Annotated in this window: 57 protein-coding genes and 3 tRNA genes (1 of these 60 cut by a window edge); 35 read left to right on the top strand and 25 right to left on the bottom strand. The window is 69.9% G+C overall.

The features are described 5' to 3' along the window. From WC969_03420 to WC969_03335, 18 genes are all read right to left on the bottom strand, one after another. On the bottom strand, positions 1–156 hold the 5' end (the start) of the coding sequence (locus WC969_03420) for an ATP-binding protein (GenBank protein MFA6028885.1). It extends 3,321 nt beyond the left edge of the window; the window shows 156 of its 3,477 coding nt (coding positions 1–156); the start codon lies at positions 154–156; its stop codon lies beyond the left edge, outside the window. A 184-nt stretch (positions 157–340) separates the two neighbouring features. After that, a complete protein-coding gene (locus WC969_03415) occupies positions 341–1,666 on the bottom strand; it encodes an MFS transporter (protein MFA6028884.1) in 1,326 nt (441 codons plus the stop codon). Between the two features lie 9 nt (positions 1,667–1,675). Next, entirely contained in the window at positions 1,676–3,025 is a 1,350-nt protein-coding gene (locus tag WC969_03410; protein ID MFA6028883.1) for an acetyl-CoA hydrolase/transferase C-terminal domain-containing protein, read from the bottom strand. A 46-nt stretch (positions 3,026–3,071) separates the two neighbouring features. Further along, positions 3,072–4,052, bottom strand: coding sequence for a ketoacyl-ACP synthase III (locus WC969_03405; protein ID MFA6028882.1), 981 nt, complete (start codon positions 4,050–4,052; stop codon positions 3,072–3,074). A 60-nt stretch (positions 4,053–4,112) separates the two neighbouring features. Beyond that, a complete protein-coding gene (locus WC969_03400) occupies positions 4,113–4,751 on the bottom strand; it encodes a TetR/AcrR family transcriptional regulator (protein ID MFA6028881.1) in 639 nt (212 codons plus the stop codon). Between the two features lie 72 nt (positions 4,752–4,823). After that, positions 4,824–6,008 (bottom strand): alpha/beta hydrolase, encoded by a 1,185-nt coding sequence (locus WC969_03395; protein ID MFA6028880.1) that lies wholly within the window; start codon positions 6,006–6,008, stop codon positions 4,824–4,826. After that, positions 6,005–7,687: a hypothetical protein gene (locus WC969_03390; protein ID MFA6028879.1), complete on the bottom strand. Its 1,683-nt coding sequence runs from the start codon at positions 7,685–7,687 to the stop codon at positions 6,005–6,007. Before WC969_03390 ends, WC969_03395 begins: the two co-directional genes overlap by 4 nt. A gap of 184 nt (positions 7,688–7,871) precedes the next feature. After that, positions 7,872–8,609 (bottom strand): hypothetical protein, encoded by a 738-nt coding sequence (locus WC969_03385; protein ID MFA6028878.1) that lies wholly within the window; start codon positions 8,607–8,609, stop codon positions 7,872–7,874. Then, positions 8,609–9,358 (bottom strand): ABC transporter permease subunit, encoded by a 750-nt coding sequence (locus tag WC969_03380; protein ID MFA6028877.1) that lies wholly within the window; start codon positions 9,356–9,358, stop codon positions 8,609–8,611. Before WC969_03380 ends, WC969_03385 begins: the two co-directional genes overlap by 1 nt. Next, entirely contained in the window at positions 9,355–10,149 is a 795-nt protein-coding gene (locus WC969_03375) for an ABC transporter ATP-binding protein (protein ID MFA6028876.1), read from the bottom strand. The genes WC969_03380 and WC969_03375 overlap by 4 nt, the downstream gene beginning before the upstream one ends. Continuing rightward, on the bottom strand, positions 10,142–11,227 hold the full coding sequence (locus tag WC969_03370) for an alanine--glyoxylate aminotransferase family protein (protein MFA6028875.1): 1,086 nt from the start codon (positions 11,225–11,227) through the stop codon (positions 10,142–10,144). The genes WC969_03375 and WC969_03370 overlap by 8 nt, the downstream gene beginning before the upstream one ends. A 17-nt stretch (positions 11,228–11,244) precedes the next feature. Next, positions 11,245–13,659 (bottom strand): endopeptidase La, encoded by a 2,415-nt coding sequence (gene lon, locus WC969_03365; protein ID MFA6028874.1) that lies wholly within the window; start codon positions 13,657–13,659, stop codon positions 11,245–11,247. Continuing rightward, positions 13,656–14,255, bottom strand: coding sequence for an ATP-dependent Clp protease proteolytic subunit (locus tag WC969_03360; protein MFA6028873.1), 600 nt, complete (start codon positions 14,253–14,255; stop codon positions 13,656–13,658). The genes lon and WC969_03360 overlap by 4 nt, the downstream gene beginning before the upstream one ends. A gap of 168 nt (positions 14,256–14,423) precedes the next feature. Next, on the bottom strand, positions 14,424–14,969 hold the full coding sequence (locus tag WC969_03355) for a hypothetical protein (protein ID MFA6028872.1): 546 nt from the start codon (positions 14,967–14,969) through the stop codon (positions 14,424–14,426). 178 nt (positions 14,970–15,147) lie between these two features. Continuing rightward, a complete protein-coding gene (locus WC969_03350; protein MFA6028871.1) occupies positions 15,148–16,005 on the bottom strand; it encodes a transglutaminase family protein in 858 nt (285 codons plus the stop codon). Beyond that, positions 16,002–17,273 (bottom strand): trigger factor, encoded by a 1,272-nt coding sequence (tig, locus tag WC969_03345; GenBank protein MFA6028870.1) that lies wholly within the window; start codon positions 17,271–17,273, stop codon positions 16,002–16,004. Before tig ends, WC969_03350 begins: the two co-directional genes overlap by 4 nt. A 36-nt stretch (positions 17,274–17,309) precedes the next feature. Then, a tRNA-Leu gene (locus WC969_03340) sits at positions 17,310–17,390 on the bottom strand. Between the two features lie 345 nt (positions 17,391–17,735). Then, positions 17,736–17,807 (bottom strand) — tRNA-Lys (locus WC969_03335). 377 nt (positions 17,808–18,184) lie between these two features. Between WC969_03335 and WC969_03330 the strand changes: the two genes are divergently transcribed. The 35 genes from WC969_03330 (at position 18,185) to WC969_03160 (ending at position 48,885) form a co-directional block, all read left to right on the top strand. After that, entirely contained in the window at positions 18,185–20,104 is a 1,920-nt protein-coding gene (locus WC969_03330; protein ID MFA6028869.1) for a hypothetical protein, read from the top strand. 58 nt (positions 20,105–20,162) lie between these two features. After that, positions 20,163–20,633, top strand: coding sequence for a hypothetical protein (locus tag WC969_03325; protein ID MFA6028868.1), 471 nt, complete (start codon positions 20,163–20,165; stop codon positions 20,631–20,633). Continuing rightward, positions 20,630–22,819: a SpoIID/LytB domain-containing protein gene (locus WC969_03320; protein ID MFA6028867.1), complete on the top strand. Its 2,190-nt coding sequence runs from the start codon at positions 20,630–20,632 to the stop codon at positions 22,817–22,819. Before WC969_03325 ends, WC969_03320 begins: the two co-directional genes overlap by 4 nt. Further along, positions 22,816–23,988: a glycosyltransferase family 4 protein gene (locus WC969_03315; protein MFA6028866.1), complete on the top strand. Its 1,173-nt coding sequence runs from the start codon at positions 22,816–22,818 to the stop codon at positions 23,986–23,988. The genes WC969_03320 and WC969_03315 overlap by 4 nt, the downstream gene beginning before the upstream one ends. An 86-nt stretch (positions 23,989–24,074) precedes the next feature. After that, positions 24,075–25,016, top strand: a complete 942-nt coding sequence (locus tag WC969_03310) for a glycosyltransferase family 2 protein (protein ID MFA6028865.1) — start codon at positions 24,075–24,077, stop codon at positions 25,014–25,016. Next, positions 25,013–25,507: a DUF177 domain-containing protein gene (locus WC969_03305; protein ID MFA6028864.1), complete on the top strand. Its 495-nt coding sequence runs from the start codon at positions 25,013–25,015 to the stop codon at positions 25,505–25,507. Before WC969_03310 ends, WC969_03305 begins: the two co-directional genes overlap by 4 nt. Beyond that, positions 25,494–25,727, top strand: coding sequence for a 50S ribosomal protein L32 (gene rpmF / locus WC969_03300; GenBank protein MFA6028863.1), 234 nt, complete (start codon positions 25,494–25,496; stop codon positions 25,725–25,727). Before WC969_03305 ends, rpmF begins: the two co-directional genes overlap by 14 nt. 2 nt (positions 25,728–25,729) lie before the next feature. After that, positions 25,730–26,743, top strand: coding sequence for a phosphate--acyl-ACP acyltransferase (locus tag WC969_03295; GenBank protein ID MFA6028862.1), 1,014 nt, complete (start codon positions 25,730–25,732; stop codon positions 26,741–26,743). Then, positions 26,740–27,489, top strand: a complete 750-nt coding sequence (fabG, locus tag WC969_03290; protein MFA6028861.1) for a 3-oxoacyl-[acyl-carrier-protein] reductase — start codon at positions 26,740–26,742, stop codon at positions 27,487–27,489. Before WC969_03295 ends, fabG begins: the two co-directional genes overlap by 4 nt. Before the next feature lie 9 nt (positions 27,490–27,498). Further along, positions 27,499–27,744: an acyl carrier protein gene (gene acpP, locus WC969_03285; GenBank protein ID MFA6028860.1), complete on the top strand. Its 246-nt coding sequence runs from the start codon at positions 27,499–27,501 to the stop codon at positions 27,742–27,744. A gap of 21 nt (positions 27,745–27,765) precedes the next feature. Next, complete coding sequence (gene rnc, locus WC969_03280) at positions 27,766–28,431, top strand: ribonuclease III (GenBank protein MFA6028859.1); 666 nt, start codon at positions 27,766–27,768, stop codon at positions 28,429–28,431. Between the two features lie 7 nt (positions 28,432–28,438). Beyond that, the gene (locus WC969_03275; protein ID MFA6028858.1) at positions 28,439–29,683 is read left to right on the top strand and encodes an acyl-CoA dehydrogenase family protein; all 1,245 of its coding nucleotides are present in this window, start codon (positions 28,439–28,441) and stop codon (positions 29,681–29,683) included. Beyond that, complete coding sequence (locus WC969_03270; GenBank protein ID MFA6028857.1) at positions 29,680–30,474, top strand: electron transfer flavoprotein subunit beta/FixA family protein; 795 nt, start codon at positions 29,680–29,682, stop codon at positions 30,472–30,474. The genes WC969_03275 and WC969_03270 overlap by 4 nt, the downstream gene beginning before the upstream one ends. Then, the gene (locus WC969_03265) at positions 30,471–31,460 is read left to right on the top strand and encodes an electron transfer flavoprotein subunit alpha/FixB family protein (GenBank protein MFA6028856.1); all 990 of its coding nucleotides are present in this window, start codon (positions 30,471–30,473) and stop codon (positions 31,458–31,460) included. The genes WC969_03270 and WC969_03265 overlap by 4 nt, the downstream gene beginning before the upstream one ends. Before the next feature lie 374 nt (positions 31,461–31,834). Then, a tRNA-Met gene (locus tag WC969_03260) sits at positions 31,835–31,907 on the top strand. Between the two features lie 51 nt (positions 31,908–31,958). Beyond that, complete coding sequence (locus tag WC969_03255; protein ID MFA6028855.1) at positions 31,959–32,141, top strand: hypothetical protein; 183 nt, start codon at positions 31,959–31,961, stop codon at positions 32,139–32,141. Positions 32,142–32,176: 35 nt separating this feature from the next. Beyond that, positions 32,177–33,238: an SAM-dependent methyltransferase gene (locus tag WC969_03250; GenBank protein ID MFA6028854.1), complete on the top strand. Its 1,062-nt coding sequence runs from the start codon at positions 32,177–32,179 to the stop codon at positions 33,236–33,238. 222 nt (positions 33,239–33,460) lie between these two features. Further along, the gene (ndhC, locus tag WC969_03245) at positions 33,461–33,829 is read left to right on the top strand and encodes an NADH-quinone oxidoreductase subunit A (GenBank protein MFA6028853.1); all 369 of its coding nucleotides are present in this window, start codon (positions 33,461–33,463) and stop codon (positions 33,827–33,829) included. 7 nt (positions 33,830–33,836) lie between these two features. Beyond that, complete coding sequence (locus WC969_03240; GenBank protein MFA6028852.1) at positions 33,837–34,388, top strand: NADH-quinone oxidoreductase subunit B family protein; 552 nt, start codon at positions 33,837–33,839, stop codon at positions 34,386–34,388. Then, on the top strand, positions 34,385–34,954 hold the full coding sequence (locus WC969_03235) for an NADH-quinone oxidoreductase subunit C (GenBank protein MFA6028851.1): 570 nt from the start codon (positions 34,385–34,387) through the stop codon (positions 34,952–34,954). The genes WC969_03240 and WC969_03235 overlap by 4 nt, the downstream gene beginning before the upstream one ends. Further along, entirely contained in the window at positions 34,951–36,078 is a 1,128-nt protein-coding gene (locus WC969_03230; GenBank protein ID MFA6028850.1) for an NADH-quinone oxidoreductase subunit D, read from the top strand. The genes WC969_03235 and WC969_03230 overlap by 4 nt, the downstream gene beginning before the upstream one ends. Beyond that, positions 36,075–37,355 (top strand): NADH-quinone oxidoreductase subunit NuoH, encoded by a 1,281-nt coding sequence (gene nuoH / locus WC969_03225; GenBank protein MFA6028849.1) that lies wholly within the window; start codon positions 36,075–36,077, stop codon positions 37,353–37,355. The genes WC969_03230 and nuoH overlap by 4 nt, the downstream gene beginning before the upstream one ends. Before the next feature lies 1 nt (position 37,356). Next, on the top strand, positions 37,357–37,872 hold the full coding sequence (locus WC969_03220) for an NADH-quinone oxidoreductase subunit I (protein MFA6028848.1): 516 nt from the start codon (positions 37,357–37,359) through the stop codon (positions 37,870–37,872). Next, positions 37,869–38,366 (top strand): NADH-quinone oxidoreductase subunit J, encoded by a 498-nt coding sequence (locus WC969_03215; protein ID MFA6028847.1) that lies wholly within the window; start codon positions 37,869–37,871, stop codon positions 38,364–38,366. Before WC969_03220 ends, WC969_03215 begins: the two co-directional genes overlap by 4 nt. Continuing rightward, positions 38,363–38,668 (top strand): NADH-quinone oxidoreductase subunit NuoK, encoded by a 306-nt coding sequence (gene nuoK, locus WC969_03210; protein MFA6028846.1) that lies wholly within the window; start codon positions 38,363–38,365, stop codon positions 38,666–38,668. The genes WC969_03215 and nuoK overlap by 4 nt, the downstream gene beginning before the upstream one ends. Beyond that, on the top strand, positions 38,665–40,638 hold the full coding sequence (nuoL, locus tag WC969_03205; GenBank protein MFA6028845.1) for an NADH-quinone oxidoreductase subunit L: 1,974 nt from the start codon (positions 38,665–38,667) through the stop codon (positions 40,636–40,638). The genes nuoK and nuoL overlap by 4 nt, the downstream gene beginning before the upstream one ends. Positions 40,639–40,646: 8 nt before the next feature. After that, positions 40,647–42,140 (top strand): NADH-quinone oxidoreductase subunit M, encoded by a 1,494-nt coding sequence (locus WC969_03200; protein MFA6028844.1) that lies wholly within the window; start codon positions 40,647–40,649, stop codon positions 42,138–42,140. Continuing rightward, the gene (locus tag WC969_03195; GenBank protein ID MFA6028843.1) at positions 42,141–43,565 is read left to right on the top strand and encodes an NADH-quinone oxidoreductase subunit N; all 1,425 of its coding nucleotides are present in this window, start codon (positions 42,141–42,143) and stop codon (positions 43,563–43,565) included. 12 nt (positions 43,566–43,577) lie between these two features. Next, positions 43,578–44,966 (top strand): hypothetical protein, encoded by a 1,389-nt coding sequence (locus tag WC969_03190; protein ID MFA6028842.1) that lies wholly within the window; start codon positions 43,578–43,580, stop codon positions 44,964–44,966. A 141-nt stretch (positions 44,967–45,107) separates the two neighbouring features. Continuing rightward, a complete protein-coding gene (locus WC969_03185; protein MFA6028841.1) occupies positions 45,108–45,602 on the top strand; it encodes a hypothetical protein in 495 nt (164 codons plus the stop codon). Continuing rightward, a complete protein-coding gene (locus WC969_03180) occupies positions 45,599–46,180 on the top strand; it encodes a hypothetical protein (GenBank protein MFA6028840.1) in 582 nt (193 codons plus the stop codon). Before WC969_03185 ends, WC969_03180 begins: the two co-directional genes overlap by 4 nt. Continuing rightward, a complete protein-coding gene (locus WC969_03175; protein MFA6028839.1) occupies positions 46,177–46,911 on the top strand; it encodes a hypothetical protein in 735 nt (244 codons plus the stop codon). The genes WC969_03180 and WC969_03175 overlap by 4 nt, the downstream gene beginning before the upstream one ends. Further along, positions 46,886–47,611, top strand: coding sequence for a hypothetical protein (locus WC969_03170; GenBank protein ID MFA6028838.1), 726 nt, complete (start codon positions 46,886–46,888; stop codon positions 47,609–47,611). Before WC969_03175 ends, WC969_03170 begins: the two co-directional genes overlap by 26 nt. After that, positions 47,608–48,339: a hypothetical protein gene (locus WC969_03165; protein MFA6028837.1), complete on the top strand. Its 732-nt coding sequence runs from the start codon at positions 47,608–47,610 to the stop codon at positions 48,337–48,339. The genes WC969_03170 and WC969_03165 overlap by 4 nt, the downstream gene beginning before the upstream one ends. 99 nt (positions 48,340–48,438) lie before the next feature. Beyond that, positions 48,439–48,885, top strand: coding sequence for a 23S rRNA (pseudouridine(1915)-N(3))-methyltransferase RlmH (locus WC969_03160; GenBank protein ID MFA6028836.1), 447 nt, complete (start codon positions 48,439–48,441; stop codon positions 48,883–48,885). A gap of 431 nt (positions 48,886–49,316) precedes the next feature. Here the strand turns inward: WC969_03160 and WC969_03155 are convergent, their stop codons facing one another. From WC969_03155 to rimP, 7 genes are read right to left on the bottom strand one after another with little or no spacing between them, the layout of a single operon-like run. After that, positions 49,317–49,952, bottom strand: coding sequence for a hemolysin III family protein (locus WC969_03155; GenBank protein MFA6028835.1), 636 nt, complete (start codon positions 49,950–49,952; stop codon positions 49,317–49,319). Next, the gene (ribF, locus tag WC969_03150) at positions 49,949–50,845 is read right to left on the bottom strand and encodes a riboflavin biosynthesis protein RibF (protein MFA6028834.1); all 897 of its coding nucleotides are present in this window, start codon (positions 50,843–50,845) and stop codon (positions 49,949–49,951) included. Before ribF ends, WC969_03155 begins: the two co-directional genes overlap by 4 nt. Then, positions 50,842–51,576, bottom strand: coding sequence for a tRNA pseudouridine(55) synthase TruB (truB, locus tag WC969_03145; GenBank protein ID MFA6028833.1), 735 nt, complete (start codon positions 51,574–51,576; stop codon positions 50,842–50,844). The genes ribF and truB overlap by 4 nt, the downstream gene beginning before the upstream one ends. Positions 51,577–51,623: 47 nt before the next feature. Next, positions 51,624–52,058 (bottom strand): 30S ribosome-binding factor RbfA, encoded by a 435-nt coding sequence (gene rbfA / locus WC969_03140; GenBank protein ID MFA6028832.1) that lies wholly within the window; start codon positions 52,056–52,058, stop codon positions 51,624–51,626. A 4-nt stretch (positions 52,059–52,062) separates the two neighbouring features. Next, positions 52,063–54,669, bottom strand: coding sequence for a translation initiation factor IF-2 (gene infB, locus WC969_03135; GenBank protein ID MFA6028831.1), 2,607 nt, complete (start codon positions 54,667–54,669; stop codon positions 52,063–52,065). Positions 54,670–54,678: 9 nt separating this feature from the next. Beyond that, positions 54,679–56,067, bottom strand: coding sequence for a transcription termination factor NusA (gene nusA / locus WC969_03130; GenBank protein MFA6028830.1), 1,389 nt, complete (start codon positions 56,065–56,067; stop codon positions 54,679–54,681). A gap of 14 nt (positions 56,068–56,081) precedes the next feature. Further along, a complete protein-coding gene (rimP, locus tag WC969_03125) occupies positions 56,082–56,540 on the bottom strand; it encodes a ribosome maturation factor RimP (GenBank protein ID MFA6028829.1) in 459 nt (152 codons plus the stop codon). Positions 56,541–56,599 lie beyond the last annotated feature (59 nt).

Genomic DNA, 56,599 nt, shown 5'->3' with positions numbered 1-56,599 from the left:
CTTCACTACGCCGGAGACGCCGGAGACGCCCGGGACGGGAGCCTGGGAGACCTGGGCCTGAGTGACCTGCGCCCAGAGGGCCGGGGAAGGCGTCAGCAGGAACGCCGCCAACGCCACGGCCAGGATTTTCTTCGAGCAGCCGGAAATGTCGCTCATAGTCCTTCTCCTCACGACAGACTGAAAGGAATCTGCCTTCACAATGATAATGATAAGGGAGACTCTCCGCAATCGCATGGGCCGAAAAGGCATTTAAAGCAGGATTTGGGCCCAGACCCCGTATAGGACTCTCCTATAGGTCCATGCCTTGCCGAAAGACCCACGCCGCTGGATAGGCCCTTGGTCAGGCGGACTCAGGCGCAGAGGGCGTTCCCTCTCCCTCCCCGCCGGGAGAGGGGCTGGGGGTGAGGGGGGCCGCCGCGGCCACGGTCCCGCGGCGCCCCTCGCGGATGCCGAGCAGGACAAGGAGGGCCGCCAGGACCAGCGCCCCGAGCATCACGTCGAAGCCGGCGGCATAGTCGCCGCCGCGGAAAGCGATGGTGTAGCCGATGATCAGGTTCGTGAGGAAGCCCCCGATCTGCCCGCCGGTGTTGATGAAGCCGCTTCCCGCGCCCATCATCCGCGTCGGCAGGAGGATCATCGTGAACGCGCCGCAAGCCCCGCAGGCCATGAAGAGGAGGAGCCCTGCGACGCACTGCAGCGCCATGTAGGCCGTCGGGTCCGCGACCCGCGTGAAGCCCCAGAGGGATAGACCGCCCAGGACCATGCAGCCGAGCACGAGCCGCTTGCGCCGGCCCCGGAAGAAGCGGTCCGAGATCCAGCCCGCCGAGATGCAGCCGACCGTCCCGAACGCGAAGGGCAGCGAGGCCGCCCAGGCCGTGCCGCGCAGGTCGAGCCCCTTCACCTTCATCAGATAGGAGGGCAGCCAGGTCAGCCAGCCGTACATCGTCACGTTGAAGACGAGCGCGATGAAGAAGAGGACCCAGACCGCGGGCATGCGCAGGAGCTCCCCGAGCCCGGCGGGCTCCAGGGAGCCCTCGGCGTTCGCCTCCTCCGAGCGGATGTCGGACTCGTACTCCTCGATGTCCTTCCAAGTGGAGTGGGGGGACTCCCGGATGGCGTTGTAGACCGCGGCGCGGGCCACGAGCACGCAGACGACGCCCAGGAGGCCGAGCAGGTAGAAGCAGACGCGCCAGCCGTAGCGGGCGAGCACCGGGGCCAGGAGCAGCGGCGTCAGCGCCGGGCCGAGCGCGATCGACGAGATGACGACCGCGTTGGCCGTCGTGCGGTCCTTCTTCGTGTACCACTGCGCGAGGACCTTCCAGACCGAGGCCGGGAAGACGCCCTCGCCGACGCCGAAGAGGAAGCGCGTCGCGAGCATGGAGGGCAGCCCGCCCATGAGGCCCGTGAGGGCCGTGAAGACCGACCACCACGAGAGAGCGCCCAGGATGACCTTGCGCGGCCCGTGCCGGTCGGCGAGGATCCCGCCCGGGATCTGGAAGAGGGAGTAGCCCAGGAAGAAGGCGCTCAGGATCCAGCCGATGCGCTCGGGCCCGATCCCCAGGTCCTTCGCCATGAAGGGGATGGTCATGTTGATGGCCATCCGGTCCAGCCAGGCGACGAGGTAGCAGAGGATGAGGGCCAGCGCGACCCGGTGGCTCGCCTTCACGCGCATGGCCTAGAGGTAGCCCAGCTTGCGGGCCTGAGCGGTCAGCTCGGAACGGAAGTCCGGGTGCGCGACGGCGATGAGGTTCTGCGTGCGCTCGCGCACCGTGCGGCCGCGCATGTAGGCGATGCCGTGCTCGGTGACGATGTGGTCGCAGTTCGCGCGATGGAGGGAGACGGCCGTCCCCTCGGGCAGCGTCGGGACGATGGTGCTGACCTTGCCGCCCTTCGCCGTCGCGTAGCAGGCGATGACGGACTTCCCGAGGCCGTCGTAGGCCTCCTTCGCCCCGACCGCGGTGTCCGTCTGCCCGCCGGTGCCGGAGTACTGCCGCGTGCCGATGGACTCGCTGGCGACCTGCCCGGTGAAGTCCACCATGAGGCAGGTGTTGATGGAGACCATGCGCGAGTTCTGCCGCAGGACCGCCGGGTCGTTGACCCAGGCGCCGCGGCGGAACTCGACGGCCATGTTGTCGTCGAGCCAGTCGTAGAGCTTGCGCGAGCCCATGGCGAAGGTCGTGATGAACTTGTCCTTGGCCAGCGCCTTGCGCTTGTTCGTCACCACGCCCAGGTCGTAGAGCTCCATCATGGAGTCCACCAGCATCTCCGTGTGCACGCCCAGGTCCTTCTTGCCCTTGAGCGCGAGCGCGGCGGCGTTGGGGATGCCGCCGATGCCGAGCTGGAGGGTCGAGCCGTCCGACACGAGCTCCGCGATGTGCTGGCCGATGAGGAGGTCCGTCTCCGAGGGCTCGGGAGCGGGCAGCGTCGGGACCTCCTGGTGGTGCTCGACGAAGAGGTCCACGTCCTGGACGTGCACGTGGGTGTCGCCGAAAGTCCGCGGGAGGTTCTCGTTGACTTCGAGAACGACCGTGTCGGCCGCCTCCAGGATGTCCTTCTCGTAGGTGACGCCGAGCGAGAGGGAGACGAAGCCGTTGGCGTCCATCGGCGTGCAGGTGCCGAAGAAGATGTCCGGCTTGCGCGCCGAGAGCCGGTCGAGCGCCGCGCGATGCAGCATGTTGGGGACATAGGTGACGGTCCCGGTGCCCGCCGAGAGCGCGGCGCGCGAGCCCGGGGCGTGGAACCAGCTGCAGAGCTCGAAGTGCCCCTTCATCTCCGGCTTCATGTAGAAGTCGTAGGGCTTCAGCGTCAGGACCGAGAAGACCCGGACGTCGCGGACCTTGTCCTTGACCAGGTGGAACTTCGACATGCAGCCCTGCGGCTCCGAGGCGCACTGCGCGACGATGACGTCGTCGCCGGACTCGATCCTCGCGACCGCCTCCTCGACGGAGACGAGCTTGCTCTTGTAGATCTCACGCCACTTCCCGCCCTTGGCGCCCGCGTGTGCCTTCGTCGCCGTCGCGTCCATGTTCCCTCCGAAGCCCCCATCGGGAATCCCCGACGGGGAGTCCCGATCAGTAGGTCAGAGCGAGGGAGGCCATCGCGAAGCCGCCCCCCGAGGCGCAGAACACGACCTTCTGTCCCCGCTGGAGCTTCCCCTGGGCGATGGCGTCGTGGAGCACCATGGGGATGCAGGCCGAGCCGGTGTAGCCCCACTTCTCCATGACGGTGTGGGCCTTCTCCATCGGCAGCGCGTACTTCTTCATGATGTCTTCGATGGTCTGCCTGCGGATCTGGGTGAAGACGAAGAGGTCCACCTCCTCCATCTTCAGCTTCGCCTTGGCCAGCGTCTTCTCGATGAGCGGCGGCCAGAGGTCGAAGTTGAGCGTGGGGGGGAACTTCTTGAGCACGCGCACGTACTGCGTGCCCTGCGTCAGGACCTCCGGGCTCGCCGGCGCGGCCGAACCTCCGCCGTAGATGCCCATGTAGTCCCAATACTGCCCGTCGGCGCTCAAGGTCGAGCCGTGGAAGCGCGCGGCCGGGTCGCGGCGCAGGACCACGGCGCCCGCGCCGTCGCCGAAGAGCGTGTAGCAGCCGGGGTCCTTGGGGTCGAGGAACTTGGACATCGCGTAGGTCCCGATGACCAGCGCGGTCCGGTACTGCTCGTCGGCGCCCTCGAGGTACTTGCCCGCGACGTCCATGGCGGTCACGAAGCCCGCGCAGGCGCAGTTGACGTCGAAGGTCCCCGCGTTCTTCGCGCCCAGCTCATGCTGGACGAAGGAGGAGGTGCCCGGCGAGAGGAAGGCGGGGGTGTCGGTGGCCAGGACGATGAGGTCGATCTCCTCGGCCCTCGTCTTCGCGGCCGCCAGTGCCGCCCGCGCGGCTTTCAGGGCGTGGTGCCCGGAATGCTCGTCGGGAGCGGAATGGTAGCGGGCGCCGTGCCCGATGCGCTTGTAGACCTTCTCCCAGGGGTCGCGGCCGAAGCGCGCGAACATCTCCTCGTTGGTGACGAGCTTCTGCGGCAGGTGCATCCCGGTCCCGATGATCTTGGCCATGCGTTCAACCCTCTTGCCGCGGCGTGCCGCGGCGCATTGCGACCCCTCGGGGGGGTCCCGTCAGCGGCCTCGGCGCTCCTCCCGGGGGAGGATGCCGTTGCGGAAGAGCTCGGCGAACTGCCGGATCGCCTGCTTGTCGTCCATGCCGTAATGGCCCTTCACGTTGAAGAGCTTCTCCATGATGAAGAAATTCTGATACGAGAACGTCACGGTCATCATCGCCGCGACGGGGTCGACGCCTTCGGCGATGCGGGAGGAGAGCTTCTCTCCCCGGGTCTCGAGCAGCTTCGCGTAGCGTTCGCGCATCCCCATGAAGATCCGCGCGATGTGCTTGGCGTCGAACTCGATCATGTCCACGTAGATGAGGCGGAGGTAGTCGGCGAACTTCTCGACGGTCTGCCGGCTGGCTTCTCCGATCTCCGCGATGTCGTCGGGGAAGGTCGTCTTCGCGAGGGCCTTCATCATCGGCTGGGAGGGGGAGAAGTACTCCTTCTCGTATTCCTCGAGGAGGGTCGCGAAGAGGCGCTCCTTGGTGGGGAAGTGGTTGTAGATGTTCCCCAGGGAGACGCCGGCCTTCAGCGCGATCTGACGCGTCGACGTCCCGTGGTAGCCCTGGCGCCGGAAGAGCGTCGTCGCCGCGCGCAGGATCTTGCCGCGATGGATCGAATCCTTCAGGTTCCCGTTCTTCTTCTCTTCCATGGCCGCCCTCCTAATGAACGAACGCTCGTTCACATTGTACACGCTCCCCTCCCGTTTGTCAAGGGCCATCGGTCAGCTCCGGGAGGGGACGGCGGCTTCGGCGGCGGGAGGAACGACGCCTTCCTCGACCCAGCGGACCAGGCGGCGGAAGGCCTCGTGCGCGTGCGGCATGAGCGGCTCGGCGGCGGGGAAGGCCTCGCGGTCCTTGTCCACGTGGGTGGCGTCGGCGACGCGGTGGAGGCGATGGAGGGCCGCGCGGCCCCGGGCCTCGACGAGGGCGCGGTAGCCCTCCGCGTGGGGCCCGAAGGGGATGAGGAAGTCGCGCCCTCCGGAGAGCGAGAGGAGCGGCCGCTGGAGGTCCCCGGTGCACTCCACGGCGCGGATGCGCCCGCGCACCTCGGCGGGCCGTCGGGAAAGGTCGTACGCCTCGAGAGGGCCCTCATAGGAGGGATCGAGGTCGCCGAGAGCCAGCGTCAGCGACGCCTCCCAGTACATGAAGCGGTAGAACTGGAGCACGGCGTCCCATTCGACGTCCGCCGGATAGCCCAGGGCCCGGAGGGCCTCCCGCTTCGGCGGGCGCGCATCGAGCGCGCGCAGAGCCGCGGGGAGCTGCTCGAGGAGGTTCGACCCCTCGGCGCGCCAGAGCACGCCGGAGACGTCCACGGCCCCGTCGAAGAGGCCGGGGTCCCGCTCGACCGCGAGCCGCGCGAGGTAGCCGCCGTTCGAGACCCCCACCGCGTAAGTCTTCTCCGGCAGCTTCCCGTAGCGGGCCTTGCACTCCTCGAGCGCGAGCTCGGCGAGCGCCTTCAGACGCGGGTACCAGTGCGCGATCCCGTTCTCGGAGCCCAGGGGGACGAAGACCGTGTCGCCGTCCGGGACGGCCCGGATGCCTTTGTCCGTGCAGGCGAAGGCGTAGCCGGCGGAAAGGAGGAAGTCCGACCAGTAGAGGTCGTAGCCGCTCTCGCAGTTGAGGCCGGGCGCGCCGGAGACGACGAGCCGCCCGTTCCAGACTTTGGGCAGGCGCAGGAGGTAGCGCGCCACGGGGTCCTTGGGCAGCGTGCCCTTGATCAGATGTCCCGGAAGCGGCCCGGCGAGGGGCGTGTAATAGGAGATGGGCGGAGCGATGATGACCGCGTCGACGTGCAGGGAGCCCGTCAGCCGCTGGGTGAAGGTCGAAAGGTCGGTGACCTCCCGTTCGAAGCGCTCCGAGAGCGCCGAGAAGCCCAGGCGGACGCCGAACGCGCGGAACGGCTTCACGGATAGAGCTGCCGGTCCAGCTTCCCGGGCGAACGCAGCGGGTAGTAGTGGTCGCTGTCCACGACGCGCACCCGGAAGAGGCCGCTCTCGTCAACGAACTCCCGGCCGGCCTTGGGCGCCTTCTCAGGGACCTTGAAGCCGAAGAGCTCGAAGCAGAGCTTCGCGCTGATCCAGGGGATGAGCTGGTCGTCGGCGGAGTGGATGATCTCGACGCGGATGCCGTAGTCGCGGATGCGCTGGACGTCCTCCTTCGTGAAGTCGAGCAGGGAGGTGTCGTTTGCGCGGCGCAGGAACGCCTCCTGCCAGCCGGGCTTCGCGGAGTTCTCCTCCACGATCTGCCGGATGCGCTCGCGGACGTGGTCGATGTCCTTGTCCCAGGGATCGGCGAGGTGCTTGCGCAGTTCGTCGACGGCGCCCTTGGAGGCCAGCGCGAGGATCATGTTGCGCTGCATCTGGAGGGCGAAGATCTGCGGGAGCACGAAAGGCGCCGAGAACGGGTTCGCCTTGATCGCCGCGCTCAGCGCGCCGCCGTAGGAGTCCATGAGGTCGAGCTGCTGGACGATCATGCGGATGATCTTGGCCATCTGCGCGAACTGCTCGCCGGCGACGGTCTCGCTGTTCCCGTAGTGGGTGGTGGCGTTGAGCATCGTCACCTTCCCGCCCTTGAGCAGACGCAGGGCCTGCTGCACTTCGAGGTCGCGGTGGAGCTGGACCATCTTCTGGAAGACGAGGACGCCGTAAGAGTGGAGCGTGAGGTCCACCGCCTGAGTCCCCGAGCGCTCGGCGGCGAGGACGATCATGCGCGCCATGTCGCGCGCGTCCTGCTCGTAGACCTTGTCCGAGCGCGAGAACCCGGTGGGGGCATGCCCGCGCAGCCAGGCGAAGTACTGGTCCGACTTGGCCTTCTTCTGGGTCTCGAAGAGGGTGTCGTAGCTCTCGGCGAGAGCGAGGCCGCCGATGAAGACCATCGGGACGCGCTCGGAGCCCTCGGCCTTGCGGAACTTGTAGTGGATGTCCAGGTCGCCCGAAGCGCTCAGGAAGGTCGCGGACTCCCAGACGTCTTCCTGCGCGGCCCGTTCGCCGCGCCGCTCGAGGGTCACGCGCGGACGAGGGGCGGGGCCGTCGCTCTCGGCGGCGACCGGGAGGACGGCGTCCTGCGCGCGGAGGCCGTCGTACATGCGGGAAACGGATTGGTGGGCCTGCGCCGCGGAGGCCTTGGAGTCGGTCATCGAGCGCACGCTCGCTTCGACGCCTTCGGTGGCGGCGAAAGCGGGGGCATTCGACGGAACGGCGACTCCGTCGGCCGCGATCGCGGCCTTCGCGGAGGAGGGGAGGGCGGCGCGGGAGCCCGCCAGCGAGGCGGCACGCGGGGCGGGCATGTTCATGACCGCCGCAGGGATCACGGCGGGGAGCGCCGTCCCCTTGAGCGTGAGGGAAGGAAGGGGGGAGAGGGTCGGCAGGACGACGGCCTGGAGGTTCGTCGTGAAGCCGACGGTCCCCGGAGCGCCCCGCAGGCTCGCGGCGGCGACCGCGGCCGGCACGGCGATCGAACCGCTCACGACCGGCGCGGCCCCGGTCTTCACCTGGGCGGCGGCGGGAGTCGAAAAGCCCTGCGCGGCGGCGAGCAGGGCGGCGAAGGCGGCGGCGTTCATGGGACGAAGGCGGGGGTCGTAGTTCACGCTCGTGTTCTCCCTTGCGCTTGATGACGCTCAACGTCCGCGGTTGTCGAGCGTCAACATCTATAGGAGGAGTTTAACCCCGCCGCCGTCCGCGCGTATGGGCCGAGGGACCCCGGAGGCCGAGATTAATCGACCCATGCCGCGCTGGGCCGGGGGGCCCAGGTAGCTGAACGAGCGTTCGCTCTTAAAGGGCGCCGAGGCGGCGCAGGCCGCGCCGCGCGATCTCGTGGTAGTTCTCGTCGCGGGAGGCGAGGAGCTCCCGGTAGAGGGACGCCGCCTCGACGCGGTGACCGGCCTTCTCGTTGAGATAGGCGGCCATGTGCCGCACCATCGTCGGGCAGTCGGGCTCGGCGAGGGACTGCGCCAGAGCCTTCAGGACGCTCTCCGCGTCGCCCTTCTTATGGAAGCCGATCGCGGCGATGTAGGCGGCGTAGCGCCAGTTCTCCGGACGTCGCCCGCGCGCCTCCTCGAGGAGGACGAGGGCCTCGTCCGGCCGGTTCTGGTTGAACGCCAGCGCGCCGGCGACGTGGAACGCCGCGTACTCGAAGCGGGGGTCGAGCGCGAGCACGCGGCGCACGCGCGCCAGGAGCTCGGCGTACGCTCCCGCGGCGAAGTCCCGGTGCGCGTGCCCCGGGCGGCCGTGCTCCGCGGGATCCTCCTCCCCGCGGCTGTCGGGCGAGCCGTAGTAGAGGATGAGCTGCACGAAGGTGAGGTCCGCGGCGAGGCGGCGCATGCCCATGACGAGCATGCTCGCGTCGCGCACCAGGTCCTCGGGCGCGGAGCGCAGCTCCGCGACCGCCGGGAGCGCCGCCTCCGGGGAGACCCGTGAGACGCCGGCGTTGAGCGCGGCGATGAGCGCGAGCGCGGCGACGACGGAGAGCGCCGACGCGGCCGCCGAGCGCGCGAAGCCCCGCTCCTCCATCAGAACTCCCGGCGGCGGAAGAGGGCCGTCGTCAGTCCCAGGCAGACCGCGCTGTAGAGCGCCGCGTAGAGACAGGCCCAGAACAGGGGCTCGGGAGCGCCGCCGAGCCGGTCCCGGAAGTTCAGGCGCTCGAGGTCGGGGACGAGGTAGACGAGCGCTCCCATCGTCTTCGCCCGGAGGGCGTCGCGCGCGAGGAGCCCGCGCATCTCCGAGGTGAAGTGGCCGAGCGTCCACGCGACCGCGGTCATGAGCAGCCCCGAGACCGTCGAGGTCGAGACCAGGGACAGCAGGGAGGCCAGCGAGGCCGTCAGCGAGGTCTTCAGGAGGATGCCGAGCAGCGCGACCGCGTAGGCGTTCTCCCAGTGCCAGCCCTTGCTCGTCATGAGCGCGACGTGGAGGCCGCCCATGAGCAGGACGGCGCAGAACGCGGAGGCGACCAGGCCCGCCCAGCCTCCGGCGATGTAGGCGGTGCGCGGGACCGGGCGCGAGAGGATCAGATAGAGCGTCTTCGTCTCCATCTCCCGGAGCAGGGCGCTGGCCGCGGCGAAGGCGACGGCCGCGGTCGTGAGGAGCTCGATGGCGGCGAGTCCGAAGTCGAGGAGGACGCGCAGCTCCTGGTCGGCGGCGAGGACGCCGAGGAGGAGACTCATGTAGACGAGCAGCCCCCCGAAGATGAGGGTGACGAGGAAGAAGCGGCTGCGCAGCTGTTCGCGGAAGGAGTGTCGGGCCAGCAGGAGGAAGTCGTTCACGCGCGCCTCCCGGCGTCCTTCGGCAGGACCGTCTCGATGAAGAGCTTCTCGAGCCCCTCGTCGGCCCAGTCGGCCGCGCCGAGGATGCGCGCAAGGCGGCCCTCGACGAGGATGCCGACGCGGTGGCAGAGCTTCTCGACCTCCGAGATGCTGTGCGAGGAGAGAAGGATCGTCGCGCCCTGCCGGTTCAGCGAGGCGAGCAGCTCGCGGATGTCGTGCACCGCGAGAGGATCGAGGCCGCTGGCGGGCTCGTCGAGGACGTAGAGCTTCGGGCGGTGGAGCATCGCCTGGGCCAGACCGAGGCGCTGGAGCATGCCTTTCGAGAACTCGCGCGCCTTGCGGTCGGCGGCGGCGAGCAGCCCCACGTCGGCGAGCGCGTCCTTCACGCGCTGGCCGAGGCCCTTGGAGGGGACCCGGGAGAGTCGCGCGTAGAAGGTCAGCGCCTCGCGGGGGGAGAGATAAGGGTAGAAGTACGGGAGCTCGGGAAGATAGCCCATCTGCGCGAGGGCCTCGGGGTCCTCCGGGTCGCGGTCGTAGACCCGGACGCGGCCGACCGTCGGCCGCAGCAGGCCCAGCGCGAGCTTCATCGTGGTGGTCTTTCCCTGCCCGTTCAAGCCCAGGAGACCGAAGACCTCTCCTTCGACGAGCGAAAAGTGGAGCCCGCCCACGCCGCGGGAGTAGGTCCTGCGTCCGAGGTGGGAGCGCACGTACGTCTTGGTGACCGTCTCGAACGCGAGCGGCGAGATCGGCGGCGCGTCGGGGACGACGGGAGCGGGAGTTGCCTTAGGCATGGGCCTTCGCGAGCCTCCGGCGCAGGACGGCGAGACCCCGGTCGAGGTCGGCGCGGGTGATCGCGCCCATGTGGGCCACGCGGACGATCTTCCCGGCGAGCTTCTCCTGCCCGCCGCCGAAGCAGATCCGGTCCTCCGTGCGCATCGCGCGCAGGAGCGCGCGGCCGTCGGTGCCCTCGGGAAGCCAGGCGGCCGTGAGGATGTCCGATGCGTCGCGGGCGAAGAGGCGCAGGCCCATGCCGGAGAGCTCCTTGCGCGCGTACGCGGCGAGCTCCGCCGTCCGCTTCCAGACGTTCTCGAGGCCCTCCTCGCGGATGAGGCGCAGCGCCTCGACCTGCGCGACGATGACCGGCACGCAGGGGGTGTAGGGGGTCTCCGCCTTGTCGATCGACTTGAGCATCGTGCGCCAGTCGAAGTAGAAGCGCGGCAGCTTCGCGGCGGCGCAGGCCTTCAGCGCGCGCGGCGAGAGGGCGGCGTACGCGAGGCCGGGCGGGCACATGAGGCCCTTCTGCGAGGCGGAGAGCACGGCGTCGAGGCCCCAGGCGTCGGTCTCGAGCTCCTCGGCGGCGAGCCCGGAGACGGCGTCGACGACGACGAGGGCGTCGGAGCCCTCCCGCACCGCCGCGGAGAGGGCCTTGAGGTCGTTGACGATGCCCGTCGAGGTGTCCGTGTGCTGGAAGAAGCACGCCTTCAGGCCCTTCTCGGAGCGCAGGGCCTTGCGCAGGCGCTCGGGGTCGGCCGCATGACCCCACTCCTCGGAGAGGACGACCGGCTCGAGGCCGTGCGCGCGCAGGATCTCGGCGAAGCGGTCTCCGAAGGCGCCCGTCGAGTGCACGAGCGCCCGGTCGCCGGGGGAGAGGAGGTTGACGACCGAGGACTCCATGGCGCCCGTGCCCGAGCAGGTCATCACCAGGACCTTGTTCTTCGTCCGGTAGACGTCCTGGAGCCCCGCGAGCAGCTCGCGGAAGACGATGCCGAACTCGTCGGTGCGGTGGTGGAGGATGGGGCGCTCGAGGGCCGCGCGCACCGTGAGCGGCAGCGGCGTCGGGCCCGGCGTGAGCAGAAGGATGTCGTACATGGCTTTCTCCTGGGGGTTCATGCGGTGGCGGAGGGCCGCTCGTGCGGCGCGGCGGCGGGGAAGCCCGCGATCGGCGCGCGCAGGGGCTGGGGCCGCGCGGACGCGGGCTCGAGCGCGGCCTCGAGGACCTGCTCGATGCGGGAGACGGGGACCATCTCCAGCGCCTCGCGGACGTCCGCCGGGATCTCCTCGAGGTCCTTGCGGTTCTGGTCGGGATAGAGCACCGTGCGGATGCCGCAGCGGTGCGCGGCGAGGACCTTCTCCTTGAGGCCCCCGATGGGCAGCACGCGCCCGCGCAGCGTGAGCTCGCCGGTCATGGCGACGCCCGCTCGGACCGCGCGCCCGGTGAGGTGGCTGGCCAGCGCGGTCGCGATGGCGACGCCCGCGGAAGGGCCGTCCTTGGGGACGGCGCCTTCGGGGACGTGCACGTGGAAGCCGCTCGTCTTGAAGACCGCGGCCGGTACGCCGAGGCGGTCGGAGACGGAGCGGACCCAGGAGAGAGCCGCCTTCGCGGACTCCTGCATGACGACTCCGAGCTTCCCGGTCAGGACGATCTCGCCCTTGCCGGGATAGGAGAGCACCTCGATGGCGAGCAGGGTGCCTCCGACCTCCGTCCAGGCCAGGCCGGTGGAGACGCCCACGGCGTTGTGCGAGCCGTCCTCGGGGGGGAACCTGGGGACGCCGAGGAGCCCGGGGAGGTCCGCGGCGCGCACGACGACGGTCGAAGCGCCTTTCTCCACGACGCGGCGCGCGGACTTCCGGCAGAGCCCCGCGATCTCCCGCTCGAGGCTGCGCACGCCCGCCTCCCGGGTGTATTCCTGGATCATGCGCTCGAGCGCGCCGTCCTCGACCTTCAGCTGGCCGGGCTTGAGGCCGTGCGACTCCAGGGCCTTGGGCAGGAGGAAGCCCTTGGCGATGAGGATCTTCTCCTTCTGCGTATAGCCGGGGAAGCGGATGATCTCGAGGCGGTCCTGCAGCGCGGCCGGGATGCCGTCGAGGGTGTTCGCCGTGCAGATGAACATCGTGGCGGAGAGGTCGAACTCGAGGTCGAGGTAATGGTCGGTGAAGGTGGAGTTCTGGGCCGGGTCGAGGACCTCGAGCAGGGCGGCGGCGGGGTCTCCGCGCCAATCCATCCCCATCTTGTCGACCTCGTCGAGCAGGAAGACGGGGTTGCGGCTCTTGGCCTTGCGCATGGCCTGGATGATGCGTCCCGGCATGGAACCGATGTAGGTGCGTCGGTGCCCGCGGATCTCCGCCTCGTCGCGGACCCCGCCGAGCGCGAGCCGGGCGAAGCGGCGCCCGACCGCCCGCGCGATGGAGCGTCCGATGGAGGTCTTGCCCACGCCGGGCGGGCCGACGAAGCAGAGGATCGGACCCTGGAGCTTCTTGGTGAGGCGGCAGACCGCGAGGTACTCGAGGATGCGCTCTTTCGCCTTGTCGAGACCGTAGTGGTCCTCGTCGAGGATGCGGGCCGCGCGCTCGAGGTCGAGGCTGTCGCGCGTGCGCTTGGACCAGGGCAGGCCGGTCAGCCAGTCGAGATAGGTGCGGCAGACCGTGGACTCCGGGGAGAAGGGCGCCATCTTCTCGAGGCGCCCGAGCTCCTTGAGGGCCGCCTCGCAGGCGGCCGCCGGCATGCGCGCCTTCACGACGCGCTCGCGGAGGTCGTCGATCTCCTTCTGGAAGTCGTCCTTCTGGCGGAGCTCCTTCTGGATCGCCTTCATCTGCTCCGTCAGGTAGTACTCCTTCTGCGTCTTCTGGATCTGGGAGCGCACGCGGGTGTGGATGCGCTTCTCGATGCCGAGGATCTCGGCCTCCGCTTCGAGCAGCTCGACGAGCCGCTCGAGACGACGGCGGGGGTCGAGGAGCTCGAGGAGGGCTTGGCGCTCGGCGAGCTTCACGACCGCGTTCGCCGCGACCGTGTCGGCGAGGCGGGAGGGGTCGGCGATCGCGCGCAGCGCGGCCGCGGCCTCGGGGGCCGCCCGGCGCGTCTGTCGGGAGAGGGCCTCGTAGAGCCCGACGACCCGCCGCATGAGCGCCTCGACCTCGGGGTCCTTCGCGCAGGGCTTCTCCGGGTAGCGCAACGCGGTCTCCCAGTGGCCGCCGGAGCCGAGGACGGGGTCGACGAGCTCGGCGCGCCAGAGCCCCTGCAGGAAGACCTTCAGGGTGCCGTCGGGCATGCGCAGGAACTGAGAGACCTCGGCGACCGCCGCCGTCCCGTAGAGGTCGGCGACGCCGGGGTCCTCGGTGGAGGCCTGCCGCTGGGTGGCCACGGCCACGAGGCGGCCGGTCGCGGAGTTCGCCGCCTCGAGCGCGCGGATCGACTTCTCGCGGCCGACGGAGAGCGGCACGGACATGTGCGGGAAGACGACGACGTCGCGGACGACGAGGAGGGGGAGCCGCGCGGGGCGCTCGGGAAGGGCTTCGGCGCTCACTTGACGGCGCGGATGATCTCGTCGACGATGCCGTACTCCTTCGCCTCGGCCGCCGACAGGTAGTAGTTCCTCTCCATGTCCTCGCCCAGCTTCTGCTCGGTCTGTCCGGTGTGCTTGGCGAGGATCCTCGCGAGGCGGGCCTTGGTCTGCTCGAGCTCCTTGGCCTCGATGGTGATGTCCGTCGCCTGTCCGGAGATCCCGCCGTAGATGAGCGGCTGGTGGATCATGACGCGGGCGTAGGGGAGGATGAAGCGGCGGCCGGGCGTCCCGGCGGCGAGGAGGACCGCGCCGAAGGACATCGCCATGCCCACGCAGATGGTGGTCACCGGCGACTTGATGTACTGCATCGTATCGTAGACGGCGAGGCCGGCCGTGACCATGCCGCCGGGGGAGTTGATGTAGAGGTTGATGTCCTTCTCGCTGTCCTCGGCGTCGAGGTAGAGCATCTGCGCGATGAGGAGGTTGGCGGAATCGGTGGTGACGGCGCCCTCTTCCCCGCCGACGAAGATGATGCGGTCCTTCAGGAGCCGCGAGTAGATGTCGTAGCCGATGGCGGAACCCTGGTTCCAACGCTCGAGTATCGTGGGGATGATCATGGTAGCAGGAGTATATAAAAAGAGGGGGACGCCGTCAGGGGGGGAAAGCCCCCGTCTCTGCGCGTCCGCCTTACGGGAATGGAAGGGCCCCATCGAGGAACTCGATAGGGCCCTTCGCCCGTGAAGCGTCTGGTCCAGCCGGCCTTCAGCCGTTCGTCGCCGGCTATCTCAGTAGCACTTGTAATGCCTGACGCCGTCCGCATCGACGCTCGACAGCGCTTTCGTCTTGCCGTACTCGCAGTCCAGGCTATCGAAGTTCTCCTGACTCTTCTGCTGAGCAGCCTTAGACTTCTCCTCCTCCGACTGTTCCTGCTGCTTCTGCGCGTCGCTCTTCCCCTTCTTCTTCGACGCCGCCGGCGCCGGCGCGACAGGCTTCGGCGCTTTCTCAGGACAAAGGACCGGATCGAGAGCATCAACGGCACAACCGACCTTGTCCGCAAGAATGATCGCGCCTGCATCTTGGATCGCGACCGCTCCGGCATCCTCAAGAGCCTGCGCTGCGCGCTTCTCAGAGGAGGCTGCGGCAACCGTTCCGTTGCCTTCGGCCGAGCGGATGAGAGCGGAAAGGATCCCGCCGCCGTCCGTTTTGCCGGCCTTCGCCGTAGTGTCGAAGTACGACGCATCCGCATTGGCATGGGACTCGACGGCCCAGCCGACCGATACGACGCCGAGCGCGACGATGGTGCCGAACATCCTTCCGAAGGAACTCTTCATCTCTCTACCCCCGAGCGGACGCTTGAGCGCGCCACGCTGCTGTGGATAGTCTAGCGCGTCAGGCCGGCTCCGACATGATGAGAACGTCTCATGGGACCGGCGCTTTTGGGTCTATGCGAAGGGGTTCGCGTTCGAGCCCATGCTCGAACCGCGCCGTACGTTCCGCACGGCGGGGGACTCAGGAGGCGAGGAGGCGCTGGCAGGCGGAGAGGCGTTCGGCGCGCACGCGGTCGCCCGTGCGCGCATAGGCGTGGACGAGGGCCAGAGCCGCGCGGGAGAGCAGGGCGCGCGGAGAGGCGGGAAGGAGCTGCCAGGACTGAAGGCGCGGCCCGCCCCGCGCGGCCTCCTCCTCGCACTCGGCGGCGGTGAGGACGCGCCCGCCCCGGGAGGGGTCGATGAAGAAGCGCTGGCGCCCGGTCTCGAAGAGGGCGAGGGCGCGGCCCGGCAGCGTGACGGCGCTCACGGCGAGGCCGAGCCGCCGGGCGACGAGCGCGTAGAGCGCTACGAGCATCAGCGGCGAGCCGCGCCGGCGCTCGAGGGTCCGGTCGAGCCGCGCGTTGTCGGGATGATGAGGGTCGGCCGCGTCGGGCTGGAAGCCGCACTGCAGGAAGAGGAAGTCGTTGTAGCGGTGCAGCACGGAGAGCGGCTCCGCGCGCGGCGTGCGGGCCCACTTCATCTCCTCGGCGAGCGCGTCGAGCATGCTCCCGACCTTCCCCGGGGGGAGCCCCGGCTCCGCGTAGGCGCAGAGGAGTCCGAGGCCGGCCTCGAGGTCGAGCCCGGCCTCGGGGCTCGCGCAGAGAGCGCGCCAGCGCGCGTCGAGGCCCTCGAAGGCGCACTCGAGCTCGAGTTCGGCGAAGCGGACGCCGGCCTCGCCGGCGATCCCCGCGGCGCAGGCGCGCAGGCGCTCCGGCTCGTCGCGCAGGAGCTCGCGCAGGCGCGCGCAGACGAGCGCGCGGGACGCCTCGTCCTCGTCGTCGAGGAGAGAGACGAGCGCCCGCAGCGCCGCGTCGCCGAGGCCCGCGACGGCCGTCGTCACCCCGCGGCCTCCGTGATCTTCGCGCTTCCCCGCACGAACTCGAGGACCTTGCGGTCCTTCAGCGAGGAGAGGATCCCGTCCTTTCGCTGCGAGAAGAACTCCTGGACGTCCTTCTTCTGCTCCTCGCTCTCCGCCTGCGCCAGGTTCTTGTCGAGCTCCTTCTGGAAGTCCTCGTCGCCGACGGAGATCTTCTCCTGCCGCGCGACCGCCTCGAGCACGAAGGAGAGCCGCACCTCGTCCTCGGACTGGGAGCGGAGCTTCTCGCGGAGCTTGGCCGTCTCCGCCTCGGGGAGCCCGCGCATGCCCAGGCGCCGCAGGACGCGGTGCATCGTCTGCTCGAGCTGGTGCTCGGCGAGCGTGGGGGGGACGGGGAACTTGTTGGCGGCGAGCAGCGCCTGGTCGATCTGCTGCACGAGCTCGCGCTCCGTACGCTCCTCGTTCTCGGCGGCGGCCAGCTCGCGCAGCTTGGCCTTCAGCGCGTCGAGGGCGTCGAAGCCCATGTCCTTGGCGAACTCGTCGTCGAGGACGGGGAGCTTCTTCTCCTTGATCTCGGAGACGCTCACGCGGCCGACGGCCTCCTGCGTGGAGATCTTCACGGGGAACTCGCGGGACTCGCCGCGCTTCGCGCCGAGGAGCCCCTCGACGAGGCCCTCCACGCTCTGCTGCGCCGACATGTCCACGAGCTCCTGCTTGCCCTTCGCACCGGGCAGCGCCTTGCCGGCGCGCAGCATCTCGTAGTCGACGACGGCGTAGTGCGTCTTCTCGAGCGCCGCGGCGGGGCTCACCTCGAGCCGCGCGTTCCCTTCCTGCAGCTGCTGGAGGCGCTTGCCGACCTCCTCGTCGGTGACCGCGTACTTCTTGCGGGTGAGCGCGAGGCCCTTGTAGCCCTTGGCGTCGAACTTCGGGGCGACCTCGAGCTCGAGGGTGAAGACGAAGGGCTTGCCCTCCTCGGCGTGCACGTGGCCGATCGAAGGGGGCACGAGCGGCTGGGCGCCGGCGGAGCGCAGGGCCTCGGGCACCGCGAGCTGGATGAGCCCGTCGGCCGCGTCGGCCTTCGCCTGCGACGAGAACTGCCGGCGGACGACGTCCATGGGGGCCTTTCCGGGACGGAAGCCCGGGATGCGGGCACGGGCCTGTATGCGGACGAAGGCCTCCTGTACGGAGGCATCGAAGCGCTCGCGCGGCAGCGTCACTTCGTAGGAGAGCGCGCAGCCCTCCTCCTTGAGTTTCTTCACCGAGATCTTCAGGTCCGTCTTCTGTTCCGCCATCCTAGCCTCCTTCCGCTCCGTCTGTCCGTCGAATCTTGGGCGGGGGGGGACTTGAACCCCCATGCCTTTCGGCACACGGTCCTAAGCCGTGCGCGTCTGCCGTTCCGCCACCCGCCCGCTTGTCGGCCCCCGCCTTCCTGGCGGGGCGCTTTCGTCCCGGCCCCGTCGAGGCCGGGACATTGCGCCGGGCCGAGAGAGGAATAAAGCACTCGGCCCGGTCCTCCCCACAGGAGGGGGCTCTGCCCCCTCCTCTGGCGTGTCGGCACCCGTGCTTTTCTGGCGGTGCCGCACTGTAACCTCCCCCGGAGCGGTGCGGCGGCTCATGCCGCCGCCTTATATAAAGAAAGAGACGCTCGGGAGACGAGCGCCCCCTCCGTCTGTGGGTATTCTAGCTTTTTCGGGGTGGGGAAAAAACCGCGGCCGCCGCGAGGGTCGCGGCGGCCGGGGAGTCCTTCGAGAGTGTGGGCCATACAGGACTCGAACCTGTAACCTTGCGCTTAAGAGGCGCCTGCTCTACCATTGAGCTAATAGCCCGACCGCCGTTATTATAGCAAATGAGATTCCGTTCTTGAAAACACCCCGCGCTATCACACCCCTCTCCCGCCACACCGCTTCGGGGGTGGTGACAGCCATCCTGGGCCGCGCGAGCGGCCCGAGGCGCCAGAGGCGGGGGCAGAGCCCCCGCCATGGGGAGCGCCGAGCGCTTCGAAGGCGCTCGGGGCAATGTCCCGGCGCTGCGCCGGGACGAAACCTCCCGACCGGAGGGCGGGACGCGACAGAGGGTGGGGGGCGCGGGCGCATTCGAGCGCCCGCGCCCCTTCATCGTTTCTTCGAAATCGCGTAACAGCCTCGTCATTGAAAACCGCGGAGCCCATGTTATACTCGGTGAAGAGCCGAAAGGCCAAATCGCCATGAAATACTGGCTGTTCCAGAACAACCAAGTCGTCGGACCCCACGACCGCGAGGAGCTCGCCCAGCAGCCGGGCTTCTCGGCGGAATCGCTCGTCTGTCCCGAAGGCCGCAAGGGGACGCAGATGGGCGACTGGGCGCGAGCCGGCGTCGTGGCCGAACTCGCCGAGACGCTCCTGCGCGCCGCGAAGATCCCGGCGTCCGTGCTCAGCGGGGACAGCGGCGGCTTCCTCCCGCCCGAGCCCACGCTGCGCGATCTCGCCGTGCTCGGCTCGCTCCAGGAGAAAGTCAGCCTCCTCGAGAGCGTGCTCACCCAGCTTCAAGAAGACCTCCGCGCCCGCGACGCCGAGACCGCCGACCTCAAGGTCGGTCTCGAGCTCAAGGAGCAGGAGTCGGCCTCCCTCAAGGGGAAGCTCGAGCAGGTCGAAAGCCGCCTCGCCGCGGCCGAGGCGCTCAAGGACGAGCTCGCGCGCTCTCAGCAGAGCGAACGGGAGACGACCGACGAGCTCAAGAAGGAGATCTCCAAGACGCAGGAAGACGAGCGCGCCGTCGCCCAGGCGCAGTCCGCGCAGGCGCAGGCCCTCGAGGAGATCAAGCAGCGGCTGCAGACCGCTCAGGACGACATCAAGAAGCAGCTCGATGACGTCGACCGCCGCCAGAAGGAGGCGGTCCTCGCCGCGCAGGTCCCGGCGCCGGTCCCGGCGCCGCTGCCGCTCGGCATGCCGCCCCTTTCCAAGCTCCCGCCGCTCGAGAAGGTCTCCGCGCTCGACGCCGCCCCGAAGCTCGGGGAGGTTCCGCCGCTCGGCGCCGCGCCCGTCATGGAGCCGCCGCCCCTCTTCGGGGGCCCCGCCGCCGAGGCGCCCTCGCCGATGACCGCAGCCCCCGCGCCGACCCCCATCCCGACGCCCGCGCCTATTAAGGAGGCCGCCGAATCCGCGGAACAGGTCTCGGATCTCATCGCCGCTGCGCCCAAGAAGGCGTCGAAAGGGAAGCTCGTGGCCGTCGCCGTCCTCATCCTCGGAGCCCTCGCCGCCGGAGCGGCTTACAACCTCGGCTTGCTCGATCCCCTGCTCGGAGTGAAGAAGGCGCCCGCTCCCGAGGCCGTGCTGCCGACGGACGCGCCCCCGGCGGGAGAGCAGACCGCTCAGATGGGGCTCCCCGACCGCACGCAGGAGGCCGTCGAGCTCGTGAAGGCCGTGCACGCCCCCGGCTCCCCGCGCAGCCTCGCGGTCCGCCTCGAGGGACCGAACCCCGAGCCCGGGCTCTCTCCCTGGACCGTGGACCGGCTCGACGCCGGACGCCATCAGGTGAACTTCTACGACCGGCGCACCGACTCGAAGACCCCGCTCTACCGCTTCGTCGTCCTCATCGAGAGCAAAGAGGTCCGCGGATTGGACCCGGCCTCGCAGGCGCTCCTCGACGCGGACGTGCTGCCGCCCTCCGCGGCGCCCAAGCCGGCGAAGGCGAAGAAGGCCGCCGGGCCCGCCGCCAAGCCCGCGAAGGCGAAGAAGGCCGCGCCGAAGGACGAGCTCCTCCAGGACCCGCTCGGAGCGATGCTCATGGACTCCTCCCTCGAAGACTCCAAGCCCGCCCGGCCCGCCCGCAAGTCGGCGGCCCTGCCGGACAAGGAGGAGTTCGAGGAAACCCTCCTGCCTCCCGAGGACGCGCACTCCCCGGCTCCGCGCCGGAGCGCGCAGGCGAAGCCCGCGGCGAGGGACCCTCTCGAGGAAGCGCTCGGAGACGGCGCAGACGACTCCCTCCCGGGCGGCCTCAAGGGAGAGCCCGCCAAGTCCTCCCCGGCGCCGGAAGCCGCGAAGCCCGCCCCGAAGAAGGGCCGCAAAGCGGCCGCCCCGCAGAAGTCGAAGGAGGAGCTCACGCTCGACGAGCTGCTCCTCCCCGGCATCCCCAAGCAGCCGGAGTAGGGAGGGGACTCTCCCTTGCGGAGATTCCCTGGAAAATGTTTTTCTTCCAACCGCACGCATGAGAAAGGTCCTCACGCTGGGCTCGACGGTCCTGGCCCTCGCGGGCCTGCTCTGGATTCTGAGCTTTTTCAGCTGGGACATCCGCACCGCGATCGACCGCCGCCTCTACCCCGCGCCTCCCGCCGCTCCCTCTCCCCTGAGTTCCGCCGTCGAAGCGGACATGCTCCGCGTCCGCCGCGCGGAGTTCGAGTCGGTCTTCCGCCGCGTCACCGGGCTCCTCGAAGCCGCGGAGGGTCAAGGCCTCTCGGTCTCCGTCCTGCGCGGGAAGCTCGACCGCGCGCGCTCCCTCGCCGAGGCGGGCCGCTTCCGCGACGCGAACATGCTGCTGAACCTCATCGAGGTCCGCATCCCCCGCAAGCGCGAGCGCCTCGTGCCCGCCGCAGAGGACGAGCCCGACTACGCCGAGCAGTCCTCCCTCCGCGCGAAGCCCGCGCGCGCGAGCCGGCGCAAGGGCAAGGCCCCGCGATGACCTCCGCGCTCCTCTTCGTCGCGCTCCTGTTCCCGGCCGCGCGCGAGGCCCGCGCCAACGAGGCCGAGGACGTCTACCGCGCGGCCTACGCCGACTTCCTCGACGGCCGCTATGAGCGCGCCTCGAGCGGCTACCGCTACCTCGAGACCATCGGGGCCACCGACGCGCAGCACGACTCGAACCTCGCCCTGACCTACCGCGACGACGCCCGCCCCGACCAGGCCCTGGCCTTCTGGGTGAAGGCCACGCTGCTCGCTCCGACCGACGCCTTCCTCTGGAACCAGCGCGCCTGGGCGTACCTCGCGCTCGGGCAGATGAAGGACGCGCGCGACGCGTTCCGGAGTTCGCTGAAGGTCTCCACCGCCGCGCCGACCTCCGCCGAGGCGGACTTCGGCCTCGGGCTGGCGGAGTCCCTCGACGGCGACCTCAAGAACGCGTACGCCCCCCTGCAGGCCGCGCTCGCGCGCAGCCCCTATCTCGCCCCGGCCGCGGCGCTCGAGCTCGGCCGCATCACCATGCGCCAGCGCCGCTGGGCCCAGGCGATCCCGTTCCTGACGATGGCCCTCTCCCAGGACCCGCAGCAGGCGGACGCGGCGCGGGACCTCGCCGAGGCGTACGAGAAGACGGGCCAGGGCCAGGCCGCGTGGCAGGCCTACAAGCTCGCGCTCGACCTCGACCCCGCGGACAAGAAGGCGCGCGAACGCAGCGACAAGATCCTTTCCTTCCTCGAGCGCCGTCCCACCGACGCGATGCCGCTGCGCCGCCTCGCGCGCCCGCTCATGCGCGAACCCAACGAGAGCGACCTCCCCGCCGAGAAGTCCTCCGCGGCGAGCCCGCCCGTGCGCGTGATGATGTTCACCGACTCCCGCGGCCGCCCGGCCCACCTCACCCACTTCTACGTGATGGGGAGCGCCGGCTTCCGCCTCCTCGACCTGAAGATCGGCACCGAGGTCGACCGCGTGCGGCCGATGATCCAGTGGGAGGTCATCTTCAAGCCCGACAACCGCGTCATCGAGCTGCGCGACACCTCGGGGAACCTGCGCTACGTCACGAAGCAGCCCTTCCGCTTCGAGCGCGACGCCGAGTGGGGCACGATCCTGATCAAGAACCCCGAGCTCGGAGACCTGCAGGGACAGGACGCCGGCGACCGCGAGCTGCGCGGCTCCGTCGAGGTCATCCCGACCCCGAACGGCTTCCACATCGTCGACGAGGTCCCTCTCGAGCAGTACCTCCCCGCGGTGATCGGGCGCCAGCTCCCCGAGAAGAGCCCGGAGGAGGCGTACCGGACCCTGGCCGTCCTCATGCGCACGCGCGTCTCCGCCCTGATGGCCCGCGCGCCCGAGACCCCCGAGCGCGTCCACCTGGGAGACTCCGTCCAGGGCCTCGCTTACGAGGGACTCACCGCCGAGTCCGCCGCCGCCGCAAAGGGCGCTCGTTCGACGCAGGGCGTCGCCCTCCTCGCCCCCGGGGGGGCGCCGGAGTTCCATCTCGCCTGCGGAGGCGGCACCGAGGGCGGCGTCCAGGACCGCGCCGAGCCCCGCCGGACCCCGCGCTCGCCGGTCGAGTTCGAGCGCTTCCTCCACTCCTTCCCGGACGACGGGCAGTACGACGAGGCCTCCGCCCTGGCGCCCGCGATCTGGAGCCGCTGGCTCCGCGTCTTCGACGCCGAGCTGCTGCGCGAGCGCGCGGAGCGCGCCAAGCCGCTGGGGCCGCTGCAGGCCGTGCGCGTGCTGCGCCGCTCGGGCACCGGACGGGTCCAGGCCGTCGAGGTCGTCGGCGCCCGCGCCAGCGCGCGCTTCGAGGGAGAGCGCGCCGTCGCCGACCTCCTCTCTCCGGGCTCGCTGCGCTCCAACATCTTCTCCCTCCAGCCGATCTACGACGGAAAGGATCTCCGGCGCGTGCTGGTCTGGGGCGCCGGGACCGGACACGGCCGCGGACTCTGCCTGACCGGCGCGGTCGGACAGGCGCACCTGGGACGCCGCTTCTGGGAGATCCTCAAGTTCTATTTCCCCGGCGCGACCCTGCCGGGCTTCAAGGAGCCGCCTCCGCCGCCGGCTCCGCGCCCCGTGCGCGTCCTCGCGCCCGCGGCCAAAGGACGCCACCCGGCGTTCTCTCCGAAGAGCGTCTCGACCTCGACGGGCGCCTGGCACCAGGAACCGCGGAAGAAGCGGCACAAGCGCAAATGAGCCGCCGCGTCCGCGTGCTCCACCTCGTCACGCGCCTCGACCTCGGAGGCGCGCAGCGCAACACCCTCCACACCGTCGCCCATCTCGAGCGCTCGGAGTTCGAGCCCATCCTCGCCTGCGGGCGGGGGGGGATCCTCGATCCGGAGGCCCGCGGCCTCGAGCCCGGCGTGCGCGTGCGCTTCGTGCCTTCCCTCGTGCGGGAGCTCTCGCCGGCGCGCGACCTCGCCGCGCTCCTGCAGCTGCGCTCCCTGCTCGAGGCCGAGCGCCCCGACGTGCTCCACACCCACTCCTCGAAGGCCGGCGTCCTGGGCCGCCTGGCCGCGCGGCTCGCCGGGATCCCCGTCGTCGTCCACACCTTCCACGGCTTCGGCTTCCACGACCGCCAGTCGGCCCCCGTGCGGGCCCTCTACCTCGGCGCCGAGCGCCTGTGCGCGGGACTCGCCGACCGGCTGGTCTTCGTCTCGCGCTCGAACATGCGCGACGCCGAGCGCCTCGGCCTCGGGGAGAGCGCGCGCCGGGTCCTCATCCGCAGCGGCGTGCGCCTCGCGGACTTCCCGGCGGCCGCCGACCCCGCGGCGGTGAAGGCGGGCCTCGGCCTCGCGCCGGGCGCGCGCCTCGTGCTGAGCGTCGGGAACCTGAAGCCGCAGAAGAACCCCTTCGACCTGCTCCGCGCGGCCGAGCGCGTGCTCGCCGAGGAGCCCGCGGCCGCCTTCGCGCTCGTCGGCGACGGTCCCCAGCGGGGGGAGCTCGAAGCCGCGATCCGCGCCCGGGGCCTCTGCGGCCGCTTCCTCCTTCCCGGCTGGCGCCGCGACGTCCCCGCGCTGCTCGCCGCCGCCGACGTCTTCGCCCTGAGCTCCCTCTGGGAAGGCCTGCCCCGCGCCCTCGTCGAGGCCATGAAGAGCGCCAAGCCCTGCGTCTGCTACGCGACCGACGGCGTGACCGATCTCCTCGAGAACGGCCGCACCGGCCTGCTCGCCGCACCCGGCGACAGCGGGGCGCTCGGCGAGGGCATCCTCCGCCTCCTGCGCGATGCGGAGCTGGCGGCCCGCCTGGGCTCGGCCGCCGCGGCGGCGATCGGCCCCGAGTTCGACATCGACGGGATGGTCCGCTCACAGGAGGAGCTCTACCGCCTCCTTCTCTCCGAAAAGGGCCTCCGGCCCGCCCGCTGAAGCCCCGTTCACGCCCCGCCGGCCCCCTCATTCCTTAAAGCGCCAACTTTACAGTCTCCGTCGGAAAGTGTTTAATCTTCATTCCCATGCCGCTTTTGAGCCTCGTCATCCCCGTTTACAACGAGGAGGAGAACCTCCCGGAGCTCGCCCGACAGCTCGGGGAGGCCCTTTCCTCCCTCGATTACGAAGCGGTCTTCGTGGACGACGGCTCCCGCGACCGGTCCTTCGAACTCCTGCGCGGCCTCGCCGCCCGGGAACCGCGCTTTCGGGTCGTGCGCCTGGCGACGAACTTCGGCCAGACGGCGGCGATGGCCGCCGGCATCGACCATGCCCGCGGAGAGGTCATCGCCTTCCTCGACTCCGACCTGCAGAACGACCCCGCCGACATCCCCGCGATGCTCGCGCGCCTCGGCGAGGACTGCGACGCGGTCAGCGGCTGGCGCCGCCGCCGCCAGGACGCGCTCCTCTCGCGGAAGATCCCGTCCTGGGCCGCCAACTGGGTCATCTCGCGCGTCACCGGCGTGCGCCTCCACGACTACGGCTGCACCCTCAAGCTCTACCGCGCCCGCTTCCTGAAGGGCCTCAAGCTCTACGGAGAGATGCACCGCTTCATCCCGGCCTACGCGGGCTTCATGGGCGCCCGCATCGTCGAGATGGAGGTGAACCACCGCCCCCGCACGCGGGGAGTCTCCAAGTACGGGCTCATGCGCACCTTCAAGGTCGTGCTCGACCTCATGACCGTCAAGTTCATGGACGAGTACATCACCAAGCCCATCTACCTCTTCGGCGGCGGCGGGCTCCTGATGATGGCCCTCGGCGGCCTCCTGGCGCTCGAGACGCTCTATAAGAAGTTCCACCTCGGCATCTTCGTCAAGGACCAGCCGCTCTTCCTGGTCTCCATCTTCTTCGGGCTCGCGGGCATCCAGCTCCTGCTCATGGGGCTGCTCGCCGAGATCCTCATCCGCGTCTACTACGACCTGCGCGAGCGGCGGCCGTACTTCATCCGCGAGAAGGTCAGCCTCCCGTGAGCGAGCCCCTCCGCTTCGACATCTCGCGCCTGCGCGAGGACGGCGGCCTGCGCTCGGAGCTCGAGCTCGACGCCGAGACCTTCATCGACCGGCGGCTCCCCGGCACGCGTCCCGAGGGGACGCTGCGCCTCGAGGTCGAGCTCTCCCTCGGCGGCGAGGACGTCCTCCTCGAGGTCCGCGCGCGCGGCGCGTGGATCCTCACGTGCAGCCGCTGCCTCTGCGAGCACCGCCTCGACTACGACTGCGCCATCGAGGAGACCTACCCGCTCAAGGAGGGGGAGCTCGACGTCGCCGACGACGTCCGGCAGGCCGTCCTCCTCGAGGTCCCTCCCCGCTCCCTCTGCCGGGAGGACTGCCGCGGTCTCTGCCCGCAGTGCGGCCAGAACCTCAACGCCGCGCCGTGCGCCTGCCGAGTCGAGACGCCGTCCCCTTTCGCCGCGCTCAAGAACCCCGTCGTCAAGAAAGAGGAGAAACGCCATGCCGAACCCTAAACGCAAGCACACACGTTCCCGCCGCGATTCCCGCCGCTCCGCGAACTGGAAGCTGGAGCTCGGCGGACTGAGCGCCTGCTCCCACTGCGGAAAGACCCGCGCGCCGCACTGCGTCTGCCCGCACTGCGGCTTCTACGCCGGAGAGCTCGTCCTGCCCAAGAAGGAGAAGAAGTCCAAGAAGGGCGGCGGCGGGACCACCACCGAGGAGAAGGGCAAGTAGGGATGCGCGTCGCCGTCGACGCGGCGGGGCCCGACCCCTCGCCCGTCCTGGAGGGAGCGCTCCGCGCGCTCCGCTCCGGCTCCGCGGAGATCCACCTCTTCGGCCCGCGCGAGCGCCTGCTCCGCGGGCTCGAGGTCCTCGGCGCGCCCGACGGACGCGGGCTCAAGGTCCTCGACGTCCCCGAGGCCTCCGAGCCCGCGCCGGGCGATGCCTGCCCGATGCCGGTGGAGTCGGCCGTCCAGCGCGCCGCCGCGGCCGTCGCGCGCGGGGAGGCCGACGCCTTCGTCTCCGCCGGCAAGCCCGGCGCGGCGATGGCGGCGGCGCTGCGCAGCCTCAAGCGCCTCCCCGGCGTGCTGCGCCCCGCCCTGCTCGTGACCCTGCCGACCCCGCGCGGTCCCGTCGCGCTGCTCGACGCCGGCGGGAGCATGGGAAGCAAGCCCTGGCATCTTCTGCAGTACGCGCTCATGGGCGCCCTCTTCGCGGAAGCCGAGCTGGGCCGGGAGAAGCCCACGGTCGGACTGCTCTCGGCCGCCCTGGAGAGCGGGTCCGTCGACGAGACCCTGCGCGAGGCGCTCTCCCTGCTCAAATACTCGGGCCTCAACTTCGTCGGGCCGGTCGAGGGAGACGCCTTCGCCTCCGGCGCGGTGGACGTCGCCGTCTGCGACGGGGCCCTCGGCGACGTCTGCGCGAAGCTCGTCGGCGGCGTCGCGGCCGCCGTCCTCGAGGCGGTCGAACCGCCTCCCGCGGGGAGCCTCAGCCGCCTGGCGGCGCGCATCGCCGCCCCCGGCGCGGGCCGCGCGCGCACGGAGTTCGACTGTCCCCGCAGCCGCTCGGCCGCCCCTCTCCTCGGGGTCGACGGCACCGCCGTCGTCTGCCGCGCCCCCGCGACCCCCGAAGGGGTCGAGGACGCTCTGCGCATGGCCGCCTCGCTCTCCGAGCGCCGCCTGCAGGACCGCATCCGCGAGCGCATCGAGGCCTTCAAGTCCAACGTCGAGCTCTCGAGGATCTCCGAATGAGCGCCCGCTTGAAGGGACGGGTCGCGATGGTCACCGGCGCCGCCCAGGGCATCGGCCGGGCCGTGGCCGCGGCGCTGGGGGGGGAGGGCGCGGACCTGGTCCTCCTGGACATGGACGCCCAAGGCGTCGAAGAGGCCGCCTCCGCGCTGAAGGCCTCCTGCGGCGTGCGGACCCTCGCGCTGAGCGGCGACGTCCGCTCGTCGGAGGACTGCGAAAAGGCCGTTCGGGCCGCGCTTGACAATCTTGGAAGAATTGATATATTGGTCAACAACGCGGGCGTCACGAAGGACGGCCTTCTTGTCCGCATGACCGAGGACGACTGGAACTTCGTCCTGGATGTGAACCTGAAGGGCGTCTTTTTGTTGACCAAAGCCGCAGCGCACGCGATGATCAAGGCCCGATGGGGCCGCGTCGTCAACATCGCGTCCGTCGTCGGCGAGGTCGGCAACGCGGGACAGGCCAACTACGCGGCCTCGAAGGGCGGAGTCATCGCCTTCACGAAGGCCTGCGCGAAGGAGCTGGCCAGCCGGAACATCTTGGTGAACGCCGTCGCGCCCGGGCTCATCCGCACGCGGATGACGCAGGCTCTGGGCGAGGAGTGGGCGAAGAAGGCGCTCGAGCGCATACCGCTCGGCCGCTTCGGCGAGCCGGACGACGTCGCGAAAGCCGTGCTGTACCTGGCCTGCGACAGCGGGGACTACGTGACCGGACAGGTCCTCGGGATCAACGGCGGTATGCGGATATAGGGAGGAAGGATGGCTGACAACAACTACGAAGAGCGGGTGAAGAAGATCATCGTCGAGCAGCTCGGCGTCGACTCCGGCGAGGTCACCCCGCAGGCCCATTTCGTCAACGACCTCGGAGCGGACTCGCTCGACACCGTCGAGCTCGTCATGGCGCTCGAAGAGGAGTTCGACACGGAGATCCCGGACGAGCAGGCGGAGAAGATCCAGACCGTCGGCCAGGCCATCGAGTACATCAAGGCCCACGCGAAGAAGTAGCCCGGACGAACGGAGCATCGGGTGCGCGACTCCATCGAGGAGACGATCGGCCACCGCTTCCGCCGGCCGGAGCTCCTCGAAGAGGCCCTGACCCACAAGTCGTACGCCTTCGAGAAGGGTCAGAAGAGCCATAACGAGCGCCTGGAGTTCCTCGGCGACAGCGTGCTTGCCGCCGTCACGGCGCACCGCCTCTACGAGAACTACCCCGACGAGAACGAGGGCCGCCTTTCGAAGATGAAGGCGGCCCTCGTGTCGCGTCCGACGCTCGCGCGCTGGGCCGCGCGCCTCGCCCTCGGGCCGCACCTGAAGCTGGGCTCCGGCGAGGAAACCACCGGAGGACGCGCGCGGCCGAGCATCCTCTCCAACGCGATGGAGGCCGTCATCGGCGCGATCTACCTCGACGGAGGCTTCGAGGCCGCCGGGAAGCTCATCCGCCGCTGCCTCGCCGAAGAGTCGGTCGAAGTCGACGAGGCCGATCACAAGAGCCGCCTGCAGGAGATCGTACAGAAGCGCTACAAGTCCCCGCCCGACTACAAGCTCGTCAAAACGGTCGGGCCGGACCACGACAAGACTTTCACCGTACGCGTGCAGTACGGCTCGCGCGTGCTCGGCAACGGCCACGGCAAGAACAAGAAGGAAGCCGAGCAGGCCGCCGCCAAGGACGCTCTGGGCCGTCTGGACGACTGAGGATCCCATGGACTACCGACTGACCGAGACGCAGCAGGAGATCGTTTCGCTCGCGCGCCAGGTGGCGCAGAAGAAGATCAAGCCGGTCCGCGAGCACTACGACCGCACCGAGGAGTTCCCGCGCCCCATCGTCGAGGAGTACAAGAAGACCGGCCTCTTCGGCGTCTACCTCCCGGAGGAGTACGGCGGGCTCGGCGGCGGCTGCTTCGAGCTCGTGCTCGCCTTCGAGGAGCTCTCCAAGGTCTGCGGCGGCATCGCCCTGCCCCTGGGGACCTCGTCGCTCGGCGCCCTGCCCATCCTCCTCTTCGGCTCGGCGCAGCAGCGCGAGAAATGGCTCCCGCCGCTGGCCTCGGGAGAGCGACTCGGCGCGTTCAACATCACGGAGCCCGAAGCGGGCTCCGACGCCACCGCCACGAAGGCGACGGCCGTCCTGGACGGCGACCACTACATCCTCAACGGCGTCAAGAACTTCTGCTCCTCCGGCAAGGAGGCCGACGACTACGTCGTCTTCGCCTCGACGAAGCCCTCCCGCGGCGCGCGCGGGATCTCGGCCTTCGTCGTCGCGAAGGGGACCCCCGGCTTCGGCTTCGGCAAGAAGGAAGAGAAGATGGGCATCCGGGCGAACCCGACCTATGAGCTCGTCTTCAAGGACTGTCGGGTCCCCGCGGCGAACCTCCTTTACAAGGAGGGCTACGGCCTCTTCATCGCCCAGAACACCTTCGACCTCTCGCGCCCCGGCATCGGCGCCCAGGCGCTGGGCATCGCGCAGGGAGCCCTCGAGGAGACCCTCTCCTACGTCCGCGTGCGCAAGCAGTTCGGGGCCCCCATCGCCAGCTTCCAGGCCATCGGGCACATGCTCGCCGACTGCGCGACGCAGATCGAGGCGGGCAAGGCGCTGCTCTACGCGACGGCCCGCGCCCTCGACGAAGCGATGAAGCCCGCCATCGAGGCCGCCGTGAAGGAGCGCATCCCGGTCTACGACGCCATGCGCCGTCTTGACACGCGCCGCTGGACGAAGGAATCCGCGATGGTGAAGGTCTTCTGCTCCGACGCCGCCATGAAGGTGACGGTCGACTGCGTGCAGATGTGCGGCGGCATCGGCTACATGCGCGACTTCCCGGTCGAGAAGTACATGCGCGACGCCAAGATCACGCAGATCTACGAGGGCGCCAACCAGATCCAGCGCAACGAGATCGCGATGATGATGATCAAGGAAGCCGCCTCCCGCTCCAAGGACGAGGGCAGCGCGTGAGCCTCCAGGTCCTCGTCTGCGTCAAGCAGACCCCGTCCTCGACCTCCGTCGCCGTGGACCCCGCGACCGGAGCGCCGAAGGCCGACGCGGCCTGCGCCATGAACCCCCTCGACGAATACGCCGTCGAGGAGGCCCTCCGCCTCAAGGAGCGCGTCCCCGGGACGAAGGCGCTGGCCCTCTCGCTGGGAACGCCCGCCTGCGAGGAGACCCTGCGCGCCGCCCTCGCCCTCGGCATCGACGAGGCCGCGCTCCTCACCGACCCCGCCTTCGCCGGCTCCGACCCGCTCGCGAGCGCCTACCTCCTCTCCCTGGCCGTGCGCAAGGCCGGGACCGGTCCGCAGCTCGTGCTCGCCGGCCGCCAGTCGAGCGACGGGGAGTCCGGCGCCGTCCCGCCGGCCCTGGCCGCCTGGCTCGGCTGGCCCTGCGCCTCCTCCGTGCGGAAGGTCCTGGAGGTCTCCGAGACCTCGGTGACCGTCGAGCGCGCCATGGAGGACGGCGCGGAGACCCTGCGCCTGCCGCTGCCCGCCGTGCTCTCCGTCACCAAGGAGATCAACGAGCCGCGCCTGCCGTCCCTGAAGGGGAAGATGGCGGCCCGCAAGGCCGCGCTCCCCCGCTGGGGCGCCGCGGAGCTCGGCGCCGAGCCCTCGAAGTTCGGCGCGGCCTCCGCCGCCGTCCCGGCCGGGACCGTCCCCGTCCCCCAGCGCCCTCCGGGCGCCGTCGTCCCCGGCGCCACGGCCGAGGAGAAGGCCGCCGCGCTCGTCGCGCGCCTCAAGGAGATGAAGCTCCTATGACCGCCGAAGGCCAGGGCGTCTACTGCATCGGCGAGCTCCGCCGCGGCCGGCTCCTTCCGGTCTCCATCGAACTCCTGACCCCCGGCCGCCGCCTCGCCGCCGCGAAGGGGGAGAAGCTGACCCTCGTCCTTCCCGCCGGGCCCGAGGCCGCCGCCGCCGCCGAGTCCGCGCGCGCCCTCGGAGCCGACCGCGTCGTGCTCCTCGAGGGGGCTTCCCTCTCCGCCTTCGTCGACGAGGCCCACGCAGGCGCCCTGCGCGCCTTCTTCGCGGAAGAGCCGCCCCGCGTCGTCCTCTTCGGCGCCACGGTCTACGGCCGCTCCGTCTCGGCCCGCCTGGCGGTCGCGCTCGAAGGAGCCCTTCTCACCGACGCCGTCGCCCTCGACAGCGACGGGGAGGGCCGGCTCGTCTCGACCCGCTCCGCCTACGGCGGTTCGGCCCTGCTCAAGACGGCCGCCCGACGCGGCCCGGCCCTCGTCACGGTACGGCCCATGGCTTTCGCGCGGCCCGAGCCGGGCGCGGGAACGGCCGAGCTCGTCCGCGTCGCCGCCGCACCCTCCTGCGCCCGCGCCGAGTTCGTCTCCTTCGCGGAAGAGGAAGCCGGGGAGCTCGACATCGCCTCCTCGGACCGGATCGTGTCGGGCGGACGCGGACTCGGCGGCCCCGAGGGCTTCAAGCCGCTGCGCGAGCTCGCGCACGCGCTCAACGCCGCGGTCGGCGCCAGCCGCGCCGCCGTGGACGCCGGTTGGATCCCGTACAAGCACCAGATCGGTCTGACGGGACGCTCGGTGCGCCCGCGCCTCTACCTGGCGGTCGGGATCTCCGGCCAGATCCAGCACATGGCCGGCATGAAATCGAGCGAGGTCATCGTGGCGGTGAACACCGACCCCGAGTGCCCGATGATGAAGCTGGCCACGCTCGCGGTGCAGGAAGACTGGAGCAAGCTCGTCCCCGCCCTCACCGCCGCCGTCCTCAAGGCGAAAGGCTGACGCCTTTCGCCTTTTAAAGCACCCCAGCGCTTCTGAGGCAGTTCCCGACGGGAAATGGCCTCTATATTTGAGTAAAGCCAAAAACTTGCTAATATAGTGCGCCTCCTTGATCGTTTTAGGAGACGACGCGCCGTTAGTTCTTTCTAAATCCTCCTCTTATAAGGCGCGGCGGCATCGGCCGCCGCACCTCTCCGGGGAGGTTACAGCGCGGCAAGACCAGCAAAGCACGCTTGCCGACGCGCCATAGGAGGGGCAGAGCCCCTCCTGTGGAGAGGACCGCGCCGAGTGCTTTATTCCTCTCTCGGCGCGGCGCAACGCCCTCGCGCGGAGCGCGAGGACGAAAGCGCCCCGCCAGGCAGGCGGGGTCCGACAAGGGCGCGGTAGCTCAGGGGTTAGAGCGGGTGTTTCATAAGCACTAGGTCGGGGGTTCGAGACCCTCCCGCGCCACACTTTAGACGGAGCCGTGAAACGACGCAAGATACAGGAGCGAACTGAACCATGGCCGATACCCTCGTCGTCGTCAGCAAGGTGAAGGCGATCGTGAAGACCGCCGGCTTCCGCACGGGCGGAGACTACGTCGAAGCCCTTTCCGCGAAGATCGCCGCGATCGTCGCCGCGTCCGTCCAGAAGGTCCAGGCCGAAGGCGGCAAGAAGACGCTCGGCGCCGAAGACCTCCAGTAACACCCACCGACCCCCTCCAGAAGGGGATCGGACGGATGGGCACCTTCCGCGACTTCGTGGAAGCGGCGCTCTACGACCCCGTCGACGGGTTCTACGCGCGCCGCCGCCCCACCGAAGACTTCTACACCGCGCCGGAGCTCCACCCGGCCTTCGCCGTCGCGATGGCCGACGAGCTCGTCGAGCGTCTCGCCCGGACCGCCGCGCGGCGGCCCGGCGAGGCGCTGTTCGTGGTGGAGATGGGCTGCGGGAAGGGGACCCTCGCCCGGCAGATCCTGCGCACCCTGCGCGAGCGCCATCCGAGCGTCCATGCCGGCACGGTCTACGTCCTCGTCGAGCGCGTCGAGAAGGTCCTCCTCGAGGCCGTCGCGTCCCTGCGCGGGGAGGCGGCCCGCCTGCTCGCCTATCAGCGCCTCTCGGACGTCCCCGCCGTCAGCGGCGTCTTCCTCTCCAACGAGCTCGTCGACGCCCTGCCCTTCCACGTCCTCGAGAAGCGCGACGGGCGCGTGCTCGAGCTCTACGCCGAGCGCGGCGAGGACGGCTGGAGCGGGCGCCTCGCCGAGCCCTCGTGCCCGGAGCTCGCGCGCGCAGCCGAGCGTCTGCAGGACGAGCTCCCGGAGGGGGGACGCCACGCCGTCCGTCCCGAGGCCCGCCGCTGGATGGGGGAGGTCGCCTCCCGCCTCAAGGACGGCGCGGTGGTGACCGTCGACTACGGCGAGCGCGGCGGGCTGCACGCACCCCGCTTCTTCCATCGCCACGCCACCGGCACGGACGTCTTCGCCCGGGTCGGAGAACAGGACCTCACCGCCTCCGTCGATTTCTCCGAGCTCGAGGAGGAGGGCCGCCTCCACGGCCTCGAGACCGCCCGCTACGGCGGCCTCGGCCGCTGGCTCCTCGACCGCGGAACGCTCGAGCGCCTGCCCGTCGGCGACGACGCGGCCGCCTACGCCGAGCGCAACCGCATCAAGACGCTCCTCCTCCCCGGCGGGATGGGCGAGGCCTTCAAGGTCCTCATACAGGAGCCTGTCCGAGAAATATCGCGCCTGCCGGTCGCGCGATATTCGGAGCGAGCCGAGACGCGAGGAGCGCGCGATGCTTAGGCATCGTAAGCGACGAGCAACGAAGGCGCAGCCCAATATCGCGCGCCCCGCTCTTCCCAAATGCCATGAGGAAGAGCGGGAGGCCCGATCCCGGCCGGGCGCCGCGTTGCTCGTCACTCAGATAGCTCAAGCTATCCTCGCTCCTCGCGCCTTGCGCCCGTCTCAGGCTAGGGCCTCCGGCGGGTGCGCTATTTCTCGGACAGGCTCCCTGGAGCGGCGCCCGTGAGGATCGACTTCGCCGACTACGCCCTCATCTACGCCTTCGTCGTCATCGACCTCCTCTTCGCGGCCGCCATGCTCGTCATGGCCTGGCTCGTGCGCCCCTCGCTGCCCGACCCGGTCAAGAACGCGACCTACGAGTGCGGCATGGACGCGGTCGGGACCACCGAGGTCAAGACCAACGTCCGCTTCTACCTCTTCGCGCTGATCTTCGTCATCTTCGAGGTCGAAGTCCTCTTCGTCTTCCCGTGGGCGGTCCTCGTCAACCGCCTCGGACCGCTGGCCCTGCTGGAGATGTTCGTGTTCCTCGGGGTGCTGTTCCTGGGGCTCGTCTACGCCTGGCGCAAAGGCGCCCTGGCCTGGGAGATATAGGAGAGACATGGGCGTGGTCCTCGAGAAGTTCCCGGCGGTCTGCGGAGTCCTCCCCGGAGGCAGCGGCATCCTGACCACGGCCGACGCGGTGATCAACTGGTCCCGCAAGTCCTCGATCTGGCCGGTGACCTTCGGGCTCGCCTGTTGCGCCATCGAGATGATGGCCGCCTACGCCACCCGCTTCGATTTCGACCGTCTCGGCGTCATGCCGCGGCCGAGCCCGCGCCAGGCCGACCTCATGATCGTCGCCGGGACCGTCTCCAAGAAGATGGCCGACCCGATCATCCAGGTCTACCGACAGATGCCCGAGCCCCGCTTCGTCATCTCCATGGGCTCCTGCGCGAACTGCGGCGGACCCTACCACGATTCCTACGCCGTCGTGAAGGGCGTCGACAAGATCCTCCCCGTCGACGTCTACATCGCCGGCTGCCCGCCGCGTCCCGAAGCGCTCTACTACGCGGTGCTCAAGCTCCAGGAGAAGATCGAGCGCATGAAGCTGCAGCGCACGGCCGGCGCGTCCGTCCAGCAGGAGCGCGGCAGCAGGGACATCGGCGCATGACCCGCGAAGAGATCCAGGCCAAGGTCGCCGCCCGCTTCCCCAAGACCGACCGGGACTCCGCGGAGGTGAAGGACTACCTCACCCTCCGCCTCCCCGACGCCGCCTCGCTGCCCGCCGTCGTCGACTATTTCAAGGACGAGCTCGGCTTCTCCTACCTCGACATGGCCACCGCCGTCGACTGGAAGGGACCGGTCGACCCCGCCGGCTTCATCCGCGAGCCGAACCCGAACCCCTTCGTGCCGCAGGCGCCCGCGGCCCCGGCGGCGGCAAAACCGCTGCCCGGCACCCCCTATCGCGACGCCTTCTGCCTCGTCTACGCGCTCAGCCACCTCGAGGCGCGCGTGAAGGTCTTCCTCAAGCTCGACGTCCCCCGCTCCGACGCGCGGGTCCCGAGCCTGACGCGCCGCTACCGCTCCGCCGAGTGGCAGGAACGCGAGGTCTTCGACCTCTTCGGCGTGCAGTTCGAGGGACATCCCGACCTGCGCAAGATCCTCACCGCCTCGTTCCTGCAGGGTCATCCCCTGCGCAAGGACTACGCGCACGTCCCGGACCGCTTCGACAAATGACCTCTCCCGCGCCGACCCATTCCGAGCTCAAGACCGACCAGCTCTTCGTCAACCTCGGCCCCCAGCACCCGAGCACCCATGGGGTGCTCCGCGTCGGCCTCACCCTGGAGGGGGAGGTCATCGTGCGGGCCGAGCCCGAGGTGGGCTACCTCCACCGCGGGACCGAGAAGCTCTGCGAGACCCGCACCTACCCGCAGTGCATCGTCCTCAGCGACCGCTGGGACTACTGCTCGGCGATGACGAACAACCTCGCGGTCTGTCTGGCCTCCGAGCGCCTCCTCGGGGTCCGCGCGCCCGAGCGCGCCGACGCCCTGCGCGTGGTCATGTGCGAGCTCCAGCGCATCGCGAGCCACCTCATCATGTTCGGGACCTACGGCATCGACATCGGCGCCTTCACCCCCTTCCTCCACGCCTTCCGCGAGCGGGAGATGGTCCTGGACCTCTTCGAGGCGGCCTCCGGCGCGCGCCTCACCTACAACTACATCCGCATCGGCGGCGTCATGAAGGACGTCGGACCGGACTGGGTCGAGAGGACCCGGACCTTCCTGGAGTACTTCAAGCCCCGCCTCGACGAGTACGACGCCCTGCTCTCCTACAACCCCATCTTCGTCGACCGCACACGCGGCGTCGGCGTCATCCCCGCCGCCCAGGCCGTCGACTGGGGCCTCTCCGGCCCGAACCTTCGCGCCTCCGGAGTGGCCTACGACGTCCGCCGCTTCGAGCCGCACTGCGGCTACGAGAAGTACCCCTTCGAGGTCGTGACCGGGAGCAACGGAGACTGCTGGGACCGCTACCACTGCCGCGTGCGCGAGATGCGCGAGTCGGCCCGCATCGTCGCCGCGGCCCTCGACACCCTGCCCGCAGGCGAGACGATGGCCAAGGGCGTGCCGAAGATCCTGCGCCCGGCGGCCGGCGAGGCCTACGCCCACGTCGAGGGCGCCCGCGGAGACCTCGGGATCTACATGGTCTCCGACGGGAGCACGACGCCCTACCGCGTCCACGTCCGCGCCCCGTCCTTCATCAACCTCGCCATCATCCAGGACCTCTTCGTGGGCCAGCGCGTCGCCGACGTCATCGCGATGCTCGGCTCCTTCGACATCGTCCTCGGGGAGGTCGACCGGTGAGCGACAAGCCCGCCGAGAGCGCCCCGAAGCCCCCGGTCCCGCTCCCCGAGCCCGTCTTCGCCGAGGGCCGCTGGACGCTCCTGCGCGACCGCTCCTGGCCCACCGACCTCTGGCCCGAGCCCTGGTCCCTGCCGCGCTACCGCAACGGAGCGATGATGCTCGCCGGCCTGTGCGCCGCGGCCCTCGCCTTCGTCCTCATCGTCGGGGAGCTCTCTCCCTGGGCCGACCTCGCGTACGGGAAGCTGATGCTCTGGATGGCGACCTACGGCCTCCCGCCGCTCGCCGTGCTCTCCTTCTGGGGCCTGCTGAAGCTGTGCACCCTCATCGGCGTCTTCATCGCCGCCCCCGTCGTCATCGTCTGGTGGGAGCGCAAGATCTCGGCCCACATCCAGTCCCGCTTCGGCCCGATGACGACCGGCGGCTTCCACGGCTGGCTTCAGACGGCCGCCGACGGCCTCAAGCTCCTCCTCAAGGAGAACATCACCCCGCGCAGCGCCGACCCGCTCGTGCACCTGCTCGCCCCGGCCGTCGCCCTTGTGCCGGCCCTCGTCTCCTACGCGCCGGTCTCCTTCGGCAAGGAGCTCTGCGCCGCCGACATCGACATCGGCACCCTCTACATCTTCGCGATGGCCGGCATCTCGATCGTCGGCATCATGATGGCCGGCTGGAGCTCCGGCAACAAGTTCTCGCTGCTCGGCGGCCTGCGTTCGGCGGCCCAGCTCGTGAGCTACGAGCTGCCCCGCACCTTCTCCATCGTCCCGGTCCTCATGTTCGCCGGCTCGCTGAACCTGACCCAGATCGCCGCCGCGCAGGGCGACTACTGGCTGGGCTTCTTCCCGCGCTGGTACGTCTTCTACCCCGTCGTCGGCCAGATCGCCTTCGTCACCTTCTTCATCGCGTCCATCGCCGAGACCAACCGCACGCCCTTCGACATCCCCGAGGCGGAGTCGGAGCTCGTCAGCGGCTTCCACACCGAGTACTCCGGCATCAAGTTCTCGCTCTTCTTCATGGCCGAGTACGGCTACATGCTCCTCTCCTGCTTCCTCATGGTGAGCTTCTTCTTCGGCGGGGGGGCCGCGCCGCTGCCCTTCCTGCGCGTCATCCCCAGCTGGGCCTGGTTCCTCGGCAAGAGCATCGTCCTGATCTTCTGCTTCCTCTGGTTCCGCTGGACCTTCCCGCGCATGCGCGTCGACCGCCTCATGGACTTCAACTGGAAGTTCCTGCTCCCCTGGACCTTCGCCAACATCGCCTTCGCGGGGCTCTACCTCCTCTTCTGACATGATCGACTACTTCCTCGAGATCTGGACGGCGGCGCTGAACATCGCGAAGGGCCTGCAGGTGACCTGGCGCTACCTCTGGAAGCCCGCGGTCACGGTCCAGTACCCCTTCGAGAAGCTCGCGCCCTACGCGGGCTTCCGCGGCACGCTGCTCTTCGACGCCGCCACCTGCATCGCCTGCGCGCTCTGCGCGAAGGCCTGTCCCTCCGAATGCATCACCCTCGAGAGCCGGAAGAACGAGCAGGGCAAGCGCGTCGCGAAAGTCGACTGGTACGCCGTCGACTTCGGCAAGTGCAACTTCTGCCGCCTCTGCGAGGAGGCCTGCCCGACGAAGCCGAAGTCCGTCTGGCACTCCCTCGACTACGAGGTCGCCTTCCACGGCCGCGAGGACATGACGCGCTGCTGGCAGGAGGGGACCCCGTTCGTCGGCTCCGTCTACGACCGCAAGACGAAGAAGTTCAAGAAGCCCAAGTCTCATCTGCAGGTCCAGTCGACCCCCGCGAGGCGCAGCGCATGAGCACCATCGTGTTCTTCACCCTCTCCGCCGTCGTGCTCCTCTCGGCGCTCGGAGTCGTCCTCCTGCGCAACACCCTGCACTCGGCCCTGCTCCTCGGGCTCTGCCTCGCCGGCGTCGGCGGCCTCTACGCGACGCTCGGCGCGGACTTCCTCTTCGGCAGCCAGCTCCTCGTCTACGTGGGCGGCATCGCCGTCCTCATGCTCTTCGTCGTGATGCTCGCCGGCCGCGCCTCCGAGCTGCGCCTGCGCCAGGTCAACGACCAGTGGCTCGCCGCGCTGCTCATCTGTGGAGTGACCTTCTGGGGCATGCAGCGCTACATCGACGCCTTCGCCGTCGTGCGCGCGACGACGCCCGCGCAGGCCACGACCGCGCCGATCGGACGCCTGATGCTCGACCGCCTCGCCCTCCCTTTCGAGCTGATCTCGATCATCCTCGTCGCCGCCCTGGTGGGCGCCGTCGTCTTCTCAAGACCGAAGGCCGGGAGGGGTTCATGACCCTCGCGCATTACCTCGCCGTCAGCGCCGTCCTCTTCCTCACCGGGCTCTTCGGCGCCCTCACGCGCCGCAACGTCATCGGCATCCTCATGGGCATCGAGCTCATGTTCAACGCCGCGAACCTCAACCTCGCGGCCTTCAACCGCTTCCTGCACCCGGGCGGCGTCACGGGCTCCGCCGTCGCCGTCTTCATCATCGCCGTCGCTGCCGCCGAAATCGTCGTCGGGCTCGCGCTCGTCCTGGCGATCTACCGCGACCGCGGCACCATCTACACCGAGGACATCGGACTCCTGAAGGGATGACACAGCCCCTGCTCGCGAACGTCCACTGGATCGCCCTGGCCCCGCTGCTGGCCGCGGCCGCGATCCTCTTCGGCAGCCGAGAGAACACCGACAAGAGCGCGCTCCCCTACCTCGGCGTCGCCGTCATGGGCGGCTGCCTCCTGCACGCGCTCGCCATCGTCCACGGCTTCGTCTTCCGCGGCTTCGAGACCTACTACCAGACGATCCCCTGGTTCCGCTTCGGCGACTTCGAGATGACCCTCGGGGTCCTCATCGACGGCTCCGCCGCCTTCATGCTCGTCGTCGTCACCCTCGTCAGCTTCCTCGTTCAGGTCTACTCGCTCGGCTACATGCACGGCGACCCGCGCTTCAAGCGCTACTACGCCTACCTCTCCCTCTTCACCGCGAGCATGCTCGGCCTCGTCATCTCCTCGAACCTCTTCGTCTTCTTCGCCTGCTGGGAGCTCGTCGGCGTCTCCTCCTACCTTCTCATCGGCTTCTGGTTCGAGAAGGACGGCCCGGCCAACGCCTCCAAGAAGGCCTTCATCACCACGAAGCTCGGCGACCTCGGCTTCTACCTCGGACTCCTCCTGCTCTTCGCCCACACCGGGACGCTCGACCTGACGATGCTCGCCGAGCGCGCGCGCATGGGCGCGGACTTCCTGCCGACCTGGGTCGCGGGGGCGGCCGGCATCCTCTTCCTCTTCGGCGCGGCCGGCAAGTCCGCGCAGGTCCCGCTCTTCATCTGGCTCCCCGACGCGATGGAGGGCCCCACGCCGGTCTCCGCGCTCATCCACGCGGCCACCATGGTCGCCGCCGGCGTCTACCTCGTCGCGCGCACCTACTTCCTCTACGCCGCTTCGCCCTTCGCCATGGACTGCGTCGCCTGGACGGGGCTGGCGACCGCGATGATGGCCGCGACGATGGCGCTGGTCGCCTACGACATCAAGCGCGTCCTCGCCTTCTCGACGGTGAGCCAGCTGGGCTTCATGATGCTCGCCCTCGGCGTCGGCGGCTACACGGCGGGGCTCTTCCACCTGACGACGCACGCCTTCTTCAAGGCCCTCCTCTTCCTCGGCGCCGGGTCCGTCATCCACGCGATGCACACCAACGACATGCGGGAGATGGGCGCCCTCTCCAAGCAGATGCCGACGACCTTCATCACGATGACGGTCGGCACGCTGGCGATCGCGGGCTTCCCGTTCCTCTCCGGCTGGTACTCGAAGGAGGCCATCCTCCACGCCGTCTGGGGCCGCAGCCCCCTGATGTGGGGTCTCGCGCTGGGCACCGCCGCGATGACCTCCTTCTACATGTTCCGCCTCGTCTTCCTCACCTTCCTCGGCGGCTCGCGCGACGCGAAGCGCTGGGAGCATGCGCACGAGTCCCCGGCCGTCATGACCGTCCCCCTGTGGGTCCTCGCCGCGCTCTCCATCGGCGCCGGCTGGGTCCTCGAGCGCCACGAGCTCTTCGCCTCCCTCGTCCGCTTCGGCGCCGAAGGGGCCGCGGAGGGGGGAGCGCACGCCCTCCACGCCGCGCCCGCCTGGCTGCCCTGGGCCGCGGTCGGCGCCTTCGCCGGCGGCCTGGCGCTCTCCTGGCGGCTCTACGGCAGCGAGGACCTCTCGCTGGCCGCGGCGCTCAAGGAGCGCCTCCTGCCCCTCTTCCGCATACTCGAGGACCGCTACGGCTTCGACCGCTTCTTCCTGGCCCTCGTCGCCGTCTCCGATCGGATCGCCGAAGCCTGCTATTGGTTCGACAGCCACATCATCGACGCCATCTTCGTCGACGGCTGGGCGGTGCTGACCACGGCGTTCGCGGAGCTCCAGGGCTTCTTCGACGATTTCTTCGTGGACGGCGCCGTCGACGGCCTCGGCTCCGTGACCGGGGACGCGGGGCGAGGACTCAGCCGCCTCGTCCGCGGACAAGTGCAGGAGTACCTGCTTTACGTCGCGCTGGCCGTCAGCCTGTTCGCGACCTTCCTGATGACGAGGTAGAAACGACCATGGGCATCCTCTCGCTGATCACATTCCTCCCGCTGCTGGGAGCCCTCATCATCCTCTTCCTGCCGAAGGAGAAGACGACGGCCATCCGCGCCGTCGGCGTGGGCGCGACCGTTCTGGCGTTCCTCGTCTCCATCTGGGCCCTCGTCCTCTTCGACCCCTCGCAGCCCGCCGCCGGCGGGGTCATGCGCTTCGTCGAGGACCTGTCCTGGATCCCCAGCTTCAACATCCGCTACCACCTCGGCGTCGACGGGCTCTCCTTCCCGATCATCGTCCTGACGACCCTCCTCTCGCTGCTGGCCGCGGTCTACTCCCTGAACATCGAGATCCGGGTCAAGGAGTTCTTCTTCTGGTACCTCCTCCTCGAGACCGGCATGCTCGGCGTCTTCTGCGCGCTCGACCTGTTCCTCTTCTACATGTTCTGGGAGGTCACGCTGGTCCCGATGTACTTCCTCATCGGCGTGTGGGGGGGACCGAAGAAGGAGTACGCGGCCATCAAGTTCTTCCTCTTCACCCTCTTCGGGAGCGTCTTCATGCTCCTAGGCATCCTCGCCCTCTACTTCGCCTCGACGCCGCACTCCTTCGACATCCTCGAGCTCGCGAAATGTCAGGCCTCCTTCACCCGCGAGTTCCAGATCATCGTCTTCCTCGCCTTCTACCTCGGCTTCGCGGTGAAGGTCCCGGCCTTCCCGTTCCACACCTGGCTGCCGCTGGCCCACGTGGAGGCGCCCACGGGCGTCAGCGTCATCCTGGCCGGCATCCTCCTCAAGATGGGCGTCTACGGGATCCTGCGCGTCTGCTACACCGTCCTCCCGGCCGGCTTCGAGTGGTTCCTGCCCTTCCTCGTCATCATCGCCTTCATCAACATCGTCTACGGGGCGCTCTGCGCGATGGCGCAGACGGACATGAAGCGCATGGTCGCGTATTCCTCGATCAACCACATGGGCTACGCGCTGCTCGGCATGGCCGCCGTCTCCCCGACGGGCTTCAACGGCGCCGCCCTGCAGATGGTCACCCACGGCCTCATCACGGGCGCGCTGTTCCTCCTCGTCGGCGTCATCTACGACCGCGCCCACACCCGCGACATCAACGCGTTCGGCGGGCTCGGGGCGAGGCTCCCCGTCTACACCGGGCTCATGGCGCTGACCTGCTTCGCCTCCCTCGGCCTCCCCGGCCTCGCGGGCTTCATCTCCGAGTTCCTCTGCTTCCTGGGCGCCTTCCCGGCCTGGAAGCTCTACACCTCGCTCTCGGTGATCGGCATCCTGGTCACGGCCGCCTTCTTCCTGCGCATGCTCCAGAAGGTCTTCCTCGGCCCGCTCAACGAGAAGTGGGCGGACCTCCCGGACATGAACGCGCGGGAGCTCATCGCCGTCGTTCCGCTGGCCGTCCTGACGCTGCTCCTCGGCGTCTGGCCGCGCCTCATCCTCGACCTGATGGACCCGACGCTCTCGGCGCTGGCGCGGCTCTTCCCCGACATGTTCCAGGCGGTGCGGTAAGTGGACGGACTCCGCCTCCTGACGCCCGAGTTCCTCCTCAGCGGCCTCGCGGGCCTGCTCCTGCTGGCCGACCTCTGGATCCCGCCCCGCCACGCGCGGGTGCTCTTCCACTTCGCGATCCTCTCGGCGGCCGCCGCGCTGGGCTCGCTCGGCCTGGCCTACTCGACCCCCTCCGTCTATCAGGGGATCGGCTCGCTGTGGGTCGTCGACCCCCTGGCGCTCTTCTTCAAGGTCCTCATCCTCGCGACGGCCGTCTTCGTCCTCTTCCTGACGGTCGACGCGCGCCGCGGCGACGACGAGCACCAGGGCAGCTACGCCGCCCTCGTCCTCCTCGCCGCCGTCGGGATGATGCTCCTCGTCTCCGCCGTCGACCTCCTCCTCGTCTTCCTCTCCCTCGAGCTCATCTCCATCTGCTCGTTCATCCTCGTCGGCTTCGAGCGCGGCGACCTGAAGTCCACCGAAGGCGCGCTCAAATACTTCCTCTTCGGGGCTTTCTCCTCGGCCGTGATGGTCTTCGGCCTCTCGCTCTTCTACGGCGCCACCGGCACGACGCATCTGCTGCAGCCGGTGCCGCAATACGGCTACGCGGCCTCCATCATGTTCGTGCTCTCCTGCCTCATGCTCCTGGTGGGCTTCGGCTTCAAGGTCTCGATGGCGCCCTTCCACTTCTGGGTCCCCGACGCCTACGAGGGCGCGCCGACCCCGATCACGACCTACCTCTCCATCGCCCCGAAGGTGGCCGGCTTCGCGATGCTCCTGCGCGTCTTCACGAAGCTCATCCCGCACCCGGCCCTCGAGCTGACCTCGCTGTTCACTTTCCTCGCGATCCTGACGATGACGGTCGGGAACCTCACGGCCCTCTTCCAGACCAACATCAAGCGCCTGCTCGCCTACTCCTCGGTCGCCCAGGCCGGCTACATGCTCATCGGCTTCGTGACCTGCGACGCCGCCGGACGCGAGGGCGTCCTGCTGTACTCGCTGGCCTACCTGCTCATGAACGTCGGGGCCTTCTCCGTCGCCGTCGCGGTCGGCAACGACGACGGCTACGGCCTCGAGGCCTACGACGGGCTCTCGCGCCGGTCCTTCGGCCTCGCGCTCGCCATGTTCTTCTTCCTGCTCTCGCTCGCGGGCATCCCGCCCATGGCCGGCTTCATCGGGAAGTTCTACCTCTTCGCCGCCGCGATCAAAGGCGGCTGGTACACGCTCGCGATCATCGCGGTACTCAACAGCGTCGTCTCCGTCTATTACTACATGCGCGTCGCCTACCACATGTTCTTCCGCCCCGCGCGCACGGAGCGTCCGACGACGACCGGCCTCTACCTCTACTCCGGGATGGCGGTCGCCCTCATCGGGACCTTCCTCATCGGCCTCTACCCGGAGCCCTTCCTCGCCCTCGTGCGCGCCTCGGCGGGCATGCTCCCTTAGCGGGATCCCGCTTTGCGAGATCCCGCTCGGCCCAGCCCTCCTCGACCCTCGAATACTCCCGCCGCGGCCGCCCTCGCGCTCCTTCTTCTCGCGCAGGCGGGCGCGGCACACGCGGGCCTGTCGTTCGTACAGGTCCTGCAGGCGCAGACCGACCTCGGCGAGGACGGCGTCTTCGGGAAGAGCTGGGTCGAGCTCTCCGGACGCCGCATGCGCATCGTCTCGGGCTACGCGCGCCGCGTGCAGAAGGACGGGAGCACCGAGGACCCGCAGCGCCTCGTCCAGATCATCGACCTCGTCAAGAAGGAGCGTCTCCTCCTGTGGCCCGAGACCCGCTCCTACGCCCGCGCGCCGCTCGCCGAGGTCGCCTACGCGGACGGGCTCGAACGCCGCCTGGAGTCGGGGACGCGGGACCGGCGCCTCGAGCTGCTGAATCTCGGCTTCGACAAGCGCCCCGGCCTGCGCACGTTCCTCGGAGCCGACTGCAGCCACTACCGCCTGCGCGCCGAGCTCTCCCTGCGCACGGCCGAGGGGAGCACGGTCCCCGCCCGCATGGACCTCGACGCCTGGGTCGCCCCGGTCAGCGGACACCTCTCCAGGAACCTGCTCGACCTCATCGCCTTCGAGAACGAATACCGCGCGGCCGCCGGCGGCTCGCTGACGCCGCTCGACCACGAGCGCTTCCAGGTCCGCGAGGCGGCCGCCTACCTCGGCGTCTCGGCGCCCGAGCTCCGCGCGATCGTCGAACGCATCCGCGAGCGCCTGCGCGAGCTCCCGAGCTATCCCGTCGCCGTGTCGGTGGCCTGGTGGAGGGGGGACCTCCCGCCCGTCCCCGGCTCCGCCCCGACGGCCCCGGAAGGTTCCGCCGCGACGACGCGCGCGGGAGACCTTCGCGCGCTCAAGCCGCTGCCGGCCGCGCCGAAGCCGGAACCCCGCCGGCTGACCGCCTCCAAGGCCGGTCGCCCCGCGCGCCGCACGGTCCCCTGGCGCCGGAAGGGCCCGCTGTTCTCCCGCTCGCGTCCGGCCTTCAAGAGCATCGACTGGCACCGCTCCGAGCGGCGCATCAACGAGATGTATGAGAAGGAGCGCTCGAAGTACGGGGACTTCCCCTTCGGCGGGCTCGACGAGCCGCGGGTCTCCTCGCCCCCGCGGCGCCGCACCCAGGTGGTCTACCCGGTCTTCCGCGAGGATTACCTGAAGACTCTCGAATCCCTCCTGGAGGCGATGACCCAGGAGGCGCCGCCGGAGCCGCCCGCTCAGGAGCCCTCCGACGCCGCGGAGGGGACCCCGTTCTACCAGATTTACGCGGAGCTCCACGGCCTCGAGAAATCCTCGGACGTCCCCGAACGCGACCTGGTCCTCCCGGCCGACTACGTCGAGCGTCCCTCGGCGGGCGCGCAGTAAGCGCGCCCACGAATCGGCGCTCGCCCGCCCCTCTCCCGATGTGATGGGAGAGGGGTCCCTTTTTAGGCCCCCCTCTCCCGCCATGCGGGAGAGGGGGTTTTGGGGGTGAGGGGCGGCGCCATTCAGTAGTATAATGCCGCCATGCCTCCCGAGACCGATAACCTGAAGCTCGAAGAGCTCTTCCTCGAGGACCAGAAGGACCGCGAGAAGGTGTACGAGACTCCCGAGGACGTGCAGAAGCTCAAGGAGCGCGACGACGCGCGCCGAAAACGCGTCTACGTCATGATCGACCTCGGGGAGGTGCGCACGATGCGCGACCTCTACCGCGCATCGGTCCTCCTCCAGCACGGACACGAGGCCGTCGATTTCCTCACCGCTCACCGCCTGGCGACCCTCTCCGCCGTCCTCGGGCACAAGACCGCGCGCTGGCTCCTCGCCGCCTCCCTCGACCGCTACCTCATGGCGGTCGGACAGGCGCAGGTCTACGGGACGCAGTTCGAATACAACGGCGGGGAGAAGCGCTACCAGATCAAGCTCCCCATCGCAGACTCCATCTTCCTCGACTTCGAGAAGGAGATGCTCGGGGTCCCCACGGTCGCCGACCGCCTCAAGCAGCTCAACTCCCAGATATCGTGAGACTTCCCGTCGTCGCCGCGGCCGCGCTGCTGTCCCTGCTGGCGGCGGCGCCGCGGCCGACGCTCGCGGCGGAGAGCGCGAAGGACCCCGCCGCGGCCCTGTTCGCCGAGAGGGCCGACCGCTGGCGAGACGCCTACGACCGGCGCGTGCGCGACCGGGTCGTCCTCCTCAAGGAGCTCGCGAAGACCCCGAAGGCGGCGGAGGCCGTACAGCTCCGGTTCAAGGAGGCCGCGGACTTCCACCGCTCCCAGCTCGCGCTGCTCAACGGCCTGACCGGCAACCAGGAACAGGCGGTCAAGGACAAGGTCATCACGAAGGCCGTCTTCGAGAACCACTACGCCCGCCTCACCCGGGTCCTCGACGAACGACTCCTCCACCTGTGGGGCAACGTGCTGCCGACGCGCTGGAACCTCGAGCTCGCCGAGCTCCCCAAGGACCGGCGGCCGAGCGGCTACCCTTTCGAGGTCTACCCCTCGGAGAAGGAGTACCAGCGCTATCGGAGCAAGGACTTCACCCCGGTCTACGACCGCGCGACGAAGACCATGAGCGTCGTGAAGCCCGAGGAGGCCTTCAAGTGAATCCCGCGCTGCTGGCGTTCCTCCTCGCCGCTGCGGCCCTCGCCGCGCCCGCCGGGGAGCTCCGAACGGTCTACCGCCGGGCCTACGAGGACACCCGTCCCGCGGTCCTCGATGTGCACCTTCTGCTGACCTCGGCCCAGGCCCGGCTGACCCGCCTCGGCTGGGACCTCGCTCCGCTCGGGGAGGAGAACCGGGAGCGGGCCGGCGCCGCCCTCGAGCGCTTCAACGGGAAGGCCGCAGCCTACCGGCCTCTCGCCGAGGCCGCCGACCTCCAGAACGCCCCTTCGGCCGCCGCCGAGGCCTCCCTGAAGGCCTCGGGAGCCCTTCCGAAGCCCGCGGTGCCGGATACGGCCGCCGCCCAGGCCGATGAGATCCTCGCCCTGCGCGCGCGCTACGACGCCGCGGAGAGCCGCGCCGCCGGACGCCGCGCCGCCGAAGCCCTCGCCCTCATCGAGGCGCGCCTGGGCAAGAGCGAGCCGACGGCCGCTCAGCTCTCCGAGCTTGCCGCCGGCCGCGCCCTCGCTTCCGAGCTCGAGAGCTCCGCACGGGGTCTCCTTCCGGGCGCCCCCCGCAAGGGGGAAGCGCCGACGGCCGCGTCCGCGCGCGAACGCGCGCGCCGCGGAGTCGAGGGCCTGCGCGAGGACGCGAAGGCCCTGCGCGCCGAGCTCGCGCGTCTCGAGATCCACCACCGCCTCAACGCCCTCTATGCCCGCCACCCGGACGCTTTTTAGCGTCGCCTTCCTCCTGCTGTTCGCGGGAGGGGCGCACGCGCGCGGCAAGGACGCCGACGACGCGGCCCTCTCCCACGGGGAAGAGCTCTCCTCCGAGCTCCGCAAGGCCGAGAAGGACAGCCTGCAGGCCGCCCTCGACCGCTCCGTGAAGGACGCGGACTCGGCCCTCCTCGACGCCCGCGTCCTCCTGGAGGACGCCCGACTCGAGCTCCGCGCCGCGGCCCGCACTTGCGCGGACGCGGACCTACGCGAGGAGGTCTCCACGGGGGCCGGGGTACTCGCCGCCAAGGTCGAGGCCTTCCGCCTGAAGGCCGCGTCGGCCGCCTTCCGTTGGGAAGCCCTCGACGCGGAGGCCCTCGCGCTGCGCCGGGGCGCCTACCGTCCCAAGGACCGCGTCCGCGACCTGGAGAAGACGGCCGCGGCGCTCGCGAAGCTCTCGGTCGGGCGCCGGCCGAGGGCGGCCTCCGCCGCCGAGGCCGAGGCCCTCGACGCCCTGCGGGCCTGCGCCGCCGAGCTGCGCGCGGCCCTCGAGCCGCTGAAGGCCGCCGCGGCGGCCGCCCCGCGCTCACCCCTGCTCGAGCGCGCCGAGCGCGTCGAGGAGGACGCCGACGGCGTCTCCCGCGAAGCCGATATCCTTTCCGCCGCCCGCGCGCTCATGCGCATCGACGAAGATTCGTTCGAAGACAAGGAGGAGCGATGAAGAAGGCCCTGCTCGCCGCCGTGCTGCTGCTCCCGTGCGCCGCCCTCGCGGCCGACTGGTCCCCCACGCTGCCCGAGGGGACGCGCCTGACCCTGGAGAAGCCCGTGGACGGACGTCCGGCCGAGGCCCGCTTCCCCGCGCTGGAGCTGCTCAACCGCTTCCGCCGCACGGGGCTCGTCGTCGAGCTCGGCGGCCGGCGCTATCATGCCTCCCTGCAGCTCAACCGCACCGAGACCTGGCACCTCGTCCTCCTCCCTGAGAACGGCAACGTGCACGACCCCGCCGCCGTGCTCCCCGCCCGAGCCTTCGCCGAGAACCGCGCGGAGAAGGTCGACGGCCGCCTCTACGCCCTCGCCCTGCGCGGCGAGCCCGGCGACGAGACCCTCGTGCTCAAGCCCAAGGGCTGCACCACAGAGACGACGATCGTCTTCTCCGAACTCGAGAAAGCCGTCTACGACGCCGCGTCGCCCGTCGACGCTCTCGGCCCCGGCTGGAAGGTCCTCTTCCAGAGCGAGGTCTGGGAGGCCGCCGACGCGCGCAGCTTCGTCTTCCTCGAGAAGGAAGGGACCTTCGTCCTCTTCCACGTCGTCCCCGCCGCGGGCGTGGACTGGACGCGCGAAGTCGTCCGCGAGGCCGGCCGCCGCAAGGTCGGTCTGAGCTTCGACGACCAGAACCGGGTCGTCATCCGCCCGGTCGGGGACCCGGCTTCCCCGTCTGCGAACGATTAGGCGGGAATCCGGGTCATCGTTTCGCATGACGCCCAGCGTCGTGCCGCTCAAGAACACGCAGCAGACCCCCGGCGCTTCCGGCGTCTGCGGAAGCGCCGATTGAGGATCCGCTTCCGCCTCGCCTGGCTGAAGGCCGGCGCCGCCCCGCGCAGGGGCTTCGCCGCGCCCGAGGCCTTCGCCCTCTTCGACGGCTACCTCGGCCGCGTCGGCCGCTATGCCGAGGCGGCCGCGGAGGGGGGAGCGCCCGCCGCGCGCGAGTCCGGCGTCGCGCTCTGGGCGGCCGACCGGGCGGCCAAGCCGCTCTCCTCCGAGGCCCTCGCCGCCGAGCTCGGCAAGCTGGCGGCCTCCGGCGCCCGCGGCCTCGACATCCTCATCGGAGGTCCCGACGGCCACCCGCCGGGCGCCCTGGACGCCCTGCGTCCCGAACTGCGCTGGGGCTTCGGTCCCCTCACGCTTCCCCACGAGCTCGCCGCCGTCGTCGCCGCCGAACAGCTCTACCGCGCCTGGACCATCCTCCGGCGCGAGCCGTACCATTTGTCCCACTAAGGATCACGCTGATTACCGTTCCCTATCTCCCCTTCCCGCGAGTTCGCACTATCAGATTCCTCATCGCGTGCGATCCCGGCACTATCAGAGCTGGGGTGCCGGCGAAGGGGCAGGGGAAGGGGGAACTGGAACCTTTCCCGCCCCCCGCGCGTATTCCATTTATCATGGCGTCAGGCACCACAACTTATGGAACTTATTGTCCCCAAGCGCCGGAAATCGCCATTCGGCGCATCCGGTCTGCTTCCGCGGAATAAGTTGCAAAAGTTCACGTCTGACCCCATTAGGATCACACTAATTACAGTTCCTTAACTCCCCCTCCTGCGGGAGGGGGCAGGGGGAGGGGGAACTTCCCTGCGATCCCGGCACTATCAGAGCTGGGGTGCCGGCGAAGGGGCAGGGGAAGGGGGAATCGCCGTCGGGAGAGGAAACGACTAGAGAACGTACAGCAGGATCGCGACGAACTGGCTGATGCTCCCGCCGAGGACGAAGAGGTGCCAGACGAAGTGGGCGTATTCGTACTTCTCGTCGAGGGCGAAGAACGCCACGCCGACGGTATAGGACACGCCTCCCGCGGCCAGCCACGCGACCCCCGCGGGCGGCAGGGCGCGCAGCAGCGGCCCGAGCGCGACGAGGACCAGCCAGCCCATCCCCAGGTAGAGCACGAGCGGGGGGATCTTCCGCCACCGCGCCGGCAGCAGGTTCTGGACGATCCCGACGACCGCGAAGCCCCACACCAGCCCGAAGAGCGTCCAGCCCCACTCTCCCCGCATGCGCACCAGGGTGAAGGGGGTGTAGGTGCCGGCGATGAGCAGGTAGATGGCGCTGTGATCGAGCTTCTGGAGCGCCGCCCGAAGGCCGTCGGGACTGCTGCGGTGGTAGACCGTCGAGGCGAGGTAGAGCGTGATGAGCGAGGCCCCGTAGACCGAGACGCTGACGATCTTCCAGGGGTCCCCCTGGCGGGCGGCGCTGGCGACGAGGAGGGCCGTACCGAGGAAAGCGAGGATCGTGCCGGCCAGGGAGGTCAGGAAGTGCAGGAACTCCGCGCGTTCGCTGTAGGGCTTCTTCATGCTCCGAGGATGCGCCGGGCGTCGGTGCAGTCGCGGCGGATGCGGCGCACGAGCGCGCCGAGGGAGGGGAAGCGGCGCTCGCCGCGCAGGTGCGCGATGAAGCGCAGCTCGAGCTCCCGCCCGTAGATGTCGGCCTTGAAGCCGGGGATGTGCGTCTCCACCGAGACGCGGCCCTCGCCCCCGAGCGTCGGCTTGGTCCCGATGTTGCAGACCGCGGGGTGCCAGCGCCCCTTCCCGCCGACCCGCGCGCGCACCGCGTAGACCCCCCGGGGAAGCAGGCGCCGGGGGTCCGCGTCCATGTTCGCGGTCGGGATGCCGATGCGCGTGCCCAGCCCCAGTCCGCGCACGACCGCTCCGGAGAGCGCGTAGGGCCGCCCGAGCAGCTTGGCGGCCTCCGCCACCTTTCCGTGCACCAGGAGCGTCCGGATGTGGGACGAGGAAACCTTCTCCCCGTGCCGCGTCAGGAGCGGGGGGGTCGAGAAGTGCAGGCCGCGGCGCCGGCAAGCGGCGCGCAGCCAGTCGGCGTCGCCTCTGCGATGGCGCCCGAACGCGAAATCCGGCCCCACGAGGATGCCGCCCGCCGAGCATTCTCCGACGAGGAACTCGTTGAAGAAGCGCGTGTGCGGGGTGCGGGCGAGCCCGCCTCCGAAGCGGAGGACGCGCACGACGTCCACGCCCGCCGCGCGCATCAGTCGGACGCGCTCCTCCGGGGTGGTGAGCAGCTGCACCGGCACGCCCGGATTGAGCACGGAGCGCGGCGGCACGTCGAAGACCACGGCGGTGGTGGACATCCCGAGCGCGCGCGCCTTGCGCAGCAGGTGATCGAGGACGCGGCGGTGCCCGCGGTGGACGCCGTCGAAGGTCCCGATGGTGACGAGATGCTTGACGCTCACGATGCCCTTCCATGAGGAGCAAGGTCGAGTCCGGAGGGGATCGGAAGGAGCAACGCCGAGATCGCATCCGCCCCGAGTCCTTTGAGCTCGGCGACGGGGCGGGCATCCTCGACGCGCCAGGAGCCGATCGACTCGCGCCGCAAGGCGCTCAGCACGGCGCCGCAGCCCAGGCGGCGCCCCACGGACTCGGCGACCGCGCGCACGTAAGTCCCGCTCGAGCAGGCGAGCCGGAAGGAGGCCTCGGGGGACGCCCAGGAGAGCAGGTCGAAGGCGTGGATGTCCGTCGTACGCGTCTTCACCGGGACCGCCTCGCCCTTGCGGGCGTAATCGTAGAGCTTGCGCCCCTCGTGCTTGACCGCGGAGTAGGCCGGGACCGGGAGCTCGAGGGCGCCCAGATGCGCGGCGAAGGCCTCGCGCAGGGCCTCGGGAGAGAGCGGGGGGAGCGGAGACTCGCGCACGATGCGGCCCTCCAGGTCGCCGGTGTCCGTCTCGACGCCCAGACGCAGGCTCCCCGCGTAGACCTTGTCGAGACCGAGGAGGGCGGCGGAGGAGCGCGTCGCGCGCCCGAGCAGCAGCAGGAGCAGTCCCGTGGCCTTGGGGTCGAGGGTGCCGGCGTGCCCGACCTTGTGCCCGCGCGGCAGTCGCGTGCGCAGGACGGCGACGACGTCGTGGGAGGTCCAGCCGACCGGTTTGTCCGCTAAGAGGAGCCCGTCTAAAGAACCCTTCCTCAACTCCCCTTCCGGCGGCAAGGGGTTGGGGGAGGGCGCGCCCACGGCCATCAACGCCGCCGTCTTCGGGTCCGCGGCCGAGGCAGCGGAGGGCGCGAGGCGAGCGGCCCGAGGTCGCCGTGCTCCGGGGGAGGGGCGGCGCCCTCGTCGGACTGGATCTTCGCGAGGAGGTGCTCGATGCGGTCCGCCTTCTCGGCGGTCCCGTCGAAGACGAAGACGAGGTGCGGCACGCGCCGCAGGGAGAGCTTCTTGAGCAGCAGCCCGCGCACGAAGTCGGCCGCGCGCTCCAGGGCCTTCGCCGTGGACTCGCGGTCCTTCTCGACTCCGAGCACGGAGTAGAAGACCTTGCCGTTCTTCATGTCGGCGCTGAGCTCCACGCCGGTGACGGTCACGAGGCCCGAGATGCCCGGATCCTTGAGCTCGGCCAGGATCTTGGAGACTTCCTGCTGGAAGAGCTCCTTGAGGCGCTCGCTGCGGGCGTACATGCCCTTAGGACGCGGCCTCGAGCCGGCGGATGCGCTTCTCCTGCACCGTCGCCTCCAGCCGGTCGCCCGGCTCGTAGGCCGTGAAGCCCTCGAGGCCGACGCCGCACTCGAGACCCTTCTCGACTTCCTTGGCGTCGTCCTTGAAGCGCTTGAGGGTGACGATCTTGCCCTGGCCCACGGAGGCCGCGCCGCGGTAGACCTTCACCGTGGCGTTGCGCACGAGCTTGCCCTCGCTGACCTGGCAGCCGGCGACCTTGGAGCCGCGCACGCTGAAGACCTGGCGGATGTCGGCCCGGCCGACGACGACCTCGACGATCTCGGGCTCGAGCAGGCCCTCGAGGGCGGCCTTCACGTCCGCGGTCAGGTCGTAGATGATCTCGTAGCGCCGGACCTCGACGCCGCCCTTCTCGGCGAGCTCCGCGGCGCGGGGCTCCTTGTCCACGTGGAAGAGGAGCACGACGGCGTTGGAGGCCTCGGCGAGCACGATGTCGGACTCGTTGGCGTTGCCGATGCCGGAGAGGATGACCTGGACGCTGATCTCCGGGGTCGAGAGCTTCTCGACCTGGTCCTTGAGCGCCTCGAGGGAGCCCTGCACGTCGGCCTTCAGGATGATGGGCAGGTGCTTGACCTTGCTCGAGCGCAGGCTCAGCAGGGAGAGGTGGTGCTTGTGGGCGAGCGCTTCCTCGCGCTGGACGCGGTTGCGCTTGGAGGCGATCTCCTTGGCCATGGAGTCGTCCTTGACCACGTTGAACGCGTCGCCGGCCTGCGGGATGCCGCCCGAGATGCCGAGGATCTCGACGGGGGTCGAGGGGCCCGCGGTCTTCAGACGCTCCCCTCGGTCGTTGATGAGGGCCTTGATCTTGCCCGAGCAGAGGCCCATGACGAAGGGGTCTCCGACGCTGACGGACCCGTTCTGGATGAGGACCGTGGCCACCGAGCCGCGCTTGGCGTCCATGCGGGCCTCGACGACCGTGCCCACGCCGTCGCGGGCCGGGTTCGCCTTGAGCTCGAGGAGCTCGGCCTGCAGGAGCAGCATCTCGAGGAGCTTCTCGAGGTTCATGCGCTTCTTGGCCGAGATGTCGACGTAGATGGTCTTGCCGCCCCACTCCTCGGGGAGCAGGTTGTGCGCGGCGAGCTCCTGGCGGATCTTCTGGGGGTTGGCCGTGGGCAGGTCGATCTTATTGACCGCCACGACGATGGGGACGCCGGCCGCCTTGGCGTGGTCGATGGCCTCGATGGTCTGCGGCATGACGCCGTCGGCGGCGGAGACCACGAGCACGACGATGTCGGTGACCTTGGAGCCGCGCGCGCGCATGGCGGTGAAGGCCTCGTGGCCCGGGGTGTCGAGGAAGACGATCTCGCCCTTGGTCACGGCGACCTTGTAGGCGCCGATGTGCTGCGTGATGCCGCCGGACTCGCCGGCGACGACGTTCGAGGAGCGGATGGCGTCGAGGAGGCTGGTCTTGCCGTGGTCGACGTGGCCCATGATGGTGACCACGGGCGAGCGCGGCCGGAGGTCCTCGGGCTTGTCGTCGCTCTTCGCGGAGGCGGCGCTGATCTCCGCCTCCATGTGCAGAGGCTTCACTTCGAGCTCCCAGCCGAAGTCGGAGGCGATGAGGATCGCGGTCTCCGAGTCGAGGCGCTGGTTGATGGTGACGAACTGCCCCTGGTTGATGAGCCGCTTGATGAGGTCGTTGACCTTCACGTTCATCTTCTCGGCGAGCTCGCGCACGGTGACGAGGGTGTTGACGCTCAGCGGCTTGAGCGCCGGCTTCTCCGGAGCGGGGGCCGGCTTCGCGGCCGGAGCGCCGGGACGCGCGGGCTGGGCCGGCTTCGCGGCGGGAGCGGCGGGCCTGCCCTGGACGGGGGCCGGGCCGGGTCTCGCCGGGGCCGGGGCCGCGGGCCTCGCGGGGGCCATGGCGGGCTTCGCCGGCGCCGGGACCGCGGGCTTCGCGGGGGCCGCGGGAGCGGCCGGGCCGGCGGCGGGCTTCGCGGGGGCCGCGGGGGCGGCCGGAGCGGCGGCCGCGGCGGGCTTGGCCGGCGCCGGCACGACGGGCCGGGGCGCGGCGGGAGCGTCCATCTTATAGGTCGCGGTGGGCTCGTGATGCGGCGCCTTGACGACGGGAGCCGCGGGCTGCACGGGGGCGGCCGGGGCGGGCGCCGGAGCGGCCGGAGCCGCCGCGGAGGCGGCGGGAGCGGCGGCCGCGGGCTTCTTCTCCTCGACCTTGGGCTCCTCGACGACGGGCTTGGGCGGCGGCACGCGGGCGGGCAGGGCCTCGCCGGGCTTCAGGCGCGCGATCATCGGCGCGCCCGTCGAGACGGGCCGGCGCTGCTGCATGCGCATGCGGGCGAAAGGGTCGACGAGCTGCGTGGTGGGGGGAGCGATGGAGTTCTCTTCCTTCTCCTTGCGGACGTCGGCGGTCGCGCGCAGGGGCTCGTGCGGCCCGTCCTTGCGCTTGAGGCCGGGCTTCGCCTTCGCGGGAGCCTTCTTCTCGACGGCCTTCTTCACCGCCGGCTTCTTCTCCGTCTTGACCACGGCGGCCTTGGAGGCGGGCTTCTTCGCGGCGTCCTTCTCCGCCTTGTCCGCGCTCTCCTTCTTGTCCTTCGCCATGACTGCCTCCTACTTCGCGCTCCCGTCGGAAACCGGGGCTTCCTTCGTCTCGCCCTCGACCGCCGCAGGCTCCTGCGCCGCGGCGTCCTGCGCCGGCTCCTCGGAGGGGGCGGCGGCGGGGGCCGCGGGACCCATCTCCGGGTGCTCGGAAAGATATTTCTTCGCGCTCTCGACGATCTTCTCGGCCGTCTTGGGGCCGATGCCCTGGAGAGTCGTCAGGTCCTCGGGCTTGAGCGTCGCGAGGCGGCGGATGTCGTGCAGGCCGCTCTTGGTGAGGACCTCGGCGGTCTTCGGGCCGATGCCCTCGAGCTCGCGCAGGCCGACCATGACGGAGGCCTGCACCGCCTTGACCTCATCGGACTTCTGGGCCTCGGACTTCACGGAGAGGCTCCAGCCGGTGAGCTTGCAGGCGAGGCGGATGTTCTGCCCGTCCTTGCCGATGGTCAGCGCGAGCTGGTCGTTGGGGACGATGATCTCGGCCTGGCGGTTGGCCTCGTCGACGATCTTGACGCTGGAGGCCTTGCCGGGGGCGATCGCGTTGGCGATGAAGGTCGTCGTCTCCGGGGAGTGCACGATGAGGTCGATGCGCTCGCCGGAGAGCTCGTTCATGATGGAGCGGATGCGCGAGCCGCGGATGCCGACGCAGGCGCCGACCGCGTCCACCTTGGGGTTGTTGGAGCGGACGACGACCTTGGCGCGGAAGCCCGGATCGCGGACGACGTCCACGATCTCGACGATCTTCTCGCCGACCTCGGGGACCTCCATCTCGAAGAGGCGCTTGAGGAAGAGGGGGCAGGCGCGCGAGAGGACGATCTGCGGCCCGCGCTGGGCCTTGTCCACCTTGAGGATGACGGCGCGCACGCGGTCGCCGATGTTGTAGCGCTCGCGGCGGATCTGCTCGCGGACCGGGAGGATGGCCTCGGCCTTCCCCATGTCGACGATGATGTTGCGGTCCATGAAGCGGTGCACGGAGCCGCCGGCCATCTCGCCTTCCTTGGGCTTGAACTCCTCGAAGAGGTTGTCGCGCTCGATCTCGCGGATCTTCTGCACGAGGACCTGCTTCGCCGTCTGGGCGGCGATGCGGGCGAACTCGCGCGCGTCGACGGGGAGGTCGACGTCGGCGCCCAGCTCGCCGGAGACGCCGAGGGCCTTCGCTTCGGCGGCGGTGATCTCGATCTCCGCGTCGGCGACGGTCTCGACGATCTTCTTGCGCACGACGGCGCCGACCTCGGCGGTCTCGGGGCTGATCGTGCAGATGACGTTGGCGTTGCGGCCGAGGTGCTTCTTCAGCGCGCTGGCGACGGCGCCCTCGATCATCGCGAGGACCTCTTCCTTCTTCACGCCTTTCTCGCGCTCGATCTGCTCGAGGGCGAGGATGAGTTCGCTCTTCTGTGCCATGATGCCTCTCGAATTCAGACGTGGACGTCCGGCGCCAGACGCGCCTCGTCGATGTCTTCGGGGCGGACCTTGAGGGTCCGCGTCCCGGCGTCGAGGACGACGCAGCCGTCCTCGACCCCGCGCAGGTGGCCGTCGAAGTTGCGCTGGCCGTCCTGCGGGGTCTTCAACCGCATGCGCACGCGGTGGCCGTCGAAGCGGACGAAATCCTTCTCCTTCTTGAGCACGCGGTCCAGGCCCGGGGAGGAGACTTCCAGGGTGTAGGACTCCCGGATGGCCTGCGTCTCGTCGATGTAGGCCCCGACGCGGCCGGAAAGGTACTCGCAGTCGCCGAGGGTGATGCCGCCGTGCTTGTCGGCGTAGACGCGCAGGATCCAGCGGCCGCTCTCCTGGAGCCAGCGCAGGTCGACGAGCTCCATGGCCTCCTGGTTGAGGAGGGCCTCGATGCTGGCCTCGAGCGTCTTCAAGTCGGGCATGGTTCGCGTTTCCACGTCCGCATAAAAAAAAGTGGCTCGACTTCGGCCACTTTTCGCGT

It is taken from the genome of Elusimicrobiota bacterium (assembly GCA_041660925.1).
GTDB lineage: Bacteria > Elusimicrobiota > Elusimicrobia > UBA1565 > UBA1565 > JBAZUV01.
The sequence above is the reverse complement of the archived record's forward strand: the minus strand, read 5'-3'. Positions and strand labels throughout refer to the sequence as shown.

Bases quoted from the DNA above. Each gene is read 5' to 3' on its own strand.
- WC969_03275 (MFA6028858.1), top strand. From the start codon at position 28,439: ATGGACTACCGACTGACCGAGACGCAGCAGGAGATCGTTTCGCTCGCG.
- WC969_03250 (MFA6028854.1), top strand. From the start codon at position 32,177: ATGGGCACCTTCCGCGACTTCGTGGAAGCGGCGCTCTACGACCCCGTC.
- nuoK (MFA6028846.1), top strand. From the start codon at position 38,363: ATGACCCTCGCGCATTACCTCGCCGTCAGCGCCGTCCTCTTCCTCACC.
- fabG (MFA6028861.1), top strand. From the start codon at position 26,740: ATGAGCGCCCGCTTGAAGGGACGGGTCGCGATGGTCACCGGCGCCGCC.
- WC969_03385 (MFA6028878.1), bottom strand. From the start codon at position 8,609: ATGGAGGAGCGGGGCTTCGCGCGCTCGGCGGCCGCGTCGGCGCTCTCC.
- WC969_03265 (MFA6028856.1), top strand. From the start codon at position 30,471: ATGACCGCCGAAGGCCAGGGCGTCTACTGCATCGGCGAGCTCCGCCGC.
- WC969_03215 (MFA6028847.1), top strand. From the start codon at position 37,869: ATGAGCACCATCGTGTTCTTCACCCTCTCCGCCGTCGTGCTCCTCTCG.
- WC969_03360 (MFA6028873.1), bottom strand. From the start codon at position 14,255: ATGATCATCCCCACGATACTCGAGCGTTGGAACCAGGGTTCCGCCATC.
- WC969_03325 (MFA6028868.1), top strand. From the start codon at position 20,163: ATGAGAAAGGTCCTCACGCTGGGCTCGACGGTCCTGGCCCTCGCGGGC.
- nusA (MFA6028830.1), bottom strand. From the start codon at position 56,067: ATGGCACAGAAGAGCGAACTCATCCTCGCCCTCGAGCAGATCGAGCGC.
- nuoL (MFA6028845.1), top strand. From the start codon at position 38,665: ATGACACAGCCCCTGCTCGCGAACGTCCACTGGATCGCCCTGGCCCCG.
- WC969_03155 (MFA6028835.1), bottom strand. From the start codon at position 49,952: ATGAAGAAGCCCTACAGCGAACGCGCGGAGTTCCTGCACTTCCTGACC.
- acpP (MFA6028860.1), top strand. From the start codon at position 27,499: ATGGCTGACAACAACTACGAAGAGCGGGTGAAGAAGATCATCGTCGAG.
- WC969_03240 (MFA6028852.1), top strand. From the start codon at position 33,837: ATGGGCGTGGTCCTCGAGAAGTTCCCGGCGGTCTGCGGAGTCCTCCCC.
- WC969_03405 (MFA6028882.1), bottom strand. From the start codon at position 4,052: ATGGCCAAGATCATCGGGACCGGGATGCACCTGCCGCAGAAGCTCGTC.
- WC969_03220 (MFA6028848.1), top strand. From the start codon at position 37,357: ATGATCGACTACTTCCTCGAGATCTGGACGGCGGCGCTGAACATCGCG.
- WC969_03410 (MFA6028883.1), bottom strand. From the start codon at position 3,025: ATGGACGCGACGGCGACGAAGGCACACGCGGGCGCCAAGGGCGGGAAG.
- WC969_03230 (MFA6028850.1), top strand. From the start codon at position 34,951: ATGACCTCTCCCGCGCCGACCCATTCCGAGCTCAAGACCGACCAGCTC.
- tig (MFA6028870.1), bottom strand. From the start codon at position 17,273: ATGGCGGAACAGAAGACGGACCTGAAGATCTCGGTGAAGAAACTCAAG.
- WC969_03355 (MFA6028872.1), bottom strand. From the start codon at position 14,969: ATGAAGAGTTCCTTCGGAAGGATGTTCGGCACCATCGTCGCGCTCGGC.
- WC969_03400 (MFA6028881.1), bottom strand. From the start codon at position 4,751: ATGGAAGAGAAGAAGAACGGGAACCTGAAGGATTCGATCCATCGCGGC.
- rbfA (MFA6028832.1), bottom strand. From the start codon at position 52,058: ATGTACGCCCGCAGCGAGCGCCTCAAGGAGCTCTTCCAGCAGGAAGTC.
- WC969_03330 (MFA6028869.1), top strand. From the start codon at position 18,185: ATGAAATACTGGCTGTTCCAGAACAACCAAGTCGTCGGACCCCACGAC.
- WC969_03295 (MFA6028862.1), top strand. From the start codon at position 25,730: ATGCGCGTCGCCGTCGACGCGGCGGGGCCCGACCCCTCGCCCGTCCTG.
- infB (MFA6028831.1), bottom strand. From the start codon at position 54,669: ATGGCGAAGGACAAGAAGGAGAGCGCGGACAAGGCGGAGAAGGACGCC.
- rimP (MFA6028829.1), bottom strand. From the start codon at position 56,540: ATGCCCGACTTGAAGACGCTCGAGGCCAGCATCGAGGCCCTCCTCAAC.
- WC969_03235 (MFA6028851.1), top strand. From the start codon at position 34,385: ATGACCCGCGAAGAGATCCAGGCCAAGGTCGCCGCCCGCTTCCCCAAG.
- WC969_03255 (MFA6028855.1), top strand. From the start codon at position 31,959: ATGGCCGATACCCTCGTCGTCGTCAGCAAGGTGAAGGCGATCGTGAAG.
- WC969_03165 (MFA6028837.1), top strand. From the start codon at position 47,608: ATGAAGAAGGCCCTGCTCGCCGCCGTGCTGCTGCTCCCGTGCGCCGCC.
- WC969_03375 (MFA6028876.1), bottom strand. From the start codon at position 10,149: ATGCCTAAGGCAACTCCCGCTCCCGTCGTCCCCGACGCGCCGCCGATC.
- WC969_03315 (MFA6028866.1), top strand. From the start codon at position 22,816: ATGAGCCGCCGCGTCCGCGTGCTCCACCTCGTCACGCGCCTCGACCTC.
- WC969_03170 (MFA6028838.1), top strand. From the start codon at position 46,886: ATGCCCGCCACCCGGACGCTTTTTAGCGTCGCCTTCCTCCTGCTGTTC.
- WC969_03185 (MFA6028841.1), top strand. From the start codon at position 45,108: ATGCCTCCCGAGACCGATAACCTGAAGCTCGAAGAGCTCTTCCTCGAG.
- WC969_03200 (MFA6028844.1), top strand. From the start codon at position 40,647: ATGGGCATCCTCTCGCTGATCACATTCCTCCCGCTGCTGGGAGCCCTC.
- WC969_03310 (MFA6028865.1), top strand. From the start codon at position 24,075: ATGCCGCTTTTGAGCCTCGTCATCCCCGTTTACAACGAGGAGGAGAAC.
- WC969_03370 (MFA6028875.1), bottom strand. From the start codon at position 11,227: ATGTACGACATCCTTCTGCTCACGCCGGGCCCGACGCCGCTGCCGCTC.
- rpmF (MFA6028863.1), top strand. From the start codon at position 25,494: ATGCCGAACCCTAAACGCAAGCACACACGTTCCCGCCGCGATTCCCGC.
- WC969_03320 (MFA6028867.1), top strand. From the start codon at position 20,630: ATGACCTCCGCGCTCCTCTTCGTCGCGCTCCTGTTCCCGGCCGCGCGC.